Consider the following 57,671-nt stretch of genomic DNA (forward strand, 5'->3'; position numbering starts at 1 on the left):
TTGTACTTTGAGCATCCTCGCGACTCTTGCGTTCAATGTGTAGATCGCCTTCGAAGCCTGCCAGGGTGTAATCTCCATGCGTCGGCCCTAGTGTCTCAATTCGCGTTCTCGCGATGATTGGCCGATGCCCGTCCTTCGCATCACTGACCAGGCCGCGAAACGTAAACGGATGCTTTTCTTGCGTATCAATCAGAATCGTAAAGTCTGACACGATCGAATTATCTTCTTCGCTAACCTGCATCGTTCCAAGCTTCGACATTCGCAAGTGCGATTGCCAGTAAGCTGGCGTTGAATCGTCTCGCAGCGTCACACCATGAGCAGCCAAGTGTAAACGCAAATGATTCAACGTTGCCGTGCCAACACCATCGACCGACAGAATATCTTCTGGCAGGACCTTGCCCCAATCGTCCACAGCGTGAATGCCGAAATGTTCCCGCAGTAGTTCAATCTTTGAATCAAGCATTTTTACGAGACCTCTTGTGATGTTTGTGCGTTGTTGATTCGTTCCATAAATGCATATCCCTGTCAGGCCACCCAACCCAGCGATACAAGTGAACTGGCAAATTCCGTTTAGTTCGATCAACGCGAAATTCCAACAATCCGATTTCCTCGACAGCTTTTAGATATCGCGACATCGTACGTTCGTGCAGATTGCCAACATGCTCATTAAAGATCGTCGTCAGATCCTGCACAGTAAACCAACCGTTGTAGGACTGCGCGAGCAAAGCGATCTCCAGCCCCAGTCGAAGCTTCGAAGCTCTGCGATCGTCATTGGATGATGTTGGCACAATCGATTCCTTTGCAAACTATGCTGATCGTTTGGCCTGGTTGGATGAATTAGGATTCGCCAGCAGTTTCGCCAGCGGGCTTACAATCTCCACGTCATCCAGATCAACGTGCAAGTAAATCTGCGTTGTTTCAATCTTCGCATGGCCAAGCAGCTTTTGAATGGTTCGGATATCTGTCTTTTGCCGAAGCAGCTCGGTCGCGAATCCATGGCGCAGTGAGTGACTGGTGATCTTTTTCGTAAGCCCCGCTTTTTCAACCGCTCCGGTAATCATGTTGGCGATTGGGTCCTGATGCCGATGATGCCGAACTCTCATTCCATCGCGATACTTAGGCCAACTGCAGAAGTCAGGAGCCGCGAACAGGTAGAACCAACGCCAATCGAATTCAGCTTTGGGACACTTAAGGTGATACGCATCAGGCAGACTAACACCTGGCTGATTCCGCTTGCGATCATTTTCCCACATCAGCCGCATTGATTTAATCTGATGTTGCAGTTGATCACGCAACCCTGGATCGAAGATAGTCACTCGATCCTTGTTGCCTTTTCCACCGCGTACAAATATTTCGTTGCGATCAAAGTCAATATCCTTGATTCGAATCGCCATCGCTTCAGCGAGTCGAAGCCCTGATCCAAATTGAATCATAGCCACCAACTGAGACACGCCTGGCAAGTGCGGCAACATTGCAGCCACATCACGCGGCGATGCACAAACCGGAAGATGCTTTGGCTTGATCGCTCGAACTGCGTCGATGCCTTGCAGATCCCGCCGCAGCATCGTGTTGTAATAGAACAGCAGCGATGATAGGCAAGTGTTCTGTGTACTGGCCGAATAACCTTTGGAGTTGGCCATCCAGGAGAGGAATCGAGTCACATGCTCAGTTCCAACGGTATTAGGATGAATCCATTTTCCGCCAGCATCCTCGCGCAGCCAGTAGATGTACCGAAGGAAGAATCGAGAATAAGTTGTCTGCGTCTTTGGCGACATCTTTTTCGCGATCATCGCCTGCTCATACTCAATCTCTAGATTCGATTTTGTTCTAGCTACTGGTTTCATTTTCTCGATTCCCCGTTATCCGATTTCAAGTTCCAATTATCCGATCACCTACGAAAGATAAAGACGTTCACCGGACGTAGTTCATCCACAGTGCTTCGACTTTCTTTTCCTTCGACTTCTTGCCGCTGGCCTTGTTGTCAATCTCGCGATAGTCAGCGCACCAGCCATTCTCCGCAGTGTATTGGCTGTACATCGCGTTTGGGTATCCGCTGAGGAGAAACATTCCTTTGACGCTCTTGAGGCATTCCAGCAATCGACGATGCTCGTCGATGCTCATTTCGTGTTCATAGTCCTTGGTTGTATTTCGCGTTTCGTGGACGTATGGAGGGTCAAGATAGAACAGTGCCTTTTCGTGGTCGTACTGCTCGATGAACTTAACTGCATCCATGTTGCGAACCTCAACGCGGCGTAGCCGCTCATGCGCTTCGGGTAATCCATCGACTGCCGATAACCACGCGGAAACATTCTCATTCATTCCGCGACGGGTTCGCGTTGTTGGTGTGCAATAATCCTTACCGAGTCCCTGCCGTGATTGGCGGTATCGGATAAAAAACGCGGTTGCTCGCTTAACTGCATCAGGATCATGGTTGCACTTTAACGCTTCCAGAAACTCCGATTGCGACAGAGGCGTTCCCCATAATGCACGAATCAACCGATCTGGTGTTTGTGCCAACACTCGCCAAAAATTGGTTAGTCCTCCATTCAAATCATTCACCGCTTCGGATCTGCCGTTTGGATCGTGCGCAAATAGAACTGACAATCCACCCGCAAACGGTTCGTTGTAATGCGTGTATCGCTCTCGGCTTGGAAAATGCTCGATGATCCAAGACGCTAAATAAGACTTGCCGCCATGCCACTTAATTGGTTGTGCTGTTGCCATAATCGCCGGTGAACAAAATGATCGAGATAGGGGCCCGGTTACCCGTGCTGCCTCTCACAACACCTAGCATGCGGGTCCACTACTGGGAACGTTTCATCTCTTAAGAGCAAGCCTGTTCCGGACATCTAGTGGATGACTGACCAAGCTGTTTGTTGTCAGATTGGCGTTGGTCAAAGTGATTTGCAGACTCTTTCCCACGGTGTGTTACCCTTCCGCAGTTGCCTTCGCCTCGTGTCTGTTTCTTACGAGCTATTCATTTGGTATAATGACTCCTGTAAGAATATCGGAACTAAACACAGGGGCTAGGAACTCTCGCAAGTTCCGCACCCCACAAACTCACGCCCATGTTGGGCGTACATGAATCGAAGCCGCCGATAGTGTCGTTCGTGATGTCGAGCCGTATCGGCGGCGGCTCGATTATCATCAGCGTTCAATCAACCTTCGGCCCAACCGGCATTTCCGCCCAATGCGTTACGCCATCAATCTGAGAGCCGTCGGCACTAGACCAAACGCAACCGCAAGCAGTTAATGCGTCCAAATAACCAGGCCAAACCGGCTCGCTAGCTGACTCTGCATACAACAACACAAGCACGCCTTCGTCGGGCTGATCGTCCAACACTGATATCCATTCAATCTGTTCCACTTGCTTAGCCATAGCTACAACCCTACCGCTTCCAATTGAAAACTTTCCAATGCGATACGCTCGCGCAAGAACGTCTTGCGCTCGTTGATCTTTTGCACTCTGCAGAATCGCTCCGCTGTCTCGAACCTGCCAACTAAGAAGCATTGCAGCTTCGCTCGGCTAATCGCCGTATAGATCCAAGAGCGATCGCAGATCATGCGAGCCCCTGGATACTCATCAAGAAGAATGAACACGTAAGGCCACTCCGAACCCTGCGACTTGTGAACGCTCAAAGCATAACCAAGATCCCAGTCGCAACCGTTTCCAGCATCTTCGTCGGCTTGGTCATCGTCGCTTTTCTTTTTCTGCTTGCCGATCGGAACCAAGACAGTACGGTCTGGATTGTCCAGCTTCACCGTCAGCTTGCCGCCGCTGTAATCAAGTACCTTACCAAGCTCACCATTAGCGACAAAGACTTCGCCCTTTTCGTTGTATTGAACGTCTTCACTGGATGGATCAACCACCAACGAAACGTAGAAGCCATTCTTCAAGCAGACAATCTTGTCATCGATGTGAAATATCGTTTCGCCAGCTTTTGGACCATCATTCAATTCAGCCTGCAGGAACTGGTTGACCTTCTTGCGGCTGAGCGGAGAGGACTTATTGACTGCAGTCAGGACCTGCACATCCCAAATGTGGTTGATGCCTTTGATCGAACGGATCTTACGCATCAGTACTGCCAGTTGTGATTCTGGATCGCTCGCTTCAATCAACTGCAAATTCGACTTGGGACTTACAAAAGATCGCCAGCTTTTGCCGTCGCGAATCGCCGCGCAAGCTTCGACGATGCCGCCACTGTTTCTGCGAATCTCTTTCAGTTCTGCGTAAGCAATGCCGCTGGTGATCATGTCCCGTAGCGGAGCTCCGTTGCCAACTGGTGGCAACTGGTTCACATCACCGACCATCAGCACGTGGCAACCTGGCTGCCTGGCCGCGAAGATCGCATGCATCAGCGACAGATCGTTCATCGAACTTTCATCACCGATCAGCAATCGATAAGACCAAGGATTCTTGCGATTGTGTCTGAAGCTCCAGTTGCCAGCTTCGTCCGCTTCGCCAATACCAAGCAGTGAATGCCAGGTCCTAGCCCGCAGCGGTAGATTGGCCGATTCCAGCAGCTCGGTCAGTCGCACGGCCGCTTTGCCAGTTGGCGCACCGATGCCAATTTCATCCATACCGATTCGATTGGACTGGATGATGGAACGAATCAAGCGACTGGACAAGTACGTTTTGCCAGTGCCTGGTCCGCCTCCCAGGAGGAATACTCGGCTGTGCATCCCGCCGCGCAGTTGCTCTCGCTGATGTTCGGAGATGTCTGCAATTTCGTCAGGATCTGGCCACAGCGAAAATGCGGGTGACTCCAATAATGCTTTCGGATGTGATTCGATCCAGCGTAACGTCTCTGGATGAGCGGCCAGCCAATCATCGCGATCCCATTGAACAACTTCACCGCTTGCATACGTTACACACTTGGGACCGTACGGCAGACCATCCACAACGCAGACCACTTCAGCAGTCAGCGGTCGATGGCAGCGATGACACCGAGCCGCCTCCGCTGGCACTTCTTCTACGACTTCCATATCTTCGTAGATCGTGACCGTCGATTTCTCGCATTCGTTGATCGCTTCTACGATGTAGCTGGCCAGCCGCTGTTCCATCGCCGCGTTCTTGCCCTCGGATAACCAGAAACAATCGCCAGCATCTGCCAGCGGTCCATCTAGCCCGATCGTTCGCGCACTGGCGATCGCGCCATAATGCTTCTCGTCAATCTGGCCATACTCGCGGCCACGCACGATTGCAGCTCGATAGTCGCTGCCATGTCCGATCAGCTTATGAAACTGATCAACAGCCTTTCGACCTGCGAACCAAGTATCGCCAGATTGACTCGAAGCCATTACGTACCACAGACACAAAGCTTGTCGATCGACCGACAGCGGATCACGCCCCAACTCCATGTAAAGCTTGTCGGTCAGTTTGAAACCAACCCCGCGAAAGTTCATCAGCGTGTAAGGATTGCTCAGTACCCGCTGAGCAGCTTCATTGCCCCAGCGTTTGATCACCGCGCGAGTAAGTGACCGAGGGAAACCTCGGCCTGCCAGGAGTTGATCAAGCTCCAGCGTGGCATGTTCGGTACGCTTTAGTTCCGCCAATCTTTGAGCGAATGTTTCTGCTTCTTCAATAGTGATCGACGCGACCTTGCAAACTTCCCCTGGCTGGTTCCTACACGTATCCAGCACATCATCCACGCCAAACCGTTCCACCAGTTTGCGAGCCTTCGCAGGACCGATACCACAGCCCTTACCGTTAGATGCCAGGTACTGAGCCAACCCTTGCGGATTATGCGGTACGTGCTGAACCACTGTTCGGAAGTGGAATTGCTTTTCCGTCTCGCCACTACGTCGATTCGTATAGTTCTGGAAAACACCAAACATTCGATAACTGCAGTTAGGCTGTAGTTCATCAATATCAGCATCGCCTTTGATCGTAAGTTCACGATGTACGTCGACGCCATGTTCTGCAGCCAGTTCATACGAAGACTTGGCCAGCATCAAACCGCCAATCAACGTCGCATCAAACCGGATTCGCTCTTTGGTGAACGTTCCGATAATCTCTAGTGACTTGGTGCCCATCCTTGGCCCTCCTTTTGAAAGCGATACTGCATCAGGTAAGCATCTTCACCGGTGTCTTGGTAGTATTCACGCAAAACACTGATCGCCCGGAAACCCATCTTGCGAAAGAAGAATTGAGCGTTGATGTTAGTTTCGCGAACTTGCAGCAACATGCGATTACGACGTTCTGCAGATAGTTTGTACTGCAGTTTTTCAACCATCGCTCGACCAACGCCAGTTCGTCGGAACTTTTCAGCGACAGCAAAGTTCAAGATGTGCAAGCGGCAAGGATGCAATTCGTAGATCATGTATCCAGCAACTTCTTTGCCTCGCATTGCCACCATGTCGATGCAATTCTGTCTTCTCATGTAGCTGCGGAAAGTCACCTCAGACCAAGGAAACTCAAACGTTGCAAACTCGATTTTGAGAACTTCCAATAGATGACCTGAGTTCATCCATCGCAGTTCAGTATCTACTTCTGATTCCATTTGCTTGGCTCGCATGAGCAACTTTCCTTATCGACCACAACCACAGATACCACAACCAACAAAAGGCCAGGCGAGAATCGAACCCGCATTGATTTGTGAAATCACCACCGCTGTGTAGCATTCTCACAAGGTTATATCAACCCAATCCTGGCTAGCCTTGGACCATTACAGACCTTCGAAGTCTTCATCCTTCACGCGAGCAGCCTTTTCTTTCGGCTTGCGTTTCTCCAGCAGCGGAGCGAAATAACTCTCTGGATGTCGGCACTCTTTGGCGATCGACTCGATAACTGTTTTGGCCGAAGCGGCGATGTCCTTTGTGGCCAAGTAGTCTTTCACTCGCGGATCGTCGATGTGATAGGTGTTAGCAACGTCCAGGTATCGATTGCCTTTGTCGTTAGGCTTGCCAAGCTTCAGTTCCATAACGACGATGGAACCGACCGCATCTTCCAGTTCAAACGAAACTGACTTACCAAGATCACTGACCTTCATTAGATCAGTCGCGATCGCAAACGCCGCTTGCTTGGCCCAGCAGAACTCGCCACCGTCCGCATGCGAGTCTTTGCCGTTGTAGAAAACAGCCGTGAACTTCTTGCCCTCGAACGGACCGCACTTCACTTCGCATTCAGCGCTGAAGCCCTCGATCATCTTCATCTCTCCTTTCTCTGGCTTCTCATTCTCATGACCGTTGTTCACGATCATAATGTGCAAACCTTCGTGCTTGGAATCATTCTCCATGTATGTCGAGCCGCCTGATAATTGTTCTGGAGCATTAAAACTAACAGCCATAATAAAAACACCTTCAATGAAAAAAACGAAAAACCCTATTTAACTCACTGCCTGACGGTGCCCAAGTAATCGGGTACCCTAGAATTTTGATGGCCTCCAACCAAACACGGTCAGAGCCAAACTCATTTACCAGCCCGCGAACTAAACGTGGCGCATCATGCCACCAATCCGCGGGCACTACGAAGGGGACTGAGCATGCCCCTTCAGTGCAACGTTTTCTACCCAAGCCTGGATGTTCTTTTCACCCAATACCTTCAGCAGCACATCGCCTTCGGAAATCGTCAAACCCTTCAAGCTGTCGATGCCACTAGCTTTCAGTTTCGCTTTGACCTTCGCAGCAATATCCTGATCCCCGTTCTGCTTGATCTGACTCACCAGTCCAAGAATCTGTTCGTACTGCGTATTGGTCAGCGGCTCGGTCAGAGCTGCTTCCATGCGAACTTCGGTCACAGAAACGGCTTCCACCGTCTCAGCTTCTTGAGCATCTTCGGCACTCGGCTGCGGTTCATGCACCGAATCACTTTTCGACTTAGCCTCAATTGATTTTGCTGGCGACTTAGCAGCTTCGACAGCTTGGACTTGTCCGTCTGCATCTAAGATGTCCTCCGCTTCTTCAGGCGTGTAATAACCGAAATTAACCTCTGGACAAATCGAACGGATCGCATCGGAAACAACGCGAGCGTAAAGCATCACCGCTCGGCTGCGCGGAGTAGCGTATTTTTCCTTCAGCTTCAACTTGGACTTGTTACCGCTGGCCAGAGCTGCAACTGCATCGCCTTCGCTGCCTTTGTAGACTAGCGGTTCCTGTTGAGCTTCCTCCCAGGTGAAGGAGAACGTCTGCTTGTTCGCTCCAAACTCCAATTCAATCGAAGCCAGCTCTGGTGTCTTAGAAATCAGTTTGCTCTTGCCACCGCGTTCACGGAACGCTGCCAGCATCGCATCGTAAGGAATACCCATCTTGTTTCCGATCACCTGATTACGGCGTCGGTATTCCATCACTGGCGTTTCGGTCTTGTAAATGTCCAGTGCGATCAAGCAGCCCATCGGCTTACTATCGGTACCGAACAGTTTGGTCTGAGCCAGCCAGGTGCCCAGCTTCTCGACCGCGTTAATGTCAATGTCCCTGTATTGTGTCATCCTAGAACCCAAACCTTTCTGCTAAAGCAAACGTCATTTCCAAATCACGATCCAAGTAGTCCAACGCTGTCTGCCGCGTCGACTCATCCTTAAACAGTTCCGAGAATTGCAACGCACTGCAGCCCTCGAACTTGCCACCAATTCCGCAAGCCTTGCAGCAAGCGTCCAAGCTCACGTAATCGCCTCGATAGTTCGGGCCCTTCCAGACCTTCATCAAGTCGATAAACGTGTTGTCCAAATAACGTTGGTTCAGAACGAAGCCAGGAACTTCAACATCATTGATAAAGCTTCGCTGCATCAAGAACGGAATATCAAAGCCTTCAATGTTGAAACCGATCGCTGGCCGCTTCTCTTTGCGGATCGCTCCAGCTTGTCGCCAGAACTTCTTCAGCAAGTCCGCTTCGGTAGTGTCATCGCCATCATCGATATGATGCAGAACCTTTGATTTGCCCTTGTATCCGATCGCCAGCACTTCGCCGGTCAGCCCGTTCAATGCGGCTTTATCCAGGATGCCATCCCAGTAAGCTTGTTCGCCGTTGGCCAACGTAGTTTCGTACGACAGCACCGCCGCCGCATGCTTCTCGCGAGCCTCTTCGATCTTGGCCGCGATCTTCGCTTCGTCTTTCAAGTTGCCAGTCTTCACCGACGCTGGATCGAACTCGCCAGGATGCTTCACAGATCCCGGGTCAAACGGTTTCACGATGGACTTGATCACGTCCAGCGGTAAAGGACCAGTTTCAATATCAAAGACAATCACTTCACCAGCTCCACTTCTAAATCATGTAAACGTAAATGGTCCAACAACATTTCCACCGTTGCAGGGTACCAATCAGATTCAGCACCCAGCAAAACCAATATTGAACTGCCAGACTGCCCATGTATCACAGGCTCGACAGCAAACTCACTCAGCACCGCCGTCAGCGAATCAAGCTTCAGTGGCGTTGCTACTTTGATTGTCAATGCACGTGTCATCGATACGCACCCCTTCAAGCTCACTGTACTTTTCTCGGATCTCTTCGCGCACCACAGCGACATGCCTTGGCGCGTCGATCCCGATACGAGCAACCTTGCCCCTGATACCTATCACCGTGATTGTCATTTCGTCTGGAGTACCAGGATTGACAATCACTTTTCCATTAACCGACCGGCTTAAAACTAACATCGCGAAGCTCCTCTTCTCTTTCGTTTGCAATAGCACTCAATTCCAAATTGATATCCTCCAGCATGGCTATCGCCTGCGGAGCGTTATTCCCTCGCAGAACCGATTGCTGCAAACGCAGCGTTCGCTCTCTGCCCGCGAGCTGATGACGCCTGCGCCACAACTCGACTTCTCTGTCCTTGTGCTGATCAATGTGATTACGCACGTTTAGGTATCCTTACTTTGCCGCGTGACATGGAAATGGTGGAAGCAACTGCAGCACTAGCAGCAACTTCGCTTGTTGAATGCTCAGGCGATTGGCTCGCAACCTCCTGGCTGACAACTGGAGCCGACTTGAAACCGCTAGCCTCCAGTAGCTTCTGGCGATAAGCCATAATGTGTTCTGGGTAGATGATGTACCGCGGCCGGCGCTCACCGCCGCCAAACCTTACGCATGGGAACTCACCAGCCTTAATCAGCTTGGTGAGCGTATGCCGATGCACTTCCAATTGCGCAGCCGCCTCTTCAATCGTGAATGTGTTCGGTAGCTTCATGATGCGGAATCCTTTGGCTGAAACCAAATAGCTTTAGATCCGCACACATCGAAGCCTTTGATCTTGCGATGAGCGCGAGCCTCTTCGCATTCCAGCGGCTCAGCGCAATTCACTAAGTCAAGTTCGTATGAAGATGGGTGGACGCAAGTCTGTTGATCAAAAAACTTGCAGTCCTTGCAGAATCGCTTAACTGGTTTGGAGTCAGTAGTAGCGAGCGCGTCTACCGCGTTAGAAGTTTCTCCTTCTCGCAAACGACGAAGATTGACGTAGCAGGTTATCTTTCCGCTGCCTGACCGCATTCGGAATCTGCTTGTTGAAGGCAGCAGCGAAAACAGTACTTTTCCAAGCATGGAGCGGTTCGCAAGGATTGATGCAAAATCACACTCTTTGCAAAAGTGGTCCCAGAATTCTTGAGCCGTAATCTGGTAGCCTTCTTCGTTGGTGTAATTCTCACGAACAAATTTCTCGATTGTTTTTTGAGTGTTAACTAACGACATGACTCGAACCCTTTCAGCTTGCAGCAACACGATTGGCAATATCACCAGCAACCGTATTTCTCGATTGCGTACGAATGCGCTTGACTTCGGTCGGCTCGCATCTATAGCCCTTGCGAACTAACTCAGCGATGTATTCTGCGTATTGAGTCGGAGTCAGTTTTTGAGAGTTAATGATTTTGTCGATTTGGGCATAATCGCACCCACGACATACGCCATTCCGAAACGGCGTATTGTTGCAATCGCACAACCGCCCATCCTTGCCCTTCACTAAGTTGACACAGACGTTTTTCAACACCCTGCTTTCAACTCGCTCTTGAGCTTTCTTTGTTCTCTTCACGGCAAACATCCAGACGAATTGCATTGGTAAGCCTTTGCTTGTTCATGGCAAATCATCCATGACAAGTTACGTTTCATGCACGAATCCTACATTTGCCGCCGCAGATGTCAATTCACGTTTCGTAACTTTTCGTAAAGGTTACGTAAACATTACGTACTCAACTGCTTGTCAGCCAAAGACTTATTGACTCGAAAAATTTTTCTTGAGAAGATGTAGCTATGAGCGAAAACAAAGAAAACGAGCCGAAGAAGACTACCATCGCGACTATAAAAGAGACTTTGGCTGGAGTAGATGAACTGTTATTTCTGCTCAAAAACTCAGTAGTTCGAATGGAGCAATCTGGAAGAACAGAATTGCCTGTGAAAAACGAGGAATCAGGCATGCGTGGAATGCTCTTGTTGACGCGATACATCAAGTCGATTCACGACCACGCTGTGACGCCGATAACAAGCCAGATCAAAACTTCAGAAAACCAAAAAGACTCTGCTAGCCAGAAATTCGTTGAGGAAGCCCAGTTGAAGATCGCTGAGTCACAGGGCGAATACGACGGACCCGCAAAGCCAGTAAAGAAAGCATCTCGGAAGAAACGTCCCGACGCTCAATAACCGGACGCATACCGGCAGCCGCCAGCGCGCGAGCTACCTCCCTGGCCTGAGACGCGCTAAATGATTCAGACAGATAACCAGATTCGAAGCGAATCACAAACACTTTGATCTTGCTTTCCATGATGCCCTCCAGGAATGACTACAAAACTACCTAGCTCGCTCATTCTGAATTCGCTTTTGACACGTAAGGTCACACCATGAACGAAAATCCCGAAAAAAAGAAACTGACAATCGACGATCTGATCGCGGAACAAAAAGAAACACAAAACGTTCTGAAAGCGATCCTCTGGGAACTGCAACACCGGAAGGCTACGAAGGCGTGGGGAAACCTCTCATTTGGAGTCATGACGACTGGGTTATTCTTGTTTCCTGCGATCGCGATTCTCAACCAAATGCAAAAAGAGTTTGGTGAACCGCAGGGCAGTTACACGATTGCTGCCATGCTTATCTGCACAGGACTGCTAATGCAAATCCGAAGATAGCCGGAAGCCCTTCAGAATACATCTGCATCGCTAAAGCGAATTCTTTCCCGCATTTCTCGCAAACTAGCGCCAAAACGAAAATTTCGCATTCTGACGGGCGATTCTGCCTGCGACCTTCCCCCGCAAAAGCCATCTTGCCTGCCAGGGTTGCATCCTCGCAGTGTCGGAATTTACGCCAAAACGGTATGTCCCTGATGCTTGGAATATTGGAAATCAAAAACTTCAATGTTTTTGTCGGTTGGGCCCGGGTGGCCCGGGAGACCCGGCATTTCCATTACGCTTGTATTTACGGCCCAGGACACACTTAATTTACCTATATTTATATACGTTACGTTTTACGATCAATTAAAATATAGAAGTATCTGGGCCATCCGGGCCACACTGGAAAAACATTGGTCGAAACACAATTTTCTATACAAAAGTATCCTATAAAATGCCGGTACCAAAATCACTCCAAAACCAACTAAAGGCAGGAATCCTACACTTTAACGCATTAATTCTGCCGCAATATCTAAGTGTAACACTCGCGTTACATTTGCGCTACACTTGGGGTTTTAGCCACTTTCGGATGGTTTCCGAGACAGCTTCCAAACGCTCGTTTTCGATGCCAATGCGGTAGATCGCCCCCATAGTCTCATCAACGTGACCCATGACGTAGTTCACTGCGACTTGGTCCTTGCAGTTGCCGCCGATCGTCTCGGTCATGCGTCTGAGCGAATAGAATCCGATGCCCTCGCGATAAATTTCCAGCTCTTCCAGCAGCCTTCGGAATTTCTGACTGATCGGACTTTTCTTGCCATGGTCGGACCAGTCGTTTCCGTATCGAGTCACAAACAAATTCGGGATGCGAATCTTCGGACGATTGGCGATCCACCCCTGGATGGCCGAAACCGTTTCCGGCCAGAGCTTCGCGCGACGCTTCACGCCGGTTTTGTTCCGCGGGTATGTCAGCCAGCCAGTCTCGAGATTTACGTGTTTGGTCTGAAGGCCAGCGCAATCGCTGTTCCCTAGTCCGCAGTTCACGCCTAGCAGGATCATCGCTTGGAATGCTTTGTCAGTTGCAGCGATTGCCGCGTTGATTTCATGAGGCTGCAGGGACCGATCGAACTTTTCTTGTTCCAATCGCAGGAGTCTCTTGGCCGGCCGCTTCAGTCCAGTCCCATAGCTCGGAGCTCGGCACAGTTCGTTGTCGGCCAGCCAGGTGAGAATCGTCTTGGTTCTGCTGATCAAGTTCAACATGGAAGTGTGGCTTCGCCCCTTGGCGAGAAAGACTCGATATTCACGCCACTGCGTTGGCCCGAGCGAATCGATTAGTGTCTTGGCTCCGAAGTGTTTGATGAGCAGCTTTCCAACATGATCACGATCGCCGTAAGTGCGTTGGCTCAACTCTCCGCTGGCGACCAGTTGAAGGATTGAATCCAAATGCAAGTTGACACCTTGTTCGATTGTCAGTGGAGCATCCAGATCGATTTCAATTTCGCCATCAGCATCCGGTGCGAACACTGGCGCCAATGCTTCACCATCGACAAAACGGCGATAGTTCGCCAGAGCCGTGTCAGGCACAATCCACTGCCCGAAGTAGTGAGTCTTGCCATCGATCTTCTTTGCCCATTGTCCATTGCGATGAGCGTAAAGCGGATAGTCCGCGGTTGGTTTGCTTGGCTTAAGCATGTGATTTTTCACCTCGAATAACGACGAACAGGCGTCGTGAGGCGTCGTAAAAAGGCGTCGTAGAATGACTCCAAGCCAAGAAAGAATTCTCGAATCCATCGAAAATCCTAGCAGTTTTCAAGTAGCGAAGGCCGGACTTGAACCGGCGACACCCGGCTTATGAAGCCGGTGCTCTAACCAACTGAGCTACTTCGCCAACGGTCGTAATAAGATAATGCTTCTGGCTGCTCTGGGCAAGCCCATCCGGCAACAGCCATGCAGAAGCGAAATTCGCCTCAAAACCGTCCTGTCGCCCCCGAAATCGCGTATACCATTTACGGCTTGGCAATGCTGGCGATCAATTCCGCCACTGCCGCGATCGCTCGTTCGGGAATCTGATGGCTGCCCTGGAAACGATGGAACTCTACTTCGCCGCATAGGTCCGTCAGGACTTCGTTCAGGAATTCTCCGGTTTGCAGTGGCAGGATCGGGTCTTGTCGCCCGTGGCTTTGAAACGCTCGCGTCTGCTTCAGGCGGTCGCCGGCTCCACTCCGCCAGAGCTCTTCGCAGATGCAGGCACCCGAAAGTAAGCCGAGCGCTGCGGGAGGTTCCTTGAGTCCCCGCGTCGCCGTATCCATCGCAATCATCGCACCTTGCGAGAAACCGCCCAGCAGCAACTGCGAAACGTCCAACCGAAACTCGGCCAACAATTCGTCGACGCATCGCGTGACAGCATCTCGAGCGGAATCAATTCCCGGCGGTACTTCGTGTCGCATCTGATCGAAGCTGTTTGTCTCAGCGGCTTCCATTAGCCGTGCCATGTTCAAAGGCCACCACGCGGCTCCCCCAAAGTCTAACTCAAGTGGAGCTCCCGGGAAAACGAGCACGGGTCGAACGTTCTGGCGAAAGCACTCCACCAGCAGTGGTGCGGCCAAGCCTGCCAGATCATCGCGCGGCGCACCATAGCCGTGCATTAACACTGCCATAGCATCGCAAGAGGCGTCTGTTTGATTGGGGAAAATGATCTGAACCGGAAGGCCTCCTACCGTTCGCTCTGTCCTCGCGTAGGTCCGCAACTCCGCTCGTAATTCTTCTTCTGATTTCATACCAACGTAACTTTACCGGGTGCAAGTATATAGATATCGGCACAATTGGAATGTAGACGCATAGCCGCGTCTAGGGCAGTTTAAGGCGCTGGGAATCAAGCTTGAAATGCAGGGACGTTGAAGCAACGGCAGCGGAACTAGTTAAAGATCCGGCACCTTGTTGTCCTCGCGTACGCCTGGCGGCACGCGGATAAACGACAACGATGCGCCTCGTTTAACCGCGCGGGCATCGCCCCGCGTTTGTTGCCCGGTAGCTCGTAGTACCGCCTTTAGGCGGAATGGCATTGCGTTCACAGTGACCATCCGGCTGAAGCCGGGACTACGAACGAAGACCGGCTGAAGCCGGGACTACGAACATAGCCCCCCTCTCCCCGGTCGCTCGCGGTACTCGCGGCCGACCCTCCCAAAATGAGAGGGTGAAGAAGAAAGCGGACGTCACACGGAGTGTGCCTGCTACTATCGCATAGGCCGGTGATCGTTATTCGAGCCGCCGAACAATACGTCGCTCTAACGTCGTAGCGTCGAACTTTCAGGGCGAGCGGCAGTCATCAAGAATCGTGTCGACTCTTCCGTGACCAAGTGCGTCTCACCACCATCGCATTGCACTTCCGCTCGGAAGCGATGCATCCCTGATGTCGATGCCACAGCAATTATCTTCAACGTAACCTTTTCGCCAGCTCCAATCTCCGGAATAGGCTCGAATACGACTTGACCTGGCACCAAGTGCGCTTGCTCGCCCATCGCATTGACTGGCTCAATTCCTTCGGAGAACTGCGCCAACACCGACACGTCGCGAGCAGGCTGCGAACCACGGTTGTGAATCACCAACTCATAGCTCACTTGCTCGCTAACCGGTGCCGGGGCAATAGGATCGATGACAGTCAACTTCAAATCGCTGATCGCTTGCACCATCACTACCGCATCACACTTGGACTTGTCGCCATGCGCATTGGTCGCGACCACGCTCAGCGGTTGCTCGCCAACGGCATTCAATTGCAAAGTCACATCAATGGTGCTCTCCGAGCGCGGCTGCAACGAACCAATCTCCCACACCAGAGCATTGTTGATCAACCGCACACCCTCAGGCAACTCGGCGGCAACAGTTTCAGGTGGCAAAGCGATTTGGCATTGAGACTTCGAAGCCACAATATCGCCAACGTTTTCTACGCTGAAAGTGTATTTCGCAAACGAACCCTGAAACTGTCGTTCTGGGATCCGGCAAGCAGTCTCAAGTTTCACTTGAGCGACTTTCACCTTAATATCGCTTTCCGCAGTGAGGCCCGTGGCACTGCTGCTTGCTCCAGCAACAATCGACAGTTCGCCGGATTGTTGGAAAGTTAATTCCACTTCGACCGAACGTTCATCACCAGCGGCGATCGTGCCGATCTTCGATTGCTTGGTACCGAAACTATCGGCGGTCAACGAAACGTCGACGTCTTCAACCGGCGCGTTGCCGGGGTTTCGTACCAACAGTTTGTACGACTCAGGCTTGCCATAAAGCACTTCGGAAGGCCCTTCCAAACCGATCAACAACATTGGTAAAATCGACGTGATTTCGACGTTGTCCGATTGAGGCAGCACGGTCCATTCAAAATCCAGCCCAAAGTTCTCGGGTTTGGAAGCGGCGATCACTACGGACAATTCTCGGATCTGTCCTGGCGCCAGTTCAGGCAACTGCCACAGTAACGATTGGCTGTTATCTTCCAAGGCTTCGGACTCGATCGTCCCCGCGCTAACCTTCATGTCTTTTGCGGATACTCCAGGAGGCACCAAAGCGCTCACCAGCAGCCCAACGACTCCGGATTGGCCTTCGTTCTTGGCCAGTACGCGGTAACTAGCGGGCCGATCGACACGCAGCTTATCTGGACCTTCCACCCACAATCGTAATTGCGGTATTTGCATTTCCATCAAAGCGGCAGACGAAGCGTTCGCATTGTTAACAACACTGTTGCTCGCAGCTTCCATCGACGGCGTGCTAGCGGCAGGCACCGCTAGATTGGTAACGCTTGAACCTGCGGTAGTCATCGGCTTTGCTAGCGCACTGGCGTTCGCATTGGACGCGACTGCCGGAGTTGCGTTCGGCTGTGGCTGTGCATACAAGCTCCTTGGCAGATTAGGATTGGTTGCCAATTGCGAGGAGGGTTGGGGTGGAGTGGCATACGCTGACTGCCCGTTGGACGAAGCGGTTAATGCTTGAGGCGCTTTAGTCGCTGCTGGTGGCACAGTCGCTGGTGGAGTCGATTCACTTGCCAGATCTTTCAGGGGCGAGCGAAAGTTGGTAGGCGTCGTAGGTCTTGAACTAGCAACGCTGGGTGGCGAAGGTGGCAGCGAGATGGGATCTGGCAACGGCATTTGGTTAGAACCAGTCGATGCACCGGAGTTCGACAAGCTGCCGCTGCTGGCGGTAGTCCCTTGAGCGACACGTGATGAGCCGCCTGTGACAACGAACTCTGGCCGACTCGCGGGACTTCCTTCGTTCAACTGGCGGCGCGAGACTGCAACGTCATCGCTGCTGGACGAGCTGGTTTCGGTTAGTGCACTGCGCAGCGCAGCTTCTTCTTTGCTCGATGGCTGCTGAACGCGAGTTGGCGCTTGGCTAGCCGCTGCTCGCGCGGCATCTAGCTCGGGATCGATCACAGAGGTTGGCAGCGCGTTAGCACCAACGACAGTTGCGCCGTTGGGTTGAACTGCGGGGCGCGATCGACGACTAGAGTTGCGGGGGTCGAGCGGATCAAGATTCTTGTTGATATCGGTGCTACCGGGAACGGGCGCAGCTTTCGCAAGTGTAGTCCGAGGTCCCGCAGCAGCAGGATTCGAAGCTCCCACCCCTGCGACCGCTTCCTGTGCTGTCGCAGGCAATTTGCGATTCAAGTATTCGCTAGGCCGAACAATCTGAGGCAACGACGCTCCATCGGTACGTGGTGACAAGTTCGGCACTTGTGACGGAGTGCTCATCACGTCGCGGTTGGCTCGAGCGGCCGCCCCCGTTCCGATCGCGGGAGCTTGAGGTGGCGGGACTGCAGGCTTGCTAAAAGGTTCGATGCTCGGTTGGCTTGTTTTCGCAGCCGGTGTCGCGGCCGCAGCTCGCTCACTATCATTCTCTTCACCGCCACGGCTAGGCGGCATTTCGTCCTCGGCGTCGCGTTCGCTGACGGCTCGCAACTGATGGAAAATACCGCCGCCAAACAAGCCGCCTTGGCCATTGGGCTGTTTGGTCTGCGGTGCGCCTCGATAGCGTGAAGCTTGCGGCGTCGTGCGACGAGGGGTGGGCGATTCAACAGATGCTTCTGACGCTGCAGAATCGGATTCCTGCATTGCCTCCTGAGCGGCCGCTTCAGAATCCCCGCCTACTCCAAAGAATCGACCCACTGTGGATCGGAATCCGCCACCGGCCGAATCCTGAGCAGCAACGGAGGTGCACACGGCAATCGGAATTAAGCTTCCCATTGCAAATGCACGAATGTGTCGAGTGAGTTTGTCGTTGAACATTTCGATTCTCATCTGTGCAGCGTAATTGCTTTGCTGGCATTCACGCGTCGCGAAGCGAGCAAGACCTAAGCGGTCTGGCGTAAGATACTTTTCCACTTTTTGAAATCGACCGGTGGGAAAGTAGGAGTTGAGCCGAATTCGCAAGATTTGACGGTTCGAACGGATGTATTAACCGAACATAGCGCCAGCAAAATTGCAGAAGATCACGGCACTGTGACGCTGCAGACGCGTCGTTGTCGACCCGCTTACCGCACGAACCAAATCAAAACAATCGCCGCCAGCGCGATGCGGTAAATCGCAAACGGAATGAACCCGCGCGTTTTTACCCAGTTCATCAGCCACGCAATAACTGCCAGAGCGACCAGGAAACTAACGATAAAGCCCACCGCTAGGACTCCCAATTGATGAGCGGAAAGCCCAGTTGGCTGGTCAATGATGAACTTGAGAAACTTGTAACTGGTGGCCGCAAGCATGACGGGAATCGACAAAAAGAAACTGAACTCAAGGGCCGCCGCTCGCGACAGTCCCATGATTTGCCCGGCTGCGATTGTGGACATCGAACGACTAGTGCCCGGGAACGCAGCCGACAAAATCTGAGCCAGACCAATCACGGTCGCTTGCGTCAGCGACATTTGCTCCAGTTTGGCTGTCACAAACTTAGTCGCGTAGATGTGATCGACGACCCACATCACAATTCCACCCAGCAACAGCGCCAAACCGATGACCAACATGTTCTCCAGATTCTCGCCAATCAGTTTGTCCATCAGAAAGCAGGGGATGGCGGTGACCACGAAACTGAGGATGACTAATGCGAAAGGGTGACGAAGTCTCGTCTTCCAATCGGGCATCGGTGCAAGGAAGGTTTGCGTGAACTGAGCCAGTCGTTTTGCGAAAAAAACCAAGACGGCCAGGATCGCCCCGAGCTGGATCACGATGGCAAACATCTTCCAAAACTCATCTTCGGCAGCAATGCCCAGCAAGTCTTGGGTGATCCGAATATGTGCTGTCGAACTTACAGGAATAAATTCAGTGAGACCTTCGACAATTCCAATAATGACGGCTTTTAAAAAGTCGTTCACTCGCGATACAGCTTTACAGAAAGAACATTCGGATACAAAAAAAGCCCGGACGTGTGGACCAAGACGGCCACACGTCCGAGCGGGACTAAATCTCTCGAGAAACCAAAGGAGGTTTGTTGCCTCGAGTTGGGTGGGGCGTTCTTATTCGCCCGCCGGCGAGCTATGAACTGCCACCCCGTTGGCTTGTAGAACTATCTGTCACCTGATCACCTCCTTTTCGAATAATGACGACCGTCTCGCACTGGACTCTAGCCAGATGCCAGCACCTCACGGTTCAGATGCAAACGATGTGTTGCGTCAACACATCCCGTTGATTCAAGAATAGCTTCGCGTCTTCGAAAATCAAGTTCGCTGACAGATTTTGATTGGTCAATAATCATCAGCAAAGTACATCGACGAGCTTGGCATAGTCTTTGCTAATACGCTGGAATATTGTCGGCGGAGGCAAATCAATGTGCAAAATCTGCTAGATTCATTGCTGTGACGTTCGTCATCTCACCTTTGGCAAGGACCGCGTGTTTGAGTAAATATCCTTTGGAAGTTCGCCGTTGCGTTTGCGGGTTGCGAATTTATCAATTTAATTTTCATTGTGTTGGCTGTGGTAGGACAATTGGTAATTGTGGCAAATGTCACCGGTTAACTTCGTTTGAATTGAAAAACAACGAGTATTACTGCAGCCATTCCAATTGCCAGGCTTGGGTCCAGCCCTGCTTCAATCGAACCGAGCATAGAGTTTGCAATGCGATGTTGCCCAAGAAGAAATCGACAGCGGCAACCAGTCTATGTGAGTTCTGTATCTTGACGACGACCATCCCGGCATTGGATAACCCAAAGAACCTCTTGCGTTGGCAGCGTTTGGAATCAGCCAAACGACAACTGCATTCGCAACTCCGCGCACTGGGCTTGCCTCCTTATTGCGTCGACGCTTCCATCCGCGAAGTCCCCCCCCTGAGCTATGAGTTTGTCGAATCCAGTGTGCCTCAAGATGGACTGTCTGTCATGATGGGGCATGAGCTGGGCAAGATCACGATTGTCGTTGAAGAAGCGGATGCAGGTTATCGCGAAGGGCTACGAGAACAACTGGGTGAACCGCAGCGGACGCTGGTTCGACACTTCCGACATGAGATAGGCCACTATATCGATTTCGTGGGTGTCCCACAGCATCGGCGTAACGAGTACCTGCAACTGTTTGGCGATCCGTTGAGCGTCGATTATGAACTTGCCAAAAATGCCTACTACAGTAACAACGCATCGGTGAATTGGCATGAGCAGTTTATCTCTCGATATGCAACGATGCACCCGTGGGAAGACTTTGCTGAAACGGTCGACGCTTTCTTGGACTTGGCGGCGGTCATTCAAGTGGCCAGTGATCATGAGATTGTGAAGCTGAAAAGCGCACGCGAATTGTGCTCAAAGGAAATGATTGACCAGTACCGCGAGATCGCACTGCTGTCGAACGAATTGAACTTTTCGCGTGGTCTGGACATGTTGGTGCCTGAGATTATTAGCGAAGCTGTGCGAAAGAAGCTTGAGTTCGTCGCTTCGCTTTGCCAGTAAAGCCGATGATATCACGTGCTGGGCAAAACGCGGGGAATTGTCAGGTTCGCCCATCGTCCGTTGAGCACTCGGAAAGTAAACGCGGAGGATTCGCCGGATTTTTACACCGCAAAGCGACCTTGGAAAGTCTGCGTCGGCAGCTATACTTGGAAACCTGGCTTTCGATGTTCGGCATTGATTTCGCATACCGACGGTCGCTCCACGTTCCTGAGTTGTCGATTAAGCCACGACAACCTCGATGTCTGTAAAGGACTTAAAGCATCCATGGCTTATCTGGAAGCACTTAACGGTTCTCAAACTGGCCAACAGTACGTCATCGAGGCGGCAGAATCGACGTTGGGACGCCATCCAGATTGCACGATTGTCTTGGACAGCGGGGCTGTCTCGCGACAACATGCCAAGATCATTAAACGCTCCGATGGCTGCTACATCCAGGATTTGAAAAGCCGCAATGGAACCTTCGTCAACGGCGTATTGATCTCTGGCGAGAAACTGCTGCGCGATGGCGAAGCGGTCCGAATCTGCGATCTTGAGTTCACCTTTCGCGATGATGGCCCAGGCGTTGAATTGGATTTGTCGGGCCATTCGCGACTGAGCAGCGATGGTTCTTCCGTGGGCGTGCTGATGGTCAACGACGCCGCCGATTCCGCGGCCAAACTGGTGACCGAACGCATGGAGATGAAAAGCGGTTCGATGGGCGTAGAGCTGTCGGCCACCGCGGACCGCAAACTTGCAGTCATGATCGAAATTGTGCAGAAGCTCAGTCGATCGATCAAGATGGATGAGGTCTTGCCCAACGTCCTCGAAGGCTTGTTCCAAATCTTCATTCAAGCCGATCGTGGCTTTATTGTCTTGAAGAATGACAAAGGCGAGCTTGTCCCGCGATGGATGAAAGCACGTCGCCCCGACCAGGAAGATACGCTGCGATTGTCCAAGACGATCATGACGCACGTCATGGATGAAAAACAAGCAGTGATTTCGCTGGATGCTACCAACGATGAACGCTTTAACCAATCGCAGAGTGTATTCGACCTGCGACTGCGCTCGGTGATTATCGCGCCGCTGCTCAATAGCGATGATGTCCCCATTGGAGCGATTCACTTAGATACGGTCCAACAACGGGGCAAGTTTGAACGCAAGGACCTGGAACTGCTGGCCGCGATTGCTGGGCAAGCTGCGATTGCGATCGAAAATGCGCAGTTGCATGAGCAGATCGTCCAACAGTCGTTGTTGGATCAGGATTTGAAGTTGGCCAAAGAAGTTCAATTGGCGTTCTTGCCCAAGCAAGCTCCGGTGGTTGCCGGTTATGAGTTTTACAAGTATTACTCGCCAGCGAACTGGATTGGTGGCGATTACTTTGACTTTATTCCGATTGACGAGAATCGATGGGCCGTGGTCGTGGCCGACGTGGTTGGACACGGTGTGGCAGCGGCGATGTTCATGGCCAAACTTTCAGCGGAAACGCGGTTCGCTTTTTCAGCTTACCCCGATCCAGCCATCGCCATGCGAAAACTGAACGACAGCTTGTGCGAATTGCAAGCGGAAAGGTTTGTAACGATGATCCTGGTGATTATCGATCGCACGACGAACAAGATTACCGTGGCCAACGCTGGGCATATGGCACCGCTGATGCGGACTGCTGCCGGTGAAATCAAAGAGATTGGCCAGAACGACGGAGGCTTTCCGCTGGCGATTATCCCCGATTCGGATTACACGGTGACCGAAACGACCATCGATTCGGGCGACACGTTTGTCCTGTATACCGATGGGATTTTTGAGGCCCCCAACGCGGAAGGAAAGCAGTTTTCGATCCAGCGAATCTCCGATCTCATGAAAAACTGCGGCGAGAACTGCGAAAACATGGGCGAGACGATCATTTCGTCGGTCAAAGAGCACATCGGCTCAACGCCACAAGAAGACGATATGTGCTTGGTGGTTGTCCGACGGCAATAATGGGACAAAGCCTGGATTAACGTTGGTTGGCCGATCAGCGGACATTTTCGTTTTTTTGAAATGTGATACGCTATGCAGATCGATTCGTAACTTCGTTTTTCGGAAAGGCCACCTCATGACCAGCCGCTTTGTACGCCCACTTCAGGTAACGTTCTTTGCTGTCCTGCTGATTGCAGTTACCTCGCTAACCATCATGTCCCTCAATCGCGCTCAAGCCCAAGACGAGAAGGATTCCTCGCGAATGTTACGTCACGTTGTCATGTTCCAATTCAAAGCCGACAGTTCGGCTCAAGATATCCAGACCGTAGTCGACGCATTCCGCGAACTGCCAAAGAAGATCGATTCCATTGCGGATTTTGAATATGGCACCGACAACAGCCCTGAAGGGCTCGCCAATGGTTTCACGCACTGCTTCTTGGTCACTTTCAAGAGCGAAGAAGACCGCGCGAAGTACTTGCCACACCCCGCTCATGAAGCATTTGTGGGTGTGTTGAAGCCTCATTTGGAGAAGGTAATGGTAATTGATTACTGGGCCGACAAATAATCCGACCAGCGAATCATTTCCATGCGTTTTCCTAAGGATCCCAAGTGCTAGACCTCAGCAACCTCAGCGACGACTACTATGTAAACATGGTGTTGCAGACCGAAATGGAGTTGCCGCAACAACGCGAAACACTGCTACACTATTTCGAGTTGATTCAAAAACGCTTTTCTGGAAACTCGCGATTTTTCGCAAGAGAGAAAGGCGATCATGTCTTGGAAGAAGACCGAGATGAAGGAGCGTATCGTTGGACCAGTGTTGAGGCGAAACGTTTGCAATCAGGATTTGTAAACCCTGACACTTTGCAAATGGCCATTGAGCAGCACGAGAATGTGCTTGAGATCGCGCCCTATGCCCTTAGTCTTTCGTACTTGGACTGCGAATCGTTGAGTGTTATTTTCGGTTTCGATTTCCAGTACAGTGGCAATCAAAGCGAGTTGATTGCAGAAGTACTTGGGACACCTGCGGCGTTGACAGGATTGGTGGAGCATGTGGGGCAAGGGCTTGTATCGTACGAACCGGCGATACAGTTTGCAGTGGGAACGGGGATGCAAACGCAAGCTCGACTGAGTTTTGAGACACGTGGGAATCCTTTCCAGCAGCGTGATCCGGAATCGATGGGAGCAGGGGATGAAGTGCTGAGTGTTTACTTGACTGTGCGACGCTTTGAAGGCTTCAACAAGGAGGTTGGTTTCCGGGAAGACTTTCGGCAGTTGATCGAGATATCGAAAGAGTTGTTATCGACACACATTGTTGACGGCGTACTCCATCCGCTTCGCAGCGCCATCCGCGCCAAGTGAACGCCGCATTTGTTTAATCGTCAGCCGATGGTAGCAGTCACACTCCGTGTGCCGTCCGCTCTTTTCACCCTCCCATCTTGCGAGGGTATAAAGAGCGGGGCTAACGGACTGGGAAATACTCGCGATACCAGTCAACGAACTTTTGGATGCCAACGTCAATCGAAGTCGTAGGTGCAAAACCTACGGCGGCTTTCAAATCTTCCACGTCGGCAAACGTCGAAGGTACATCGCCGGGTTGCATCGGCATCAAGTTCTTTTGAGCCGTCTTGCCTGTCGCCGTTTCAATCGCAGCTATGAAGTCGTTGAGTGCGACTGGATCATGATTGCCAATGTTGTAAACGCGATACGGCGCACTGGAGGTCGCGGGATCAGGCTGACTGGCATCCCACGCCGCATCGGCTGTCGCTACTACATCGGTGATCGCCGCAACCGCTTGCACTATGTCATCGACATACGTGAAATCTCGCTTCATGTTGCCATGGTTGTAAACGTCAATCGGCTTGCCTTCCAAGATCGCTTTGGTGAACTTGAACAATGCCATGTCAGGTCGCCCCCACGGACCATACACCGTAAAGAATCGCAGCCCAGTTGTGGGCAAACGATACAAGTGCGAATAGGTGTGCGCCAGCAACTCGTTGGCCTTCTTGGTTGCCGCATACAGACTTACCGGATGATCAACATTCTGATGGACCGAGAAAGGTTGCGTCGTGTTCGATCCGTAGACGCTGGAACTGCTGGCGTAGACTAAATGGCTGACCTTTTGATGACGGCAGCCTTCCAAAATGTTTGTCATGCCAACCAAATTGGAATCAATATAAGCCAGCGGGTTTTCTATCGAGTATCGCACGCCAGCCTGAGCCGCTAGATGCACGACGCGATCAAACGCGTAGTCCACAAACAGCTTTTGCATCGCAGAGCGATCCGCCAGATCGATCTTGACGAACTCGAAATTAGCGGACTGCTGCAGTTGAGCGAGCCGATCTTGCTTCAACTGCACGCTGTAGTAATCATTCAAGTTGTCCAGCCCAATGACTCGCACGTCGCCTTGGTCAAGCCAAAGTTTGGCCAAGTGGTATCCGATAAAGCCAGCGGCACCGGTAACAAGGATGGTTCTCATATGCATGCAGAATCTGATTGGGAATCGACGTGGATCAAACTATGCCATTTGGAGCGATTGCAGCAGCGGCGTACTGACAGGATTGCCGTCGACATCGCGAACTTCCAATTGGCACTGCTCAGGGAACTGCGACTCGCTGCCCAGGACGGAAATGGTGACTTCCGACTGTTCTTCAATCCGCATCAGCTCACGCCGTTTACGATTGTTGAGGTAACCTGCCACGTTCTCGTTCACTTTAACACTAATGCGGTTTGCATTAGGTGTTTGAGCGGCCAATTGGAGAATGCGATAGACTTCCAACGCCATGCTTTCGGCGGTCTTGACGACCGCACGTCCTTTGCAGCAAGGGCAATCTTCGTAGACGCTCTTCTTGAAGCTGGGCCGCACGCGTTGACGCGTCATTTCGATCAAGCCAAAAGGGCTGGTTCGTAAGATCTTGGTCTTGGCCCGGTCACGCCGCATTGAGTCGCGGAGTGTGTTTTCGACTTTGCGGCGGTTCGATTCCTTGCGCATGTCGATAAAGTCGTTGACGATCACGCCGCCAAGGTCGCGCAGTCGCAGTTGACGCGCGATTTCTTTGGCAGCGGCCATGTTCAACTGGAACGCGTTCTCTTCCGCGTTTTCATCGGTGCGGAAGGTCCCGCTGTTGACGTCAATTGCTACCAGTGCTTCCGTTTGATCAATCACTAAAGAACCGCCCAGTGCCAACGGGACCACTCGCTGATGAATGCGATTGATCTCCGCTTCTAAGCCATACTTGTGAAAGATTGGTTCAGCCGAATCATAGAAGCTCAAGCGATCCGCGAACTTGGGCATCGTCATCTGCACAAATTCATTGGCGCGTTGGTAAGCATCTTCTTGATCGACCACGATCGAATCGATGTCGGCGGTGAAGTTATCGCGGATGGTGCGAATCACCATGTCGCTTTCTTCATATAGAACGCCAGTCGTCGGCATCTCTTTCAATCGTTTGACGATGACTTTCCAAAGCCGGGTCAGATAAGTGATATCCCGCGCGATTTCGCGAGCCGATCGGCCTTCGCCAGCGGTCCGCACGATGAAGCCGATGCCTTTGGGAGGATCGATTTGGCGCATGATATCTCGCAGACGTCGGCGAGCGTTCTCATTTTCGATCTTTCGCGAAATGCCGACTTTGTTCAACGCTGGCATCAACACGACATAGCGACCGGGGATCGAGATGTATGTCGAAAGGGTTGGGCCTTTGGTGCCGATGCCTTCCTTGATGACTTGGACGAGGACTTCATCACCGCGACGAAAGACTTCTTGGATTGGTGGCTTGAAGCGAGGGCGACCGCTGCGTAGCAGAGTGCTCTTGCGGCGTGGGCTGCGAGCGCGACCGTCGTCTTCACCGTCGGTGTCGTCGATATCGTCAAAGTCAGCGTGGCTGCGTCCCGAGCCGCCTTTGGTGCGATTAGCACGAGCCGCTTCGCGCTCTTCCATGATACCTTCTTCGATTTCCGCTGGATCAAAGCCCGCTTGGCGGAAGTATTGAGGCTCCACGTCGCTGATGTGCAGGAAGCCGTTGCGGCCGACGCCAAAGTCGACGAAAGCGGCTTGAATGCTGGGCTCGATATTGACGATCTTGCCTTTGTAGATGTTGTTGGCCCAGTTGTTTTGACTGGCGCGTTCGGTGAACAGTTCTTCCAACTGTCCATCTTCAAGGATCGCAATCCGGCATTCTTCGGCTTGCGAGATGTTAATCAGCATCTCTTTCTTCATAGACTGGTTTACTCATTTTCTTTTTGGTTTATGTGGGGCTTGGTTCTCATCGAGGCGTCACTTACGCCTGCAAGACAATTTCGGGAACCAAGTCAGCAAGTTGATTTTGGAGAAACGCGTCGACCTCGCGTGCTGTCTCCAAACGCATGGCTCGCCACGCCATAGCTTCGCATTGATCGATGGTGATCGAGCGAATCGCTTTCTTCAGAACCGGGATCGCTGACGGAGCAACCGACAAAATACGAATCCCAAGTCCAACTAGCAGTAATGCATAAGCGGGATTGTTACTCATTTCACCGCAGACACTCGTGGGCACGTTGCTGTTGCCAGCGACCTCTTTGGTGCGAGCGATCAATCGCAAGACAGCCGGGTCACAAGCTTGATACAAATCAGCCACTGCTTCATTGCTGCGGTCCACCGCCAAGGTGTACTGAGTCAGATCGTTCGTGCCTATGCTCACGAAATCGATCTCTTTCACGAATCGATCCAACATCATCACCGCTGATGGTACTTCGACCATCATGCCAATGGGTACGTCAGATCGAACTTGATAACCATCTTCGCGAAGGTCATCCATCACACCACGCAATACAAATCGTGCATTGCGCAGTTCGTCCAAGGTCGACACCATGGGGAACATGACGCGAATGTCGCCTTCGTTGGCCGCTCGCATGATTGCGCGCAACTGGATCCGAAAGAGCGCTGGATTTCTCAGCGACATTCGAATCGAACGTAGTCCCAGAAAGGGATTGTTCTCTTCTCGGGCGACGGGGTGCATCCCCATTTTGTCTGCACCCAAATCCAAAGTGCGTATGACAACCGGTCGATTGCCGATGTCTTTCAACACGCTGGAGTATGCTTGATAATGCTCTTCTTCCGTGGGCTCTTTCTCCGAACTCAAGTACAAGAACTCGGTTCGATACAAGCCCACGCCATCTGCTCCGCGTTCCACACAAGCGGTCGCTTCGTGCGGAAACTCAATATTCGCCATTAGCTGAATGTGGACGCCATCACTGGTGCAGGCCGGCAGGTCGCGAATCTCTGCCAGTTCCGTTTGGATACTCTCGCGGTGCTGCCGTCGCTCGGAATAACGTAGCAGGGTAGCCTCGTCGGGGTCGACAATGACGGTCCCTCGATGGCCATCGACAATGACTTTGCAGTCTGCTCGCAAGCGGTGCAAGAACTCGCCGATCCCTACCACGGCGGGAATTTCTAGTCCGCGTGCCACAATCGCGGTATGGCCGCCGGGACCGCCCGCTACTGTGCAGATGCCGAGCACTTTCTGTGGGTCCAAGCCGGCGGTTTCGCCTGGCGTCAAATCGTAGCTGGCGATGATGGCCGGATACGGCAACTGCTGCAGCGTCGCGGTGGGGCGGCCCGACAAGGCCTCTAGCAGTAATCGTTCGATGTCGCGGATGTCTCCAACGCGTTCGGCCAGAAACGAAGCGCTCGCGCGTCGAAAGATGCGCGCGTAATCATTCAGGACCTCGCTGACGGCAAATTCAGCGGTATAGCTTTGAGTATCGATCAGCTTTTTGACACCTGCGTGGAGCTGGCGATCAAGCAGCATTTGCTGCTGGGCGGAGAAGATATTGCCGAGATGTTCGCCTAAGTTGGCGCTGGTATGCTCTCGCGACTCTTCGAGACGAACCGACGCTTGCTTAATAGCCGCTTCGACGCGAGACCATTCTTGCGCAGCGTCCGAACCAGCCGTTCGGCAACGAGTTATTTGATATCCTTCGCGGTCAAAAACTAACGCATTACCAATCGCTACGCCCGGCGAAACTGCGATACCTTGCAATTCCAACATGCCGTTATCAGCTCATGAGATGTTCCACTTGCAACCTCGGATTGACGCGCAAGTTAAATAGTATGTTTGTGAATCACTGTTCGTCTTCCGACTCGTTGAATCGGTCCTCGAACAGCTTAATAATTTCAGCCATAGCCTCGTCGGCGTCGTCGCCCGTGGCCTCCAACTTCAATTGCTCCCCGGCGGTGGCGCCCAAGCCCAGCATCGCCAAATAACTGCGACAATCGACGCGCTGAGCCAGTCGTTCCAGGGTGATCTCACACTTGTATCGGTTCGCAGCCTGGACCAACAAGTCCACTGGCCGCATATGCAATCCTTGATGGTTGAGCACGGTGACCACTGCTGTGCGGTGCTTCGTCATAGGCGACTGTAAAATCAGGCTCCGGAACCGAACTGGTTGGTGTCGGATTCCTCCAACAACTGAGCGATGTCCTCGGCGGTCTTGGACTGTCGCAAGAACTTGCAAAATGTATCGTTGCGGACTTGGCGAGAAATATTCTCTAACGCCCGCAGGTGGTCTCCAGGTCGGTCTGGCGGCGAGACCAACAAGAAGAATAAATAAGCCTTTTGGCCGTCGAAACTTTCGAAATCTACGCCTTCGGCGCTAACTCCGACGGTTCCTACCAGTTTTTCGACTTGAGCGTTCTTGGTATGTGGCACGGCCACGCCCTTACCGATCCCGGTAGAACCCAGTTCTTCGCGCTTCATGATCGCTCGGATAATATCATCGCGATCCGCCGCCTTGATGTCGCCCGACTCCACTAACGCATCGACCAGTTCCGCAATAATCGGCTCCTTGGATGTCGCTTGTAAGTCAGGTCGAATCGCCTTAATTGAAACAAAATCAGCAAATTTCATGCGTGAACTCTTTAGTCCAGACTCCCAACGCGACCGATTTTCGCAATCGACCGCTCGCTATCTAACGTGAATGATATTCCAAGCCGCCGTCGGAATAAATCGCCGCGGGGACGGCGCCAAAGAGCTCTACGCTACACCTGAGTGCGTTGCGAAGCAAATTGACGGTCTGACCCGCGAGCCCGTGGGCAAAGGCGGCCTGCGGGCGAAAAGATATCACGAATGGCAAGCTTTAGAGAGGGGGCATTACGGGAAAATCACAAGGTTTCTCCAGACCGCTGGCAGATCGAACCCTCGGAATTGTTCCAAAGCGGATAATCGAAAGCTCGGCTGGCCGCCGACAGCCACTTCGCAAGCACGAAACGGAAGCGCCCGCCAGCATGTGGTCAGCCAGCGAAATTCTTAGAGGGCTTTTGAAGACACGTGCTTAGGCGGAAAACCCAACCAACGGTGCGACGGCAAAGAAGTCATCGTAAATCGCCTCACCAATCTCATTGATATTGGCTTGCAAGCCATCAATGAATTCGTGCAACCCATTGTCCATGATCGACTGAATGTCCGCATAAGCGAACTCCGATCGCAAGCGGCCAAGCAGCTTTTCGCTGAGCAACCGGTGGGAGTTTTCGATACCGCCGGTGATCGCCAGCAGCGATCGTTCGGCCAGATACATGCAACAATGGATCGAACGCGGGAACTCGCGATTAAGCAGCAGGAATTCGACCACGCTGCGGGGCGTCAAACGTCCGTGGGCGCGACGGTACATTTCCAAACCACTGGCACTTTTCAACAACGTTGCCCATTGCCGCATATCCAGCGGTGTCCCCACATCGCTGACATTGGGTAGCAACAAGTAATACTTCACATCCAAAATGCGCGACGTCTTGTCACCTCGCTCAAGCATCTGTCCAAGTCGACCGAAGTGCCACGCTTCGCCGTGCGACATCGTCACATTGGTCACACCTTCCAGCGAATAACTCGCACGCTTGATGCGGTCAAAAAAACCGTAGGGGGCCGTGATGGCTAGATTATCGTTCCGCGCGTCGCGGACCATCAGATAGAACTTGTTTAGCTCTTCCCACATCTGCGACGAAATCATTTCCCGCGAGGCTCGAGCGTTTTCTCGAGCGGCCGCTAAACAGGAAAGGATCGAGTTGGGGTTATCGCGATCAAACGTCAAAAAGCGAATGACGTTTTCTTGGCTCGCCGTGAGATACTTTTCATAAAACTGCTTATCGTCCCCAGTGATGAACACCAGCGGGTCCCACGGGCTGGAACCTTGCACGCCGATATCCAGCAGCAGGTTCAAATTGACGTCGATAAAACGAGCGACATTCTCCGCTCGTTCCACATAGCGGCTTAACCAAAACAGCGAATCGGCAACTCGAGATAGCATGGTCGTAGGTTTGGGTTGATAGTGCTTGGTGCTGAATTAATGTTTAGCGAGTTGGATGAATGCTTTGTCGGGAAGACTTCTTTAGCGAAGCCATCCGCTCATTATTTTATGGCGATGCGTTGCAAGTGAGTCGTCGAAATTGCTGGTGCTTTAAAAGTCTTCCAGTACCCACGTGTCTTTGCTACCGCCGCCTTGGGAGGAGTTCACGACCAACGAGTTTTTCACTAGTGCAACGCGAGTCAAACCGCCGGGCAGGACGTAGATATCTTCGCCATATAAAATGTAGGGCCTCAAATCCACGTGACGGCCTTCCAGTTTCCCATCGCACAAGGTTGGCACGCGCGAGAGCGACAACATTGGCTGCGCGACATAATTTCGAGGGTTCTCGCGGACGAGCACTTTGTATTTTTCAATCTGATCACTGGTTGCACGCGGCCCCAGCAGAATTCCGTAGCCGCCAGATTCATTCGCCGGCTTGATCACCAGCTCGTGCATATTGTCAAGAATGAAGGCCCGTTGCTCTTCGTCTGCGGCCATATAAGTCGGCACATTTGGCAGCAACATTTCTTCATTCAAGTAGTACTTGATCATTTGCGGAACGAACGCATAGACCGCTTTGTCATCGGCAACGCCAGTGCCCGGTGCGTTGACCAACGACACTCGCCCCTGACGATAGACCTCCATCAGACCGCGGACGCCCAAGCAACTGTCAGGGTGCAAGACATCGGGATCTAAGAACGCGTCATCGATGCGGCGATAGATAACATCGACACGTTGCAAGCCTTTGGTAGTCCGCATGTGGACATATCCGTTGGAGACCACCAAGTCGCTGCCTTGAACCAATTCGACACCCATCTGCTGGGCCAGGAAGCAATGTTCAAAGTATGCGGAATTATAGATGCCCGGCGTCAGCACAACCACCGTGGGCTTACTGATCCCCTCGGGAGCGATGTACTGCAGCATTTCGAGCAGTTTTTCGGGATAGCTTTCCACCGGCGCGATGGATAGACCGCCGAACAATTGCGGGAACGTACGTTTCATGACCTCGCGATTTTCGATCACGTAAGAGACGCCCGATGGGCAACGCAAGTTATCCTCCAGGACATATACCTTGCCATCTCCACCCCGTACCAAATCGGTCCCAGTGATGTGGCACCAGACTCCGCGAGACGGCTTCATTCCGCGCAGTTGCGGCAGAAAACCTTTGCTGGATTCGGTCATGTAGCTGGGCACGACCCCGTCGCGGATGATCTCTTGGTCACCATACATGTCGGCGATGAACATGTTGAGTGCTTTGATTCGCTGACGCAGGCCCGCTTCGATCAAACGCCATTCCGACATCGCGATAATGCGAGGGATCAAGTCGAACGGCCAAATCTTCTCTGTCCCCGCTTCGTGGCCGTAGACGTTGAAGGTGATGCCCATGTTCAGTAATTCATGGTCCGCAGCCCGTTGGCGTCGGATCAATTCTTCGGGGGACAGCGAGTTAAGTCGCTCGACCAAAGCCATCGCGCTGGGACGTGGCAACCCTGAGTCTACGAACATTTCATCATAGAATTCGCCGCAATCGTAATCTGAGTAAAAACTAGGACTCGGCTGCGTATTTTGGCTTTGATGTTGCATAGCGGGCAGTTTATGGGAAGCGGACGAACTCGCGAAGTGTTCGAATTGGGGATGGCGCCATCGTGCAGAGTTATTTTTCCACGCGAGAATACGACTAAGGTCGCAGAAGAGTGGCCGCCAAAACCCCAACTTTCTGTGATAGCAAATCCCGAAGTGGGACTATACTACAATTAGACGATCGTGCCAACTGAAAAAACAGCCCCCCGCAACATCTGTCCGGCTGGGATGTGCTAGGATGAAGTTTAGGAACGATTATGCGAGTGACATTTTCATAAATGCCAATTATGCCAGTGAGCTAACATTGAAATCGAGCAGCTTGGTGACTATTTTGCAAGCTGGCGGTTGCTCATCCATGGATCAATTTTCTCAAGATTACCGACGGGTTAGAAGCTTGATAGTTCAAAAATTTCGCACACCACAGCTATTGACCGGTGCGGTACTGGCGGCCTTTTTCACTTGCTTGGGCGGCTACGCTTACTCCCAAGAGGAATCTTCACCGTCGCCCAGCGATGCGGCGGTTGGAACGCCGCCCCTGGCCGCAGGACCTCCTGCTGCAAGCGGACCGGCCCGCGATTTCAGTGCCTACACCAATTTGCCCGCTCGCAATTTAGCCCCCGGCGTCTTGGTCGTCGTCCCGCCCAGCCAAGGTGCTGGCGATATGACGATCGGCCCGCAGGACCTGGATTTTGTCGCGAAAAACCCCGAACTGGAATGGGTTCCGCCGACGTTTCCGGACGCCGCTCCCAATACTTTCCCCAAAAGCGAAACGCTGCTGGAGCTGGGCCGTGACGTAACGCTGCGGCACCCCGTCTGGTCTCTGGAGTTCGCTTTCAAACCGATGCGCATGATCAAAGCTCAGGTCCCAACGCCGGAAGGCACTTTGGAAGAGCAACTGGTTTGGTACCTGCTGTACCGCGTGCGCTATGTTGGCGGAGACTTGATGCCTAACGAGACGGCGGTAGAAGCTGGCACGGGCGTTCCCAATACGCCCAAGTCGGTAATCTACAAATCGGTGCGTTTTTTACCTCGATTTACGCTGATTTCGCCAGAGTTTGGCGTCCAGTACGATTCGCAGATCCTCAGCACCGCGAAATCCGCCATCGCAAACCGCGAACGAGTCGGCAAACCGCTGCATGACTTTATGGAAATGAGTGCTCGAGAAATCCTGCCCGTCAGCGACCAGAGCGACAACTCGCAGTGGGGAATTGCGACTTGGGTCGGCGTCGACCCGCGAATTGACGCGTTTTATATCGACGTCCGCGGTCTGACTAACGCTTTCCAGCGCGAGATCAATACCCAAGGTCAGGAAGAATATCGCCGCAAAACGCTGCGGATTTTCTTCTGGAAACCAGGTGACGCGGAGAATAAAGAATCCGACCCAATCAAGCTTGGGATTCCGGCATTTGAAAGCCCAGATCGCCAAAGGGAAATTTTAAAGCTCTTCAAAATTAACGAACCACTTGATTATTCTTGGATTTATCGTTAGTTTGTCTGGCCCGCGCCGTCGATGAAAGATGGCGTTTTGAGGCTATTATCCCTATTTAACCTGCACTGCAATTGCCTTCGCCAGAAACTTGGTTTCCCGAGTGAACAGTTCGAGCGGGGCAAACTAATTTATTTGAGGTTCGTTCATCATGGCACATAAAAAAGGCCAAGGATCCAGTCGAAACGGTCGTGATTCCAACGCTCAGCGTCGTGGCGTCAAGAAATTCGGCGGCGAGCAAGTGATTCCTGGCAACATTATCATTCGTCAAGTGGGCACCAAGTGGCGTCCAGGTGCGAACGTCGGTATGGGCAAAGACTACACGATTTTTTCGCTAGTTTCCGGCAAAGTTTTCTTCGACCAAGAAGGCCGCCGCGTCAACGTCACCGTTGCCTAATTGCTCATTGTGGTTTGCTAGCTGAGCTGCAACGGTTCGGCTTATAGAGCTTTCTTTTATTTTTCGGCGCTGCGCTGGTGTCGAGTCTGTCGGCTATTGGACCGATCAAGAAAATCATGTTTGTAGATCGTGTCGAAATCGAATTGATTGCTGGCAAGGGCGGAAATGGCTGTATGGCGTTTCGCCGCGAGAAGCACGTCCCGCGCGGCGGCCCCTGCGGCGGCGATGGTGGGGACGGTGGCAGCATTATTCTGGAAGCACAAGAAGGCGTGAACTCACTTTTGAGTTTTGCTCACCAACGCCATTGGCGTGCCCCCTCCGGCGAGAACGGTTTGGGCAGCGACTGCCACGGCCGCAACGGGAAAGACATGGTCCTGCTGGTCCCGCCCGGAACGGTCATCATCGATTCAGAGTCGGGCATGATCCTGCGAGACTTGGTTGCCGCTGGTGACCGCATCGAGATCGCGCAAGGCGGCAAGGGCGGCTTTGGGAACACGCACTTTAAATCGGCCACCAATCAAGCTCCTCGACAAACGACCGATGGCGAAGAAGGCCAGCGTCGACGCGTGATCTTGGAACTGAAATCGATTGCGGATGTTGGGTTGGTCGGAAAACCTAACGCTGGCAAGAGCACTCTGCTATCGCGGCTTTCGCGAGCAAGACCGGAGATCGCTGACTATCCGTTTACGACGAAGACGCCTAACCTTGGGTTGGTCGCGGCAGGGACGGATCGCAGTTTCGTGATGGCGGACATTCCGGGGTTGATTGAGGGTGCTGCGGACGGCGTCGGGCTGGGGCATGACTTTTTGCGGCACGTGATACGAGCAGGTATTTTGGTGCATTTGGTCGAGCCGTTTCCGGCGGACGGCACCGATCCCGTGGAGAATTACCGAGCTATTCGGGAGGAGCTTGCGCAGTACAGCGAAGAGCTTGCAGCACGCGAAGAGATATTGACCATGACCAAGAACGAACTGCCTGGAGCCAAGGAGGCTGTAGCGGCGTTTCAAGAGGCGGTCGGTAAAGAGGTCTTGGCGATCAGTGCGGTCACAGGCCAGGGCTTGAACATTCTTGTTCATCGTATCGCCGACCAGCTTGGGCGATAGTCGCTCGAGTGGCAGAAGAGTAGTCAATTGGTGCGCAGCGTTTTCGTTTGTCCGTCAGGCGTACGCGTTTCTTCTTCACCCTCCCGCGGGAGGGTCGGCCGCGAGTTCCGCGAGCGACCGGGGAGGGGTGTGTCGTTGAACCGCGTGCCCAACGGGCCGCGTTGGCACTGCTGTATACAACAAACGCGGGGCGATGCCCACGCGGTTAAACGACCAGCATCGTCAATTCGTGCCACGTCAATTCGTGCCAGGCACTTTCTGAGCCAGTTTCCTAGGATCAGAGGGAACCATTCGCCCTTTCCCTTTGGACGTTTCACAAGGTACAATGGACCGTGTTGCAATATTCAATATTGAGGAAATGCGTATGGCCACGGTTGAAGAAAGACTTGAGCGGTTGGAAAAAGAAGTAACTCTTCTTATGCTTTCGCAATCAAGCAAAATCGACCTTGCGGCGAGGAAACCAGGGTGGATCTCCAGGATTGAAGGTTCATTCAAGGACGACCCTGATTTCGCTGAGATTCTCCGGTTAGGGCGAGAAGAGCGGCAATCCGATATCTTGAATGACGAGTAAAGTCGATGTTTATTCTCGACACGGATCATCTTGGTATCTTGCAAGGCCCAAAGGGCGATGATTGCAGTAACATCCTCAAGAGAATCGCAGAGGTCGGCGACTCGAACGTATACGCAACAATCGTCTCTTTTCACGAGATTGTTGCAGGTTGGACGAAGTATGTGAAACAGTCGAACACCCCTCAAAAGATTGTTGCGGGCTACGCTCGCCTCGAGTTGGTATTGAAGAACTTCTCTTGCTCTCAGGTACTTCCATTCGGCCACGCGGCTTCCGAAGTGTTTGAGGAACTCAAGCGAAAGAGGGTTCGTGTCGCAACCATGGATCTGCGAATCGCATCGATCGCCATCAGTCAACAGATGACAGTCGTAACACGAAATGCAGTGGACTATGAACGTATTCCGAGTTTGAATGTCCAAGACTGGACCATTCCTGGCATTTAGCGTACCGCGTTTCTGCTTCACCCTCCTTCGGGAGCGTCGGCCGCTACCGTAGGCCGGAACAAGCAAAGCCCACCCCTGCGCCGGAACATCGGTCGCTTGAACCTACCCAACATCACTAACCCAATCGGTCATGCACTGATTGGCTTTGCGCAGTTCCGGCAATATGTGAAGCGACCATGTTACCGGCCTACGTAGAGCAAGCGTACCGCGTTCAGGCGGAATCTTTCACGCGGCGGTGGACAATGCGGGCGGCACACGACGTGTTCTTGCTACATTCGCGAAAGCCTGTCGGCTGACGGATCAACAAAGTACCGGCGGCTAACACCGAGGCGCTATCCCTCAGTGGAATCCAGCCAGTCGCAACTTTGGTCCTCATGCGGACGCCGAGCCACCTTCAAGAGCAATGACAATTGCCCCAGCTGCTCCTGTGACAAATGCCCCAGTTGGCGATCATGCATCTGCCGCACTTTGCCATCCAACTTCTTTAACAAACCAATGCCGTCCTTGGTGATGTTGACTTCGACGACTCGCCGATTCGCAACCTTCCGCTCGCGGACGATCCAACCCGATTTCTCCAGCCGGTCCAGCAACCGCGTGATATCAGGACTGCGCGAGATCAAACGACTGGCCAGCGTCAACGTTCGCATCGAATCAGGATGGGCCGATCGCAACAGTCGCAACGCATTGTATTGCTGAGCCGACAAATCGTACTTGGAAAACAGCTCTTCCTCTAACGCTTTGAGGCAATCATACGTCCGCCAGAGTTGTAGAAATGCGGCTTGCTGCGGCGAGTCGAATCGCAGAGAACTTTCGGCTGGCAGTGATGGGTCAGGCATGAGTGCTAGTTCTATGCTCAACAAATCCAATGTCAAGCACGCTTAGTCGATCAATAAAAAACGGGAGCGTGAGGTCATGGCCAATCCAATTCGGACTTGGCAGCAACCTCACACTCCCGCGTTTCAATCGGCCCCAACTCCATCAGGGCAATCCACTGGTCGGTACCCGTGGCACCGACGTCTTCGCTACTTCACTTCGAATTCTGCATCGATCGCATCGTCGTCACCCGCAGGCTTAGCGGCACTTGCGTCACCACCCGCAGCGGCCGAAGCACTCGTCTTCTCGTACAACGTTTTGCTGAACGCTTGCGAAGCTTGCTCCAAGTCGCTGGTAGATGACTTGATAGTTTCCAAATCGTTGGCGGAGATCGCATCGCGGACCTTCTTGATAGCAGCTTCCATCGGCGACTTATCGGCCTCGGTCAGCTTATCCCCTTGTTCCTTGATGGTCTTTTCCAATTGATAAATCAAGTGCTCGCCCTTGTTTTTGGCTTCGGCCAATTCCACGTTGCGACGATCCTCTTCGGCATGCGCTTCGGCGTCATGTCGCATACGCTCGATCTCTTCTTTGCTCAGCCCACTGCTCTGCTCGATACGAACGCTCGCTTCTTTGCCCGATCCCAAGTCCTTGGCAGACACGTTCAAAATACCGTTTTGATCGATATCAAATTTGACTTCGATCTGCGGTACGCCGCGCGGAGCTGGCGGGATGCCCTCCAAATTGAATTCGCCCAACAAGCGGTTCTGTTGCGCCATTTTGCGCTCGCCTTGGAAGACACGCACCGTCACGGCCGTTTGCGAATCGGCAGCAGTCGAGAAAGTGTTCTTCTTTTCGATCGGAATCGTCGTGTTACGTTCGATCAATGCAGTCAAGATGCCGCCTTCGGTTTCAATACCCAAGGTCAATGGCGTCACGTCCAGCAGCAACACGTCGCGACGATCGCCCGACAGCACGCTGCCTTGAATCGCAGCACCCACGGCAACGACTTCGTCAGGATTCACACCTTGATGAGGCTCTTTGCCAAAGATCGACTTGACCACTTCGCGAACCTTGGGCACGCGTGTCGAACCACCGACCAAGACCACTTCGTCGATCTGGCTGGGCTTCAGTTTGGCATCTTCCAGTGCTTGCAGCAAAGGCTTGCGTAGTCGCTCCAACAGCGAATCGATCAGCTCTTCAAATTTCGCTCGCGTGATGGTTAGTTGCAAGTGCTTTGGCCCCGTTGCGTCTGCGGTAATGAACGGCAAATTGAGGTCCGTTTGAGGCACGCTGGACAGTTCCTTCTTCGCTTTCTCGCAAGCTTCTTGCAAACGTTGCAAAGCCATCGGCTCTTTGCGAAGGTCCGTGCCGTTTTCTTTCTTGAAATGATCGGCCACGTAGTTCACCAGCATCTGGTCAAAGTCATCGCCGCCCAAGTGCGTATCACCGCTGGTGCTGATCACTTCGAAGACCTTGCTCTTGTTGTCCTCGTCACCACTGGCCGCGACCTCTAGCACGGATACGTCAAACGTACCGCCACCCAAGTCAAAGACGACAATCTTCTGGTCCTTGGTCTTATCAAGTCCATAAGCGAGAGCCGCTGCGGTCGGTTCGTTGATGATACGAGCGACTTCCAAGCCAGCGATTTGGCCAGCATCCTTGGTCGCTTGACGCTGGGCGTCGTTGAAGTACGCGGGCACGGTGATTACCGCTTTGCTGACGCGATGGCCAAGGTACGATTCAGCAGCTTCCTTCAGCTTGCGTAAAACTTTCGCCGAGATTTCTTGCGGTGTATGTTGGACGTCGCCGATTTGGACTTTGACGTATTCGTTGGCACCACCGACCACTTCGTAGGGAACGATCTTTTCTTCCGATTCCACTTCCGAGTGACGACGGCCCATGAATCGTTTGACCGATGATACCGTTCGTTTGGGGTTGGTGACCGCTTGACGACGAGCTGGCTCACCGACGATCGTTTCGCCTTTATCATTGAACGCGACGACCGAAGGGGTCAGACGATTGCCTTCCGCGTTCGGAATCACCTTCACTTCGGAACCTTCCATTACGGCCACAACCGAGTTGGTTGTACCCAAATCAATCCCGATAATTTTCTCGCCAGAAGCCATAATTAGTCTCCAAAAGTTTGTCTGTTACGCGGCGGTCATCGCCCTAGTTGTGCTTGAATCGGCGGTCTTCAAGTGATCGCTGCCCTGAAGATTTATTCGCCGCTGCCTCCCTTTTTGCAATCATCGTGCCAGTCGCGAAACAATTCTCGGAGGCAGCCTGTCAGGACCTGCTTTCTCAAGTTAAACTGCATTGTTTTAAGGGGCTGCTTGCCGAAAGATTTTTTTTATGGCAGTCTCGGTTTCGACGGCGGCAAATTGGATCGTTCAGGGTCTTGCCATTTTGACAGTTGAAAGTAGCTCGATATGCACGATGCCCTCAATCCTGACCTGATGCAATTGGATCGCGAGCTGATCGAGTTGTTGGTAAGACGTATCGATGGAATGGGTCATAACGAGCGGTCTGCGTCGAGCTTTGAGCGCGACGTCGCGGCGCTGACGCTTTTGGCGACGCAAAGCGAGCTTGGCCAAAAGCTTTCGCCGGAAGTGATCCGCATTCTGGCTCGCAATATTGTCGGTGTCTCTGCGATAGCCGCTGGGGGAACGCGCGTCAGTGTCAGCTACCTGGGACCGCCGCTGTCCTACAGTTATCTGGCTACCGCACGTTACTTCTCCGAAGCCCATCAGTTGATCCCAGTGGCGACAATCAGCGCAGTTTTCGAAGATGTCCTGGCCGGACGAACTGACTTTGGTGTCGTGCCAATCGAAAATTCGACCGATGGACGCGTGATCGATACCCTGGCGACTTTCGCGGATTCGCCGCTGAGCATTACGGGCGAGGTCTTGCTGCCGATCCACCACTGTCTGCTGAGCCTATCGCCGCTGGAAAAAATCCAAGCCGTCTACAGTAAGCCTCAAGCGACCTCCCAATGCCGCAAATGGCTCGCGATGCATTTGCCCAACGCGAAAGTGCTCGATTGCTCCAGCACCACTGCCGCCGCCGAGCTCGCTTGCGGCGACAGCAGCGTCGCAGCGATTGCGTCTTACGAAGCGGGCATGCACTACGGATTGAACATAACGGCTCGTAACATTGAAGACAGCCGCAATAACGTGACTCGGTTTGCCGTTATCGGCCGTGGCTCGCCCGCTCCTACTGGCAACGACAAGACATCGATCATGTTCCGAATCCCTCATCGCGCTGGTGCTCTGGCTGATGCGATGATGACTTTCCAGAAGCATGCCGTCAATTTGACTTGGATCGAATCGTTTCCTATCCGAGGCAATCCCAATGAATACCAATTCTTTATCGAACTGGAAGGGCATCAAGAAAGCCAACCAGTTGCTGCGGCCATCGCCGAGTTGTCTCTGCACACGGTGCGACTTGAGTGCTTGGGATCGTACCCCAAAGCAATACCAATCCATCCATAGCGCAAACGAATGTTGGACTGGCATGCAAGAGTTGCAATTGCAGTTTGAACGATTCCACCTAAGATAACGTGACCTTAAAGGGACGCTGGCTGCAATCATTCCCAACACGTTTGGCAATTCGCACGGGGCAGAGCGAATTGTGGAACAGCACGAGATGGCGCTGGTTGTCGTAATGAAACTCATTAAATCCATTATCTAGGAACGCTCAGTGTCGAATAATTATCGTCACACAAAAATTGTTGCTACCATCGGCCCCGCAACAGAATCTACCGAACGCTTAGAAGCCTTGATCAATGCAGGCGTTGACGTCATGCGATTGAACATGGCACACGGGTCCCCAGAGTGGGTCAGCGAAATCGTCGGACGCATTCGCGCGGTGTCTGCGAAAGTGCATCGCGAAGTCGCGATCATGATGGATGTCAAAGGTCCCGAGATCCGCACAGGTGTGTTGGCTGGGCCTATCAAGTTGGAGCCGGGACAACAAGTTGAATTCCATGTTGCCGGAGCCAGTGATCTACGGACAGATATTCCTAGCGTCGGGGTAAATTATCAAGGCTTGCCCAGCGACGTCACTGTCGGCACAGAAATGATTGTCGACAGCGGTATGATCCGCTTTCGCATCCTTGAAAAAACCGAAACAACGATCTTAACGGAAGTGATCATCGGCGGCATGTTGACATCTCGTCGTCATATCAATTTGCCTGGCGTACATGTTCGATTGCCTGCGCTGACGGAGAAAGATGAAATCGATCTGCAAGCGGGCGTGAAGGCGGCCATCGACTTTGTCGCTTTGTCATTTGTCCGCGAAGCCAACGATGTCTGCACGCTGCGAAAGTATTTGGATAGTATTCAATCTCCAGCGCGTATCATCGCCAAGATTGAAGACCAAGCTGGCGTGCGTAACAGCAAACAGATCATCCGTGTGGCTGACGCAGTGATGGTGGCCCGCGGTGACTTGGGTATTGAAATCGAATACTACAAGTTGCCTTTGGTTCAAACGCAGTTGGTGCGTGAATGCGAAGCGGAAGGAAAACCGGTGATCATCGCGACGCAGCTTTTGGAATCGATGATCAGTTCGCCAATGCCGACTCGTGCAGAGATCTCGGACGTATCCAATGCGGTGCGCGAGCAGGCCGACGCGGTTATGCTTTCCGGAGAGACGACGACGGGTCTTTATCCGATTGAAGCGGTCAACGTATTGGACAGCATCGTTCGGCATATTGAACCGTCGGTGGAAGCGGAGCTCAATTCAGTACTGCAACTGCTGGAACCCAAAGCGAAGATGTTGCGATCGGCCGCGCTGCTAGCTCAGGATTTGGGCAATTCCGGGATTCTGGTTTTTACTCGGAGTGGCTATCTCGCATATGCATTGGGTGCCTTGCGGCCACGCGGTGTTCCAATTTATGCATTTACCGACATTGAAGTACAGTTTCGACAGTTGATGCTGCCTTGGGGCGTCGAGCCGTTTTTGATGAAGTTCTCGGACGACCCTGAGCAGACGATTGTCGATGCGATGAGTTACTTGAAAGATAAAGGCTGGTGCAAGCCTGGAAGCTGGCTGGTCGTGATTACTAATGCACTGGCGAGTTCTCAGGTGATCGATACGTTGCAGATTCGCAAGGTCGACTAAAGTAGCAGGTACACTCCGCGAGTGTCGTCTGCGAAGTACTAGGCACACTCAGTGGGCCGTCTACAAACAACCTACGTCACGTCATCCGGAGTGTGATTACTACCTTCGCCTGACGGCTGACGGTTCAACGAAAATGATCTTGGTCGTTTAACCGCGTGGGCATCGCCCCGCGTTTGTTCTATACAGCAGTGCCAACGCGGCCCGTTGGGCACGTGGTTAAACGAAACACCCCTCCCCGGTCGCTCGCGGAACTCGCGGCCGACCCTCCCGCGGGAGGGTGAAGAAGAACACGTACGACTAGCGGCTGACGGTTAAACGAAACACCCCTCCCCGGTCGCTCGTGGTACTCGCGGCCGCCCCTCCCCGCGGGAGGGTGAAGAAGAACGCGTACGACTAGCGGCTGACGGTTAAACGAAACACCCCTCCCCCGTCGCTCGCGGTACTCGCGGCCGACCCTCCCGCGGGAGGGTGAAGAAGAACGCGTACGCCTGACGGCACGCGGTTCAACGAAAACGCCGCTGGGTAGATCGAGCTCTTTCTGCTATGCTGTGCTGCGAATTGCACGGACTGTTTATTGAAAAGCGAGCAGCTATGGAGCTTATGAAACCACGTCGAATTCTTGTCACGGCCGCGTTGCCTTACGCCAATGGTCCCATCCACATCGGCCATTTGGTCGAATACATTCAAACGGACATTTGGGTGCGGTTCCAGCGATTGCGTGGTCATCGCGCAATTTTCATCTGTGCGGATGATACGCATGGCACTGCGGTCATGATTCGCGCTCGCAAAGAAGGCATCGCGGAAACGGATTTGATCGCTCGGATGCAAGCTCAACACGAAACCGATTTCGCCGGCTTCGATATCAGCTTTGACAATTATGGCAGCACCAACAGCGAAGAAAACCGCCTGCTATGCGAGCAGTTCTGGGCCTCGCTGCGCGCGGCAGACCTGATCGCCGAAAAAGATGTCGATCAGTTGTACGATACCGTGGCAGGCACTTTTCTGGCAGATCGCTTTGTGAAAGGGATTTGTCCGAAATGCAAAAGCCCGGACCAGTACGGCGATAACTGCGACAAATGCGGCGCGACGTATTCGCCGACAGATCTTATCGAGCCCAAGAGCACTTTGTCAGGCAGCACGCCGGAGCTTCGGACGTCGACGCATTTGTTCGTGCAGCTTGAAAAACTGCATGGCTTCCTGTCTGAATGGACCTCCTCCAGCGGCGCGTTGCAGAGCGAAGTGGTCAATTATCTCAAGGGGCACTTCCTGGGCGAAGAGTTGCGGGATTGGGACGTGTCGCGGCCAGCTCCCTATTTTGGTTTTCAGATCCCAGACTCGCCCGGTAACTATTGGTATGTTTGGTTCGATGCGCCGATCGGCTATATCGCTTCTACACTGCAATGGTGCAAGAAGAATCAGGAGCAACTGGCGGATTGGTGGCAAAGCCCTGAGGCAGAAGTGCATCACTTTATCGGGAAAGATATCACTTACTTCCACACGCTGTTTTGGCCCGGCATGCTCAAGTCGGCGGGCTACACCTTGCCAACATCGATCCACATCCATGGCTTCTTGACGGTGGGTGGTGAGAAGATGTCGAAAACGAAAGGAACGCTGGTCAAAGCTTCCACATTCTTGAATCACATCAATCCATCGTTCTTGCGATACTATTATGCGACCAAGCTTGGGCCGCGATTGGACGATCTGGACTTGAATTTGGAGGAGATTGTCGCTCGCGTAAACTCGGATCTGGTCGGCAAGGTTGTCAATCTAGCCAGTCGCACGGCACGGTTTGTGGAAGGCAGTGGATTGGCAGAGCTTTATCCCCATGATGGTGGGCTGTTCGCCGCCGCCGCGAAGACCGGTGAGCAGATTGCCGCCGCTTATGAAGCGAAGGATTATGCGCGAGCTACGCGGTTGATCATGGAACTGGCCGACAACGCGAACGCGTATGTCGAAAACGCTGCACCATGGACACTGAAAAAGGATCCCGCTCAACAAGATCGTTTGCAGCAAGTCTGCACGGTAGTGCTGAACCTATTCCGACAAATCTGTGTGTACTTGAGCCCCGTGCTGCCAAAGCTGGCTGAGCAATGTGGGCAGTTGTTGGGTGAACCCATCACGCATTGGTCGCAAAGCCAATCGCCACTGGTAGGTACCAGCGTTTCGAAATTTCAACATATGTTACAACGTCTCCAAGCAGAGGATATCCAGAAGATGATTGATGAAAGCCGAATCGAAGCAGAAGCGGAAATGGGCGCTAGTGCACAAGACCAAGCGTCTACGCCGACTTACAACGATAGCGATGAAGCGTTGAAGGCCGAGCCCTTAGCGGCAGAATGTTCGATCGATGATTTCGCAAAAGTGGACTTGCGGGTGGCTCGAGTGATCGCGGCCGAGCATGTGCCGGAAGCCAAAAAGCTCTTAAAGCTAACGCTGTCGTTGGGCGGCGACAATACGCGAACTGTATTTGCGGGCATCAAGGCCGCTTACGAACCAGAGAAGCTGGTCGGTCGGCTAGTGGTCATGGTAGCGAATTTGGCTCCGCGTCAAATGAAGTTCGGTTTGAGCGAGGGAATGGTGACGGCCGCTGGAGCTGGCGGTACAGAAGTGTTCTTGCTGAGCCCAGACGAAGGGGCCGTGCCTGGGCATCGAGTGCATTAAGCCGCTGCTGACGTCCGCGAGCAGTGGAAACGATACGGCAGAAGTCGTGGCAGGAACCTTAATGCATGGGTTCCACCACGACGTCCGCGTGAATCGAATGGACTATTGGTTTTGCTTTAAGCTGGCTTGCCACTGTTCAACATCCATTAGGACGATGCCGCGACCTTCGCCAGAGCCCTTCATGAAACCGCACTGTATTGCAATCAACTTGCCGTCCGGACTCACCACGGGATTGTCACTGCGATATCCCGGGAACTTATTCCACTCGCACAACCGAATCGCTTGCCCGTCACCGTTCAGCGGTAGCATGTAGACGTCGACTTTCCACTTGCGGCGCTCGTTCTCGCGGTCGGATTCGATCAGGATATACGAGCCGTCGGGGGCCACCCCTTCTGCTTCTGTATAGCCATTGGGAACGTCAGTAACAAACGTTAGCTCCTTGGTTTCCAAATCGATAGCAGCCACTTCTGCGTTATAGAACGGTTCGCTTTCATCACCCTGGTAGTAAGTAAACAAGAGTTTGTTAGTGCCGGGCCAAAAGTCTTGCGTTTCAAGCCGATGCGTATTTGGCTTGCTTTCAGCATCCTGGTCGAAGATCACTTGGATGTTGGTCAATTTCGGAGTGGAATCCAAATCGACGACATCTCCGATCTTCATGACTCGCTGACCAGGTTCCGTCCACGCAATCCGACTGGAGCTTCGATCAATCGCAGGTCCTTCGTCGCAGAACTGCCCCAGCGAAACGGGTGGGCGATTGAACGGTTTCTGCAAGATTGACATTTCCAGTAGATGCCGATTGGCGTCTGGATCTTTTGCGTCGAATTGGTCGCTGCCCAGCAGCAGTAAATCGCCGGAGGGCAAGCATAAAACGCGTTGAAACCCTTCATGCCAAAAATGCAAGGTCATGGGTTCGATCTTTCCCGATTCGACGTGAATCCGAAACACTTCGTTCCATGCTTTGGCGACAAAGTAAATGTGCTGACCATCTGGCGAGAACTCGGGACGCTGGCCCCATTCGATCAGCACTCGCATGTACGGAGGCAGACTGCCCAACGGCGATTTGCTTTCTGGCGTTCCTTGAGCAAGCAACGCCGTCGCGCCGACCAGCATCGCGCCGAAAACAGCCCCGATTTGCATCATCTGAAATAGTGCCGCTATCCACAAAGCTCGATGACACTTCATAGTACTATCAACCTCGCAATGGAACGAATATCTAAGACTGGAATACTAAATCGGGCCCATCATTTGTAAAACGGGGCTGTTATTTGGTCGGCTTGGGAGTTCGCAGCGCGGCTGGATCCTCGCTGCAAAAACGTGCTTCAATGTACTCGGCAACTTGCTCGGCGGTTTCGAAATATCGATCGTAAACCGCGTCGTCATCGTACTCGCAGTTCTTCGTTGAATAGTCACGGCAAATCTGCGGACGTGTGAAATAAATGCCACACATGTGATTGGGTTGCAGATGTTTGCAAGTGGTATGGATCAACAAGTACCACGTATCGGTATCGTAGAAAGCAGAAGCTCGGTCATGCAACAAATACCATCGCAGATAATCAAATTCGTGCATTTCCGTTGGTTCGTCGATCGGCAATGCAAAGTACCGACAACACATCGCGGTGCAGTAATCGCATAAGCATTCCGATTTCGGGACTTCGGACCGCTTGGGGCGACGGCCGTTCATCGTCTTGAGCGGTGGCCCTACTTCCTCGCGTGAAAGAATCGGCAGACTAACCATCTTGTGAAAACCTTCTAATTGTGTGCAACCGTTGCAACCAAGCGTACCTCAGCATTTGGATCGATTATTGATCTAACCCTATCAATTAGCAAGTACAGTTTAACAATGAAACGACTCAACAAACCGACTTGATTCGTCCAGACGCAAGTGAAACTCTTCTGCGACACACTGGAAGCTCGCTCCATTGGCAAATTGCAATTCTGCTTTCACCGATTGAAGCACGGTGGATGGAACCTCCAAATCTCTCAGACGTTGTTCCGCCACTGCGATTTCACCTTGGCGAATGCGACCGATGCACCCATCGTCCATCGCGACCGTCATGACGCGTCTGAATCGCAGGGACGCTCCTGTCACGAAACCAGATTCCTTTTCACCCACCGGCCTGGCGTGCGCGACAGAGAATTGGACGATACAATCCTCACCTTCCAGAGCAACCCGGGCGACCTCCGAATCGTGGAGAAAAAACTGGTACGGCATTGTATAAGATTCGCGAAATCGATTTAGGCAACTGCTGGTCGCCCATAGCAAAGTGTTTTGAGTTATAATCGTAATCGATTGCGTTGGTTCGCGTTCTTCATTCAGCTTGAAAATGTCAAAATGCCAGCGTAGATCCGAAGCCCGCTTTGCATACTCCCTCCCCATAGAATCGCTATGAACACAAGATTTTTAGCTCTGTTGCTTCTGCTGACCGGCTTGTTTAACTGCACGTGCGAAGGCTTGTTCGCGCAAGAATCGCAAGCCGCGAACAAGAAACTATTGATAATCGCAGGCAAACCGTCGCATCCTCCGCGGATGCATGAGTTCAACGCGGGGGTTCAATTGCTGCGTGACTGCTTGAAAGATGTCGATGGACTCGATGTGGAAATATCGCTCAACGGTTGGCCGAAGAATGAAGCTCAACTGGAAGGCGTTGATGCCATCGTGTTTTACATGGATGGTGGTGGCGGTCATGAAGTCGTTAAGGAAAACGGCCGTCGATTGAAGTTGGTCGACGAGCTTGCTAAGAAGGGCGTTGGCATCGGCTGTATGCACTATGGGGTTGAAGTTGTCCCGGAACAAGCAGGCGCGGAATTCAAGCGCTGGATCGGTGGGCACTACGAGCATATGTTTTCTTGCAATCCGATGTGGGAGCCGAACTTCAACCAGTTCCCGGACCATTCCATTACCCGCGGTGTAAAACCTTTCGCAATCAAAGACGAATGGTACATGACGATGCGATTTGTAGCGGATCTGGCTGGCAATGAAGCCACAAAGGTTGAGGGCATGCAGTTCACGCCCATTCTGGTTGCGGCACCTTCTGACGATGTGCGCGATGGTCCGTATGTCTATCCCAATGGACCGTATGATCACATCATCGCGAATTCGGGACGTGCTGAAGCAATGATGTGGGCTGTAGAGCGCCCCGATGGCGGGCGTGGATTTGGCTTTACAGGTGGACATTACCACGACAACTGGGGGAACGACGATTTCCGCAAAGTGGTGCTCAACGCAATGCTCTGGATTTCCAAGGTAGAAGTGCCTGAACAAGGCGTGCAATCTGCGGTGACCCAAGAGCAATTAGACGCTAATTTGGATCCCAAGCGTCGCTAGTGACGCATCGCTTTGCAAGCGAGAAGTTGCCTGTGGTTTGCCCGTGAACCAGCCGGCTGGGTATACGCTTTGCAACCCTCCCCTTCTGCACTGAAAACGAAAGTCAGATAGGGAGAGGTGTTACGATGGCCTATATTCAATTGTTGTATGTGTTCGTTCTGCCGCCACTTGCGGTCCACCGCCAGTTCGGATTGGGTGGCCATTTTTGGATAAACATGTTGTTAACCCTGTCGGGGTTCTATCCAGGCTTGTTGCATGCGATGTATCTGCTGACCACGGACCCGCGTGGATTGACGGCCGACGCGAATCCAGCTTTGGCGACTGGCAGCGTGGTACCTGTACCAGCAAACACGACTAGCAGCCAGCCAGTTGGGCGTCCGAGTCGAGCTGGCCAGCCGAAGCGGCTTCCGGCTCGAATCAGGGAAGCAGCGGATTTTCGCGATAGGCAGTTGGCCAGAAGTCGAATCTCGCCTGGGCCGTTGCAATTCCCTGGGCCGTGGTAAAGCCTGGGCTGGGGAGTGGCAACTTTCAGCCAGCGGAATCAGCCAGCGAAGTAGGGCGAGCAGTTTGAGCTGCTCCGTTGAAACGAAAAAAGCCTTGCGAATTTGAATGATCAAAGTCGCAAGGCTTTTTGTTGAACAAGTCGAGTGGAGATGAAGGGACTTGAACCCATGACCCCCTGGATGCAAACCAGGTGCTCTCCCAACTGAGCTACATCCCCGACGTTTCGGCTAATCTTTCGATTGGCCGGGAGTGAGAAGATAACAAACTCACTACCGATTGAAAAGGTTACTTTTCGGAATTCTTGGTCGATCAGGAAATTGGATTTCCAAGAAAAGATCAAGTGCGCACGCCTGGACTCGAACCAGGGACCTCGTCGTTATCAGCGACGCGCTCTAACCAGCTGAGCTACGCGCGCTTCCGTATCTAACGGTGGCAGCATCCCGATTTTCTCGACGTTCGTGCCGAGATGACCTAGGAATCAAGCTCCCCTTTCCGTTAGACTCAACATCCTATCCAACCGACGTGTCTTGTCAACTGCCACGGAAGGTAAGTTGTCGCTACGATTTAGACCACACTTTTGGAGTCCAAGCTCGCATGATTTCCCATCGGTTTTCCCGGCTCACTGCCATCGCTGCCGCATCTTCTTTCGGCTGTTGCATGGCGTTAACTTCACAACTGTTTGCAGAAGTTGATCCGCAAATTGAGAAGGCGTTGTCGGTCAACCCTCGCCAACGGAACGTTACTATTGAATTGGTGGATGCTGCCGACCTCGCAAAATGCACCAAACGCATCGAGCGCCGCGGTGATGTCGACGGTCTTTTTATCATCGGCCCCAACTCGCAACCTCTGCGCTGGTTTGGTGATACCAATCGCGACCGCTCGATTGATACTTGGTCCTATTACAACAACGGTGTCGAAGTTTATCGCGACATCGATTCTGACTTTAATGGAAAAGTGGACCAATCTCGCTGGTTCGGTACTTCCGGTATTCGCTGGGGTATCGATGCTAACGAAGATGGTGAGATTGACTCGTGGAAGGCAATCAGCGCCGAAGAAGTTACGATGGAAATCGTGGCCGCTGTCCGCGATGGCAATCCAAAACGGTTCGCTCGCGTCTTGCTGAGCGAAAGTGAAATCGCTTCGCTGGGTTTAGGTGATGTGAAAAGCAAAGAGCTGAATGCCCGTGTGAAAAAAGCGTTCGGCGATTTTGAAGCATTTGTGGCTTCTCAAAAAGCGATTCGCCCCGATGCGAAATGGGCGAACTTCGGTGCCGACAAGCCGGGCGTTGTCCCCGCTGGCACCGATGGGTCCAAGAAAGATGTCGTCGCCTACGAGAATGTAGTCGCGATCGTTGAAACAGATGCGCGCAATGAACAACTCATGATTGGTTCGCTGGTGCAAGTCGATGCCAATCAATGGCGAACTACCGATGTTCCTCGTTTGGTCGACGAATCGACGGTGCTTACTTCCACATCGGTCTTTTTCAATGCATCGATGGAACAGATTACCAAATCTACGATGAGCGGCGGATTGAGCGAACGAGCGCAACTGCTGCTGCAAGAACTAGAGAGTATTGAGCAGCAGATTGCAACTGCCAAACCTGCTGACAAAGAATCGCTTAACGTCAAACGTGCGAACATCATTGAAGGCATCTTTGAAGAGTCCACGAACTTGCAAGACAAAGAAACGTGGGCGCGTCAGTTTGCCGACACGCTCAGTGCCGCTGCACAAAACAGAGAGTACAGCGAAGGACTGAATCGACTGGTCGCATTCAAAAACAAAGTAGCTCCACTGAGCGAATCTGCTGAAGCGTACGTGGCCTATCGCGTGATCGGTACCGACTATGCCATGAAGATTGCCGAGGCGACGAATTCGGAGTTCGCTGGAATTCAAGCGGATTATTTGAAGCAATTGGAAGGTTACGCCACGGAATTTCCTGGGTCGCCCGATACCGCCGAAGCGATGGTGCAGTTGGGCTTGAATGCAGAACTGCAAACCGATTTGGCTGCTGCCGAAAAATGGTACAAAAAGACTGCAGAGGCCTTTGGCGATACACCGGCGGGGCGGAAAGCGACCGGCGCCATCGCGAGATTGACTTTGAAAGGCTTGACGATCAAGGACTTGTCGGGCAAAACGATCGACGGCAAAAATTTCACTTCACGGAACCTCAACAAAGCGCCCACGATCATGCATTTCTGGGCAACGTGGTGTACTCCGTGCAAGGAGGACATGAAAAACCTGCGGAAGCTGCAGAGCCGTTTTGCAAAACAGGGTTTGAACATTGTCGGCATTAACCTAGACAATGACGTCACTACCGCTCAAAAGTTTTTGGCAAACCGCGAAAACGATTTCCCGTGGATTCATCTGCATGAGCAGGGTGGATTTGATAGCCCGATGCCTGTTTCGCTGGGCGTGTTCTCGTTGCCCATTACCATTGTGTTGGATGCCAACAACAAGGTCATTCGATCGGGTTCGCATTACACTTCGGATATTGAAACGCTGATCGAAGAAGCGCTCAAAGCGAAGTAGAAGTACGTTGAACAAAGGCCGCGATGGTTGTAGAAGGATCTCGCAATCGCGGCACACACGGTTTGTTCACAAGCAGGTAAGGAGCCAATTCGACTTCGAACCTGCTCATGATGGTTAGTCTTTAATCCAACGTCGTTCACAAATCCAATCTGCATGGAGGCAGAACCGAGATGTGCATGGAATGCTTAGAGCTTCTCGCTGACTATTTCCCTGTATTGGTGCCGATCATGGCATTCTGCGGCTTGATAGCAGCTCAATCAGCGCATATCGCCAGCGTGCGGAAGATCGCTGTGAGTATCTTCTACGGGGCCTTGGTGGTCGTCGCGTTGGGCGCGATCCGCAGCATGATGTTTAGCGAGCCGACGTGGCTGCTTCACACCGCGTCGCTAGGCTTTTTGATCATCGGTGCCAGCGTGATCGTGATCACGACAGCGCCGCAGCAAGTCGCCGACTGAGCTTCAGTTTGTAGTCCCGCCTTAAGATTGAATTGATCTACATCTTTCGCGAGGCAAGCCGCCTAAAGGAGGTACTTCGAAACATCGGCCGCCTAAAGGCGGTACTGCGACCAAACTTCTACACGTCCCAAACGCGAAAACACCACTGGCAAGTGGCTGCAATCAGCGACAAGCTCAAAGCGATCACTAAAAACTTACTGAACCAAGGCCGATCGGCTTTTGCACCGTGCCAAGCGTACGTGCTCATGGTGACGATCGAAACCATGGTGACGATCGCTAGCATCGCACCGCCGACGTTGGCGTAAAGTGCGGCGACAAACTCTCCGTCCAGCAATAATGCCCAAGATGTGGTCATTCCGCACGCTGGACATCGGATCCCTAGCAAAGCCACCGAACTGCAGGGCAACAATCCTAACTGTTGGTGCGTACCCATGCCGCTGGGATCTGGCTGTAAGATGGCGGCCACAATCAGCACCACGAATAAACCTAACGCTATCGTGGCCATCGCAATTCGCTCGCAGGGTCTAAAACGGATTTCAGTTACCCGGGGGTCGTTTCGCCCAGCCGCAATTCTGGTATCTTTTTGATTCGTCGTTTCCATACCACGTATTATGCACGCCTTTCATGTCAAACTACAAGCACGTTAATTTTGCCTGGGATTCTGCCGTCGCCAACCAACTTTCGCCCGCAGAGCGATTGGTTTATCGATCCAATTTGTTAGGGGCTGATCAGCGGATCACGAACACCGGCGGTGGGAACACGTCTGCCAAGATCATGGAGAAAGACCCACTGACCCTGCAGCCTGTAGAAGTTCTGTGGGTCAAGGGTTCTGGCGGAGACTTGCGAACTTCGAAGCTGGAGAATTTTGCGTCGCTTTACCAACAACGCTTGATCGATCTGCAATCGGTCTATTCCGCTCGCAGCGATAAAGGCTTGAAAGCCCCTGCCGAAGACGACATGGTCGGGATGTACTCTCACACAACATTCAACTTGAATCCGCGGGCATCGTCGATCGATACGCCGCTGCACAGTTTTCTGCCGGGCAAGCATGTGGATCATATGCACCCCAACGCTATTATCGCCATTGCGGCTAGCGCGAATTGCCAGAAGTTGGCGCAAGAGATCTTCGGTGGCACCATGGCGTATGTCCCGTGGATGCGTCCAGGTTTTGAGCTGGGTTTGGCCATGCAAAAGATTGCGGCTCAGCAGCCGAACGTCAAAGCGATCATGATGGGGCAGCATGGGTTTATTTCGTGGGACGATGACGACGAAACATGCTACCGCCACACGCTGGATTTTATCGAACGCGCCGCGGTCTATATCGAAGAGAAATACCAGGCTAAAGGCGGTGACGCCAAAGCGTTTGGTGGAGCGAAGTATCAAACGTTGCCGCAGGAGCAGCGTCGTTCCATGCTGGCTGAAATTCTGCCTTGGTTGCGTGGTCGTGTCAGCCAGCAGCGCCGCTTCATTGGTACCATCCAAGATGATGACAAAGTCTTTCGATTTGTGAACTCGCACGATGCGGCGCGATTAGCGGAACTAGGAACTAGTTGCCCCGATCACTTTTTGCGAACCAAAATCAAGCCGCTTTATGTCGACTGGAATCCACAGCAAGAGTCGCTGGCCCAACTCAAAGAAAAAATCGATCAGGGGTTGGTCCAGTATCGCAAGGACTATGCGGCGTACTATCAGCAGTGCAAGCACGATAACTCACCGGCCATGCGCGATCCCAATCCGACAGTGATTCTGATCCCCGGTCTGGGCATGATTGCTTGGGGCAAAGATAAATCCGAATCGCGTGTGACAGCGGAGTTTTACAACTGCGCGATTGAAGTAATGCGGGGCGCAGAAGCAATCGATAAGTACATTGCTTTGCCGCTGCAAGAAGCTTTCGACATCGAGTACTGGTTGTTGGAAGAAGCCAAATTGAAGCGGATGCCGCCAGAAAAGGAGCTCGCCAGACAAGTGATCGTCGTGGTCGGAGCTGGTTCTGGAATCGGCAAAGAGGTCGCTCACCGGTTGGTGAAAGACGGTGCGCACATCGTCTGCGTCGATCTCAATGCGGAGGCTGCCAATGCGACCGCGAAAGAGATCACGGACAAATATGGACTGGGCATCGGCGTGGCAGGCAGCGACCTGTCGGGCTGTGGGCCAGCGATTGGCTTGAACTGCAATATCACGCAGCGAGATTCGATTCGAGCCATGCTTGATCAGGTCGCGATTGCTTACGGTGGCTTTGATTCGATCTGCGTGACGGCAGGCATCTTTGTGGCCTCCGATACCACGGGACATATCCCTGACGATAAATGGTCGCTGACCTTCAATATCAATGTCACCGGCAGTTATTTGGTGGCTGATGAAGCGGCTAAAACTTGGAGAGACCAAGGCTTGCGAGGCAAACTGGTGCTAACTACGAGCGCCAATGCGGTCGTCGCCAAAAAGGGCTCGCTGGCCTACGATACCAGCAAAGCAGCAGCGAACCACTTGGTGCGCGAACTGGCAATTGAGCTTTCGCCGTTGGTGCGAGTCAACGGTGTCGCTCCAGCGACCGTGGTTCAAGGCAGTGCCATGTTCCCAAGAGATCGCGTGATCGGTTCGCTGGCCAAATACAATATTGCCTTTACCGAAGATGAAGCGACGGAATCATTGGTCGCCAAGCTGGCTCAGTTTTATGCCGACCGCACGCTCACCAAATCGCCCATCACTCCGGCCGATCAAGCCGAAGCGTACTTTTTGCTGGTCACCGATCGCTTAAGCAAAACGACGGGCCAAGTGATTACGGTAGACGGCGGACTGCATGAGGCGTTTTTAAGGTAATCGTCCCATTGATGAGAACTGCATGGATAAGCGTCGGTTTCATACTAGGTTTGATGCTTTGTCAGCCTACTGCGTTTGGCCAGCACGTTTTCGAAGATAACGAAACTGCGATGGATGCTCATTTGCCGAATTGGGATACACCGACATTGGGCGGATCGCAGTTGTGGACCGATCACGTTTGGCGTCGCAGTTGGCGCATTCAACAGCATGCCATCACGGGCCATTGGCGGTTGATTGATCCTGATAATATTCGACGCGCTTGGGGCAGTCGCGCGGCCTGCGAAGCTGCGTTGTTAGAAGCCGTTCCTGTTGCTTCGCTGCCAGTGACCGATGTCGTGGTTTACCTGCATGGCTTGATGCGGACGTATCGTTCGATGAAACCGCTGGGCGAAGTGGTACATGACATGTTGGGTCGTCCTGCCATTTTCTTTGAGTACGCCAGCACGCGTACCTCGATTGCAAATCACGCGTTGGCCTTGCGTGAGGTGCTGGACGGTTTACCTCAGGACGTACGTTTGTCGTTTGTTGGCCACAGCATGGGCAACATTGTGTTACGGCATGCGATTGGCGACTATCAGGCGGCTGGCAATCACGCGATGCTCAATCGGTTCCATCGCATTGTAATGCTCGGGCCTCCCAACCAAGGTGCTTCGATCGCCAGGCAGCTAGCGAAAACTGGCGTGTATGGTTGGGTGACCGGTCCTGGCGGTATGGAGCTGGGGCCAGGTTGGTCGGAGTTCTGCGCAAAACTTGCGACGCCGCATTGTGAGTTTGGCATTATCGCTGGTGACTTAACAAGCAAGCCGTTTCATAATCCTTTAGTCGACGCAGGTAACGATTTGATCGTGAGTGTGGAAGAGACCAAATTGCCGGGTGCTAAAGAAACGCTGGTGGTTGACCAGATGCACTCATTCTTGATGAAGGATCCTGAGGTCCAGCAGGCGGTGGTTCGATTCTTGGAGTACGGTAGTTTCGCGCCGATGGATGATTCGTTGGATCGTTAGCCGCAATGCGGAGGCGGGAGTTCATAAAAGTGGGCGGGAGCCCGTAAGCCGGTAACAAGGTCGCGTTGTCTGTTGCCGTCTCTCCGCTCACCACTGGCCCTGTGCCAGTGGGAGCGTGACTGAGCGGCTACAGTAGCTGCTCCCCAATTTGTTCTCCCCGATTGGATCGGCCGCACAGCGGCCGATCCAATCGGGGAGAAAGAGTTTGTCACCGTGAATGTAGCTGACCAGTCATGGCCCCACCGGAACGGGTCCGGTGGTGGCCTGCGATGGCGCGTTCTTTTCGTCTCGCGGCGTAGGCCGGTAACAAGGTCGCGTTGTTTGTTGCCGGAACTGCGCAAAGCCTATCAGCAACACCCCCATGTGCAATTAACGTTAATTACCCTTAGCGACCGATGCTCCGGCGCAGACATGGCTTTGCTTGTTACCGGCCTACGGTACGCCTGCACTCTGAAAGTACCGGTGTGCGAGTGCGGACTTTTCGTTTGACCATCCGACGTTATGGTAAAATGCGTTTTGTACCAGACTTCTGAGCTGACAATATATCGTAGAGGCCCGACGGGCAGGCTCATGGAAATGCGGCCTTACCTGCGTCATAATGAGCGGCTTGCCATTCCAGCGAATGCGATGCGTTGCTTTGGAATTCGCTTAAATTCCCTCCCATTTTATAGGTCCATCATGAAAAGATTCTTACGAAACATCCAACTGGCATGCTCGGCCATCGCGATGACAGTCGCCCTGGCCGCATCCAGTTTTGGTGATCAACCCATCGTAGACCAATGGCGATACTCGGTACGTAAGCCTGCTGACAATTGGCAGCAGACGGATTTTGACGATAGTGCTTGGGCGGAAGGCAACGGAGGTTTTGGAACCAAAGGAACTCCTGCAGCCCGCATCGGGACATCCTGGAACACGACCAACATCTGGCTGCGCAAACGGGTTGAAGTTACCGAGCTACCGGCCAAGCCTGCGCTATACATCCATCATGACGAAGATGCGGAGGTCTTTATCAATGGTCAACAAGTTGCCAAAGTGACTGGGTTTTCAACTCAGTACAACGTGTTGCCGCTGGATCAGGCTGCGATTGCCGCCATCAAGACGGGCAGCAATATACTGGCAGTCCACTGCAAACAAACGGCTGGCGGGCAGTTTATCGACGTTCATTTGATCGATGCCGATTCCGTGCCAAAGCTACCTGCTCCCAAGCGTTCTACGGAACCATTCAAGTCCGAGTTGATTACCACCTGGGGGGCAGAAGTCACTGCCGAGAACGCTTGGACGCAGTACCCTCGTCCGCAGATGCAGCGCAGCAATTGGACATGCTTGAACGGGCATTGGGACTATGCCATCAGCTCGAAGGAACAAACCGATGCACCCAAGTCATGGGATGGTAAACTGCTAGTACCATTTTGTTTAGAATCGAAGCTGGGTGGCGTGCAACGTTTGCTGTTAGAAAGCGAAGCTCTTTGGTACCATCGCAGTTTTGACGCCGCTCCTGCACCTGGCCAGCGAACATTGCTGAACTTCGAAGCGGTGGACTATCGTTGCGAAGTCTTCGTCAATGGCAAGTCGGTTGGAAGTCATCAAGGAGGAAACACACCGTTCGCTTTCGATATTACGGATGCTGTTCGTGCTGGTGATAATGAGCTTGTCGTCCGAGTGGAAGATGAAACGGAAGGCTGGCAGTTGCGAG

Annotated in this window: 54 protein-coding genes and 3 tRNA genes (2 of these 57 running past the window's edge); 21 read left to right on the plus strand and 36 right to left on the minus strand. The window is 52.7% G+C overall.

Features of this window, described 5'->3' with window-relative positions; genetic code table 11:
- From SH302x_RS18435 to SH302x_RS18510, 16 genes are all read right to left on the minus strand, one after another.
- On the minus strand, positions 1 to 463 hold the 5' portion of the coding sequence (locus tag SH302x_RS18435; protein WP_479363967.1) for a hypothetical protein. It extends 317 nt beyond the left edge of the window; 463 of the gene's 780 nt are visible here — the first part of the coding sequence; the start codon lies at positions 461 to 463; the stop codon falls past the left edge of the window.
- On the minus strand, positions 456 to 788 hold the full coding sequence (locus SH302x_RS18440) for a hypothetical protein (RefSeq protein WP_479363968.1): 333 nt from the start codon (positions 786 to 788) through the stop codon (positions 456 to 458). The genes SH302x_RS18435 and SH302x_RS18440 overlap by 8 nt, the downstream gene beginning before the upstream one ends.
- Positions 789 to 806: 18 nt before the next feature.
- Positions 807 to 1,844 carry an integron integrase gene (locus SH302x_RS18445; protein ID WP_479363970.1) on the minus strand — a complete coding sequence of 346 codons (1,038 nt, stop codon included), beginning with the start codon at positions 1,842 to 1,844 and terminating at the stop codon, positions 807 to 809.
- Positions 1,845 to 1,911: 67 nt separating this feature from the next.
- A complete protein-coding gene (locus SH302x_RS18450) occupies positions 1,912 to 2,724 on the minus strand; it encodes a DNA adenine methylase (RefSeq protein ID WP_479363971.1) in 813 nt (270 codons plus the stop codon).
- A gap of 430 nt (positions 2,725 to 3,154) precedes the next feature.
- Positions 3,155 to 3,379, minus strand: a complete 225-nt coding sequence (locus tag SH302x_RS18455) for a DUF551 domain-containing protein (RefSeq protein WP_479363972.1) — start codon at positions 3,377 to 3,379, stop codon at positions 3,155 to 3,157.
- A gap of 2 nt (positions 3,380 to 3,381) precedes the next feature.
- Positions 3,382 to 6,036, minus strand: coding sequence for an AAA family ATPase (locus SH302x_RS18460; protein ID WP_479363973.1), 2,655 nt, complete (start codon positions 6,034 to 6,036; stop codon positions 3,382 to 3,384).
- Positions 6,018 to 6,518, minus strand: a complete 501-nt coding sequence (rimI, locus tag SH302x_RS18465) for a ribosomal protein S18-alanine N-acetyltransferase (protein WP_479363974.1) — start codon at positions 6,516 to 6,518, stop codon at positions 6,018 to 6,020. Before rimI ends, SH302x_RS18460 begins: the two co-directional genes overlap by 19 nt.
- A 150-nt stretch (positions 6,519 to 6,668) precedes the next feature.
- Positions 6,669 to 7,289 carry a hypothetical protein gene (locus SH302x_RS18470; RefSeq protein WP_479363975.1) on the minus strand — a complete coding sequence of 207 codons (621 nt, stop codon included), beginning with the start codon at positions 7,287 to 7,289 and terminating at the stop codon, positions 6,669 to 6,671.
- A gap of 177 nt (positions 7,290 to 7,466) precedes the next feature.
- Positions 7,467 to 8,426 (minus strand): hypothetical protein, encoded by a 960-nt coding sequence (locus SH302x_RS18475; protein WP_479363976.1) that lies wholly within the window; start codon positions 8,424 to 8,426, stop codon positions 7,467 to 7,469.
- A gap of 1 nt (position 8,427) precedes the next feature.
- Complete coding sequence (locus tag SH302x_RS18480; RefSeq protein WP_479363978.1) at positions 8,428 to 9,183, minus strand: ribonuclease H-like domain-containing protein; 756 nt, start codon at positions 9,181 to 9,183, stop codon at positions 8,428 to 8,430.
- Positions 9,180 to 9,398: a hypothetical protein gene (locus SH302x_RS18485; protein ID WP_479369324.1), complete on the minus strand. Its 219-nt coding sequence runs from the start codon at positions 9,396 to 9,398 to the stop codon at positions 9,180 to 9,182. Before SH302x_RS18485 ends, SH302x_RS18480 begins: the two co-directional genes overlap by 4 nt.
- Positions 9,352 to 9,588, minus strand: a complete 237-nt coding sequence (locus SH302x_RS18490) for a carbon storage regulator (RefSeq protein WP_479363980.1) — start codon at positions 9,586 to 9,588, stop codon at positions 9,352 to 9,354. Before SH302x_RS18490 ends, SH302x_RS18485 begins: the two co-directional genes overlap by 47 nt.
- Positions 9,563 to 9,790: a hypothetical protein gene (locus tag SH302x_RS18495; protein ID WP_479363981.1), complete on the minus strand. Its 228-nt coding sequence runs from the start codon at positions 9,788 to 9,790 to the stop codon at positions 9,563 to 9,565. The genes SH302x_RS18490 and SH302x_RS18495 overlap by 26 nt, the downstream gene beginning before the upstream one ends.
- Positions 9,783 to 10,118 (minus strand): helix-turn-helix domain-containing protein, encoded by a 336-nt coding sequence (locus SH302x_RS18500; protein WP_479363983.1) that lies wholly within the window; start codon positions 10,116 to 10,118, stop codon positions 9,783 to 9,785. The genes SH302x_RS18495 and SH302x_RS18500 overlap by 8 nt, the downstream gene beginning before the upstream one ends.
- Positions 10,115 to 10,615 carry a hypothetical protein gene (locus SH302x_RS18505; protein WP_479363984.1) on the minus strand — a complete coding sequence of 167 codons (501 nt, stop codon included), beginning with the start codon at positions 10,613 to 10,615 and terminating at the stop codon, positions 10,115 to 10,117. Before SH302x_RS18505 ends, SH302x_RS18500 begins: the two co-directional genes overlap by 4 nt.
- A 13-nt stretch (positions 10,616 to 10,628) precedes the next feature.
- The gene (locus tag SH302x_RS18510) at positions 10,629 to 10,976 is read right to left on the minus strand and encodes a hypothetical protein (RefSeq protein ID WP_479363985.1); all 348 of its coding nucleotides are present in this window, start codon (positions 10,974 to 10,976) and stop codon (positions 10,629 to 10,631) included.
- Between the two features lie 194 nt (positions 10,977 to 11,170).
- On the opposite strand from SH302x_RS18510, the gene SH302x_RS18515 reads away from it, so the two are divergent.
- Together SH302x_RS18515 and SH302x_RS18520 are read left to right on the plus strand one after the other, a co-directional pair.
- Positions 11,171 to 11,557, plus strand: a complete 387-nt coding sequence (locus SH302x_RS18515) for a hypothetical protein (RefSeq protein WP_479363987.1) — start codon at positions 11,171 to 11,173, stop codon at positions 11,555 to 11,557.
- A gap of 197 nt (positions 11,558 to 11,754) precedes the next feature.
- Positions 11,755 to 12,039, plus strand: coding sequence for a hypothetical protein (locus SH302x_RS18520; protein ID WP_479363989.1), 285 nt, complete (start codon positions 11,755 to 11,757; stop codon positions 12,037 to 12,039).
- 540 nt (positions 12,040 to 12,579) lie between these two features.
- On the opposite strand, the gene SH302x_RS18525 is transcribed toward SH302x_RS18520, so the two are convergent.
- The 5 genes from SH302x_RS18525 to SH302x_RS18545 all read right to left on the minus strand — a co-directional run bounded on the left by SH302x_RS18525 (position 12,580) and on the right by SH302x_RS18545 (position 19,363).
- Positions 12,580 to 13,710, minus strand: a complete 1,131-nt coding sequence (locus SH302x_RS18525; protein WP_479363990.1) for a tyrosine-type recombinase/integrase — start codon at positions 13,708 to 13,710, stop codon at positions 12,580 to 12,582.
- 122 nt (positions 13,711 to 13,832) lie between these two features.
- Positions 13,833 to 13,906, minus strand: a tRNA-Met gene (locus tag SH302x_RS18530).
- A 118-nt stretch (positions 13,907 to 14,024) separates the two neighbouring features.
- Positions 14,025 to 14,795, minus strand: coding sequence for an alpha/beta hydrolase (locus SH302x_RS18535; protein WP_479363992.1), 771 nt, complete (start codon positions 14,793 to 14,795; stop codon positions 14,025 to 14,027).
- A gap of 507 nt (positions 14,796 to 15,302) precedes the next feature.
- A complete protein-coding gene (locus SH302x_RS18540; RefSeq protein ID WP_479363993.1) occupies positions 15,303 to 18,380 on the minus strand; it encodes a hypothetical protein in 3,078 nt (1,025 codons plus the stop codon).
- A 149-nt stretch (positions 18,381 to 18,529) separates the two neighbouring features.
- On the minus strand, positions 18,530 to 19,363 hold the full coding sequence (locus SH302x_RS18545) for an undecaprenyl-diphosphate phosphatase (protein ID WP_479363994.1): 834 nt from the start codon (positions 19,361 to 19,363) through the stop codon (positions 18,530 to 18,532).
- Between the two features lie 480 nt (positions 19,364 to 19,843).
- Here SH302x_RS18545 and SH302x_RS18550 point away from each other — a divergent pair, with 480 nt between their 5' ends.
- From SH302x_RS18550 to SH302x_RS18565, 4 genes are all read left to right on the plus strand, one after another.
- Entirely contained in the window at positions 19,844 to 20,920 is a 1,077-nt protein-coding gene (locus tag SH302x_RS18550) for a putative zinc-binding metallopeptidase (RefSeq protein ID WP_479363996.1), read from the plus strand.
- 60 nt (positions 20,921 to 20,980) lie between these two features.
- Complete coding sequence (locus SH302x_RS18555; RefSeq protein WP_479363997.1) at positions 20,981 to 22,873, plus strand: SpoIIE family protein phosphatase; 1,893 nt, start codon at positions 20,981 to 20,983, stop codon at positions 22,871 to 22,873.
- A gap of 115 nt (positions 22,874 to 22,988) precedes the next feature.
- A complete protein-coding gene (locus tag SH302x_RS18560; RefSeq protein WP_479363999.1) occupies positions 22,989 to 23,417 on the plus strand; it encodes a Dabb family protein in 429 nt (142 codons plus the stop codon).
- 44 nt (positions 23,418 to 23,461) lie between these two features.
- Positions 23,462 to 24,214, plus strand: coding sequence for a hypothetical protein (locus SH302x_RS18565; protein WP_479364000.1), 753 nt, complete (start codon positions 23,462 to 23,464; stop codon positions 24,212 to 24,214).
- A 100-nt stretch (positions 24,215 to 24,314) separates the two neighbouring features.
- Here the strand turns inward: SH302x_RS18565 and SH302x_RS18570 are convergent, their stop codons facing one another.
- From SH302x_RS18570 to SH302x_RS18600, 7 genes are all read right to left on the minus strand, one after another.
- Positions 24,315 to 25,331, minus strand: a complete 1,017-nt coding sequence (locus SH302x_RS18570; RefSeq protein WP_479364002.1) for an NAD-dependent epimerase — start codon at positions 25,329 to 25,331, stop codon at positions 24,315 to 24,317.
- Positions 25,332 to 25,370: 39 nt separating this feature from the next.
- Positions 25,371 to 27,071, minus strand: coding sequence for an Rne/Rng family ribonuclease (locus SH302x_RS18575; RefSeq protein ID WP_479364004.1), 1,701 nt, complete (start codon positions 27,069 to 27,071; stop codon positions 25,371 to 25,373).
- Between the two features lie 61 nt (positions 27,072 to 27,132).
- Positions 27,133 to 28,881: a phosphoenolpyruvate--protein phosphotransferase gene (ptsP, locus tag SH302x_RS18580; protein WP_479364005.1), complete on the minus strand. Its 1,749-nt coding sequence runs from the start codon at positions 28,879 to 28,881 to the stop codon at positions 27,133 to 27,135.
- A gap of 73 nt (positions 28,882 to 28,954) precedes the next feature.
- On the minus strand, positions 28,955 to 29,242 hold the full coding sequence (locus tag SH302x_RS18585) for an HPr family phosphocarrier protein (protein ID WP_479364007.1): 288 nt from the start codon (positions 29,240 to 29,242) through the stop codon (positions 28,955 to 28,957).
- A 14-nt stretch (positions 29,243 to 29,256) separates the two neighbouring features.
- On the minus strand, positions 29,257 to 29,739 hold the full coding sequence (locus tag SH302x_RS18590; protein ID WP_479364008.1) for a PTS sugar transporter subunit IIA: 483 nt from the start codon (positions 29,737 to 29,739) through the stop codon (positions 29,257 to 29,259).
- A gap of 424 nt (positions 29,740 to 30,163) precedes the next feature.
- A complete protein-coding gene (locus tag SH302x_RS18595; protein ID WP_479364009.1) occupies positions 30,164 to 31,129 on the minus strand; it encodes an alpha-E domain-containing protein in 966 nt (321 codons plus the stop codon).
- A gap of 150 nt (positions 31,130 to 31,279) precedes the next feature.
- A complete protein-coding gene (locus tag SH302x_RS18600; protein WP_479364010.1) occupies positions 31,280 to 32,752 on the minus strand; it encodes a circularly permuted type 2 ATP-grasp protein in 1,473 nt (490 codons plus the stop codon).
- Positions 32,753 to 32,987: 235 nt separating this feature from the next.
- Between SH302x_RS18600 and SH302x_RS18605 the strand changes: the two genes are divergently transcribed.
- From SH302x_RS18605 to SH302x_RS18625, 5 genes are all read left to right on the plus strand, one after another.
- Entirely contained in the window at positions 32,988 to 34,238 is a 1,251-nt protein-coding gene (locus SH302x_RS18605; RefSeq protein WP_479364011.1) for a hypothetical protein, read from the plus strand.
- Positions 34,239 to 34,386: 148 nt separating this feature from the next.
- Positions 34,387 to 34,632 carry a 50S ribosomal protein L27 gene (gene rpmA / locus SH302x_RS18610; protein WP_479364013.1) on the plus strand — a complete coding sequence of 82 codons (246 nt, stop codon included), beginning with the start codon at positions 34,387 to 34,389 and terminating at the stop codon, positions 34,630 to 34,632.
- A 116-nt stretch (positions 34,633 to 34,748) separates the two neighbouring features.
- On the plus strand, positions 34,749 to 35,735 hold the full coding sequence (obgE, locus tag SH302x_RS18615) for a GTPase ObgE (protein WP_479364015.1): 987 nt from the start codon (positions 34,749 to 34,751) through the stop codon (positions 35,733 to 35,735).
- 364 nt (positions 35,736 to 36,099) lie between these two features.
- Complete coding sequence (locus tag SH302x_RS18620; protein WP_479364016.1) at positions 36,100 to 36,306, plus strand: hypothetical protein; 207 nt, start codon at positions 36,100 to 36,102, stop codon at positions 36,304 to 36,306.
- A gap of 5 nt (positions 36,307 to 36,311) precedes the next feature.
- Positions 36,312 to 36,746 (plus strand): type II toxin-antitoxin system VapC family toxin, encoded by a 435-nt coding sequence (locus SH302x_RS18625; RefSeq protein ID WP_479364018.1) that lies wholly within the window; start codon positions 36,312 to 36,314, stop codon positions 36,744 to 36,746.
- 332 nt (positions 36,747 to 37,078) lie between these two features.
- On the opposite strand, the gene SH302x_RS18630 is transcribed toward SH302x_RS18625, so the two are convergent.
- Both SH302x_RS18630 and dnaK read right to left on the minus strand, forming a co-directional pair.
- Positions 37,079 to 37,582, minus strand: a complete 504-nt coding sequence (locus tag SH302x_RS18630) for a MarR family winged helix-turn-helix transcriptional regulator (protein WP_479364019.1) — start codon at positions 37,580 to 37,582, stop codon at positions 37,079 to 37,081.
- A gap of 186 nt (positions 37,583 to 37,768) precedes the next feature.
- Positions 37,769 to 39,688, minus strand: coding sequence for a molecular chaperone DnaK (gene dnaK, locus SH302x_RS18635; protein WP_479364020.1), 1,920 nt, complete (start codon positions 39,686 to 39,688; stop codon positions 37,769 to 37,771).
- 303 nt (positions 39,689 to 39,991) lie between these two features.
- Between dnaK and pheA the strand changes: the two genes are divergently transcribed.
- The 3 genes from pheA (at position 39,992) to metG (ending at position 45,344) form a co-directional block, all read left to right on the plus strand.
- Positions 39,992 to 41,053, plus strand: coding sequence for a prephenate dehydratase (pheA, locus tag SH302x_RS18640; protein ID WP_479364021.1), 1,062 nt, complete (start codon positions 39,992 to 39,994; stop codon positions 41,051 to 41,053).
- A gap of 208 nt (positions 41,054 to 41,261) precedes the next feature.
- Positions 41,262 to 42,683, plus strand: coding sequence for a pyruvate kinase (pyk, locus tag SH302x_RS18645; RefSeq protein WP_479364023.1), 1,422 nt, complete (start codon positions 41,262 to 41,264; stop codon positions 42,681 to 42,683).
- A 600-nt stretch (positions 42,684 to 43,283) separates the two neighbouring features.
- The gene (metG, locus tag SH302x_RS18650; RefSeq protein ID WP_479369285.1) at positions 43,284 to 45,344 is read left to right on the plus strand and encodes a methionine--tRNA ligase; all 2,061 of its coding nucleotides are present in this window, start codon (positions 43,284 to 43,286) and stop codon (positions 45,342 to 45,344) included.
- Positions 45,345 to 45,446: 102 nt separating this feature from the next.
- Here the strand turns inward: metG and SH302x_RS18655 are convergent, their stop codons facing one another.
- From SH302x_RS18655 to SH302x_RS18665, 3 genes are all read right to left on the minus strand, one after another.
- Positions 45,447 to 46,526: a TolB family protein gene (locus SH302x_RS18655; RefSeq protein WP_479364024.1), complete on the minus strand. Its 1,080-nt coding sequence runs from the start codon at positions 46,524 to 46,526 to the stop codon at positions 45,447 to 45,449.
- Positions 46,527 to 46,605: 79 nt separating this feature from the next.
- Positions 46,606 to 47,079: a YkgJ family cysteine cluster protein gene (locus SH302x_RS18660; protein WP_479364025.1), complete on the minus strand. Its 474-nt coding sequence runs from the start codon at positions 47,077 to 47,079 to the stop codon at positions 46,606 to 46,608.
- Positions 47,080 to 47,178: 99 nt separating this feature from the next.
- The gene (locus tag SH302x_RS18665) at positions 47,179 to 47,556 is read right to left on the minus strand and encodes a hypothetical protein (protein ID WP_479364026.1); all 378 of its coding nucleotides are present in this window, start codon (positions 47,554 to 47,556) and stop codon (positions 47,179 to 47,181) included.
- A gap of 174 nt (positions 47,557 to 47,730) precedes the next feature.
- On the opposite strand from SH302x_RS18665, the gene SH302x_RS18670 reads away from it, so the two are divergent.
- Both SH302x_RS18670 and SH302x_RS18675 read left to right on the plus strand, forming a co-directional pair.
- Entirely contained in the window at positions 47,731 to 48,669 is a 939-nt protein-coding gene (locus SH302x_RS18670) for a ThuA domain-containing protein (RefSeq protein WP_479364027.1), read from the plus strand.
- Between the two features lie 125 nt (positions 48,670 to 48,794).
- Entirely contained in the window at positions 48,795 to 49,172 is a 378-nt protein-coding gene (locus SH302x_RS18675) for a YqaE/Pmp3 family membrane protein (protein ID WP_479364029.1), read from the plus strand.
- 145 nt (positions 49,173 to 49,317) lie between these two features.
- Here the strand turns inward: SH302x_RS18675 and SH302x_RS18680 are convergent.
- Together SH302x_RS18680 and SH302x_RS18685 are read right to left on the minus strand one after the other, a co-directional pair.
- Positions 49,318 to 49,390, minus strand: a tRNA-Ala gene (locus tag SH302x_RS18680).
- Between the two features lie 124 nt (positions 49,391 to 49,514).
- Positions 49,515 to 49,588: transfer RNA gene (locus SH302x_RS18685), tRNA-Ile, on the minus strand.
- Positions 49,589 to 49,830: 242 nt separating this feature from the next.
- Here SH302x_RS18685 and SH302x_RS18690 point away from each other — a divergent pair.
- Both SH302x_RS18690 and SH302x_RS18695 read left to right on the plus strand, forming a co-directional pair.
- Entirely contained in the window at positions 49,831 to 51,702 is a 1,872-nt protein-coding gene (locus SH302x_RS18690; protein WP_479364030.1) for a redoxin domain-containing protein, read from the plus strand.
- 176 nt (positions 51,703 to 51,878) lie between these two features.
- Positions 51,879 to 52,157 (plus strand): hypothetical protein, encoded by a 279-nt coding sequence (locus SH302x_RS18695; protein WP_479364031.1) that lies wholly within the window; start codon positions 51,879 to 51,881, stop codon positions 52,155 to 52,157.
- Positions 52,158 to 52,275: 118 nt separating this feature from the next.
- Here SH302x_RS18695 and SH302x_RS18700 read toward each other — a convergent pair whose 3' ends face one another.
- A complete protein-coding gene (locus SH302x_RS18700) occupies positions 52,276 to 52,662 on the minus strand; it encodes a DUF2752 domain-containing protein (RefSeq protein WP_479364032.1) in 387 nt (128 codons plus the stop codon).
- A 119-nt stretch (positions 52,663 to 52,781) separates the two neighbouring features.
- Between SH302x_RS18700 and SH302x_RS18705 the strand changes: the two genes are divergently transcribed.
- From SH302x_RS18705 to SH302x_RS18715, 3 genes are all read left to right on the plus strand, one after another.
- Complete coding sequence (locus tag SH302x_RS18705) at positions 52,782 to 54,974, plus strand: bifunctional rhamnulose-1-phosphate aldolase/short-chain dehydrogenase (protein WP_479364034.1); 2,193 nt, start codon at positions 52,782 to 52,784, stop codon at positions 54,972 to 54,974.
- Positions 54,975 to 54,985: 11 nt separating this feature from the next.
- Positions 54,986 to 55,978, plus strand: coding sequence for an alpha/beta hydrolase (locus tag SH302x_RS18710; protein ID WP_479369286.1), 993 nt, complete (start codon positions 54,986 to 54,988; stop codon positions 55,976 to 55,978).
- Between the two features lie 678 nt (positions 55,979 to 56,656).
- On the plus strand, positions 56,657 to 57,671 hold the beginning of the coding sequence (locus SH302x_RS18715; RefSeq protein ID WP_479364035.1) for a glycoside hydrolase family 2 protein. 1,277 nt of this gene lie beyond the right edge of the window; the window shows 1,015 of its 2,292 coding nt (coding positions 1–1,015); its start codon is at positions 56,657 to 56,659; the stop codon falls past the right edge of the window.

The sequence above is a fragment of the Njordella calcicola genome (genome assembly GCF_056494125.1).

Excerpts from the sequence above, each read along its gene's own strand:
- obgE (WP_479364015.1), top strand. The coding sequence starts at position 34,749 with ATGTTTGTAGATCGTGTCGAAATCGAATTGATTGCTGGCAAGGGCGGA.
- SH302x_RS18500 (WP_479363983.1), bottom strand. The coding sequence starts at position 10,118 with ATGAAGCTACCGAACACATTCACGATTGAAGAGGCGGCTGCGCAATTG.
- SH302x_RS18690 (WP_479364030.1), top strand. The coding sequence starts at position 49,831 with ATGGCGTTAACTTCACAACTGTTTGCAGAAGTTGATCCGCAAATTGAG.
- SH302x_RS18695 (WP_479364031.1), top strand. The coding sequence starts at position 51,879 with ATGGAATGCTTAGAGCTTCTCGCTGACTATTTCCCTGTATTGGTGCCG.
- SH302x_RS18475 (WP_479363976.1), bottom strand. The coding sequence starts at position 8,426 with ATGACACAATACAGGGACATTGACATTAACGCGGTCGAGAAGCTGGGC.
- SH302x_RS18655 (WP_479364024.1), bottom strand. The coding sequence starts at position 46,526 with ATGAAGTGTCATCGAGCTTTGTGGATAGCGGCACTATTTCAGATGATG.
- SH302x_RS18625 (WP_479364018.1), top strand. The coding sequence starts at position 36,312 with ATGTTTATTCTCGACACGGATCATCTTGGTATCTTGCAAGGCCCAAAG.
- SH302x_RS18600 (WP_479364010.1), bottom strand. The coding sequence starts at position 32,752 with ATGCAACATCAAAGCCAAAATACGCAGCCGAGTCCTAGTTTTTACTCA.
- SH302x_RS18700 (WP_479364032.1), bottom strand. The coding sequence starts at position 52,662 with ATGGCCACGATAGCGTTAGGTTTATTCGTGGTGCTGATTGTGGCCGCC.
- SH302x_RS18520 (WP_479363989.1), top strand. The coding sequence starts at position 11,755 with ATGAACGAAAATCCCGAAAAAAAGAAACTGACAATCGACGATCTGATC.
- SH302x_RS18710 (WP_479369286.1), top strand. The coding sequence starts at position 54,986 with ATGAGAACTGCATGGATAAGCGTCGGTTTCATACTAGGTTTGATGCTT.
- SH302x_RS18535 (WP_479363992.1), bottom strand. The coding sequence starts at position 14,795 with ATGAAATCAGAAGAAGAATTACGAGCGGAGTTGCGGACCTACGCGAGG.
- SH302x_RS18450 (WP_479363971.1), bottom strand. The coding sequence starts at position 2,724 with ATGGCAACAGCACAACCAATTAAGTGGCATGGCGGCAAGTCTTATTTA.
- SH302x_RS18460 (WP_479363973.1), bottom strand. The coding sequence starts at position 6,036 with ATGGGCACCAAGTCACTAGAGATTATCGGAACGTTCACCAAAGAGCGA.
- SH302x_RS18525 (WP_479363990.1), bottom strand. The coding sequence starts at position 13,710 with ATGCTTAAGCCAAGCAAACCAACCGCGGACTATCCGCTTTACGCTCAT.
- pheA (WP_479364021.1), top strand. The coding sequence starts at position 39,992 with ATGCACGATGCCCTCAATCCTGACCTGATGCAATTGGATCGCGAGCTG.
- SH302x_RS18660 (WP_479364025.1), bottom strand. The coding sequence starts at position 47,079 with ATGGTTAGTCTGCCGATTCTTTCACGCGAGGAAGTAGGGCCACCGCTC.
- SH302x_RS18455 (WP_479363972.1), bottom strand. The coding sequence starts at position 3,379 with ATGGCTAAGCAAGTGGAACAGATTGAATGGATATCAGTGTTGGACGAT.
- SH302x_RS18605 (WP_479364011.1), top strand. The coding sequence starts at position 32,988 with ATGAAGTTTAGGAACGATTATGCGAGTGACATTTTCATAAATGCCAAT.
- SH302x_RS18620 (WP_479364016.1), top strand. The coding sequence starts at position 36,100 with ATGGCCACGGTTGAAGAAAGACTTGAGCGGTTGGAAAAAGAAGTAACT.
- SH302x_RS18675 (WP_479364029.1), top strand. The coding sequence starts at position 48,795 with ATGGCCTATATTCAATTGTTGTATGTGTTCGTTCTGCCGCCACTTGCG.
- SH302x_RS18705 (WP_479364034.1), top strand. The coding sequence starts at position 52,782 with ATGTCAAACTACAAGCACGTTAATTTTGCCTGGGATTCTGCCGTCGCC.
- SH302x_RS18445 (WP_479363970.1), bottom strand. The coding sequence starts at position 1,844 with ATGAAACCAGTAGCTAGAACAAAATCGAATCTAGAGATTGAGTATGAG.
- dnaK (WP_479364020.1), bottom strand. The coding sequence starts at position 39,688 with ATGGCTTCTGGCGAGAAAATTATCGGGATTGATTTGGGTACAACCAAC.
- SH302x_RS18510 (WP_479363985.1), bottom strand. The coding sequence starts at position 10,976 with ATGCAATTCGTCTGGATGTTTGCCGTGAAGAGAACAAAGAAAGCTCAA.
- SH302x_RS18585 (WP_479364007.1), bottom strand. The coding sequence starts at position 29,242 with ATGACGAAGCACCGCACAGCAGTGGTCACCGTGCTCAACCATCAAGGA.
- metG (WP_479369285.1), top strand. The coding sequence starts at position 43,284 with ATGAAACCACGTCGAATTCTTGTCACGGCCGCGTTGCCTTACGCCAAT.
- rimI (WP_479363974.1), bottom strand. The coding sequence starts at position 6,518 with ATGCGAGCCAAGCAAATGGAATCAGAAGTAGATACTGAACTGCGATGG.
- SH302x_RS18665 (WP_479364026.1), bottom strand. The coding sequence starts at position 47,556 with ATGCCGTACCAGTTTTTTCTCCACGATTCGGAGGTCGCCCGGGTTGCT.
- SH302x_RS18570 (WP_479364002.1), bottom strand. The coding sequence starts at position 25,331 with ATGAGAACCATCCTTGTTACCGGTGCCGCTGGCTTTATCGGATACCAC.
- SH302x_RS18575 (WP_479364004.1), bottom strand. The coding sequence starts at position 27,071 with ATGAAGAAAGAGATGCTGATTAACATCTCGCAAGCCGAAGAATGCCGG.
- SH302x_RS18595 (WP_479364009.1), bottom strand. The coding sequence starts at position 31,129 with ATGCTATCTCGAGTTGCCGATTCGCTGTTTTGGTTAAGCCGCTATGTG.
- SH302x_RS18590 (WP_479364008.1), bottom strand. The coding sequence starts at position 29,739 with ATGAAATTTGCTGATTTTGTTTCAATTAAGGCGATTCGACCTGACTTA.
- SH302x_RS18560 (WP_479363999.1), top strand. The coding sequence starts at position 22,989 with ATGACCAGCCGCTTTGTACGCCCACTTCAGGTAACGTTCTTTGCTGTC.
- SH302x_RS18630 (WP_479364019.1), bottom strand. The coding sequence starts at position 37,582 with ATGCCTGACCCATCACTGCCAGCCGAAAGTTCTCTGCGATTCGACTCG.
- SH302x_RS18485 (WP_479369324.1), bottom strand. The coding sequence starts at position 9,398 with ATGACACGTGCATTGACAATCAAAGTAGCAACGCCACTGAAGCTTGAT.
- SH302x_RS18670 (WP_479364027.1), top strand. The coding sequence starts at position 47,731 with ATGAACACAAGATTTTTAGCTCTGTTGCTTCTGCTGACCGGCTTGTTT.
- ptsP (WP_479364005.1), bottom strand. The coding sequence starts at position 28,881 with ATGTTGGAATTGCAAGGTATCGCAGTTTCGCCGGGCGTAGCGATTGGT.
- SH302x_RS18515 (WP_479363987.1), top strand. The coding sequence starts at position 11,171 with ATGAGCGAAAACAAAGAAAACGAGCCGAAGAAGACTACCATCGCGACT.
- SH302x_RS18490 (WP_479363980.1), bottom strand. The coding sequence starts at position 9,588 with ATGTTAGTTTTAAGCCGGTCGGTTAATGGAAAAGTGATTGTCAATCCT.
- SH302x_RS18505 (WP_479363984.1), bottom strand. The coding sequence starts at position 10,615 with ATGTCGTTAGTTAACACTCAAAAAACAATCGAGAAATTTGTTCGTGAG.
- rpmA (WP_479364013.1), top strand. The coding sequence starts at position 34,387 with ATGGCACATAAAAAAGGCCAAGGATCCAGTCGAAACGGTCGTGATTCC.
- SH302x_RS18470 (WP_479363975.1), bottom strand. The coding sequence starts at position 7,289 with ATGGCTGTTAGTTTTAATGCTCCAGAACAATTATCAGGCGGCTCGACA.